Annotated in this window: 49 protein-coding genes, 5 tRNA genes and 1 other RNA gene (2 of these 55 cut by a window edge); 23 read left to right on the top strand and 32 right to left on the bottom strand. The window is 55.1% G+C overall.

Going from position 1 to position 57,671, the window contains the following annotated elements:
- The 8 genes from thiC to M8013_RS06725 form a co-directional block, all read left to right on the top strand.
- Window positions 1–1,395: the 3' portion of a phosphomethylpyrimidine synthase ThiC gene (thiC, locus tag M8013_RS06760; protein WP_271267028.1), read on the top strand. Its footprint begins 501 nt before the window's first position; 1,395 of the gene's 1,896 nt are visible here — the last part of the coding sequence; its start codon lies beyond the left edge, outside the window; its stop codon occupies window positions 1,393–1,395.
- A complete protein-coding gene (gene thiE, locus M8013_RS06755; RefSeq protein WP_271267027.1) occupies window positions 1,395–2,030 on the top strand; it encodes a thiamine phosphate synthase in 636 nt (211 codons plus the stop codon). The genes thiC and thiE overlap by 1 nt, the downstream gene beginning before the upstream one ends.
- The gene (locus M8013_RS06750) at window positions 2,023–2,778 is read left to right on the top strand and encodes a HesA/MoeB/ThiF family protein (protein WP_271267026.1); all 756 of its coding nucleotides are present in this window, start codon (window positions 2,023–2,025) and stop codon (window positions 2,776–2,778) included. Before thiE ends, M8013_RS06750 begins: the two co-directional genes overlap by 8 nt.
- A complete protein-coding gene (gene thiS / locus M8013_RS06745; protein ID WP_271267025.1) occupies window positions 2,762–2,962 on the top strand; it encodes a sulfur carrier protein ThiS in 201 nt (66 codons plus the stop codon). Before M8013_RS06750 ends, thiS begins: the two co-directional genes overlap by 17 nt.
- 1 nt (window position 2,963) lies before the next feature.
- Window positions 2,964–3,731: a thiazole synthase gene (gene thiG / locus M8013_RS06740; RefSeq protein WP_271267024.1), complete on the top strand. Its 768-nt coding sequence runs from the start codon at window positions 2,964–2,966 to the stop codon at window positions 3,729–3,731.
- Window positions 3,731–4,864 carry a 2-iminoacetate synthase ThiH gene (gene thiH, locus M8013_RS06735; protein ID WP_271267023.1) on the top strand — a complete coding sequence of 378 codons (1,134 nt, stop codon included), beginning with the start codon at window positions 3,731–3,733 and terminating at the stop codon, window positions 4,862–4,864. The genes thiG and thiH overlap by 1 nt, the downstream gene beginning before the upstream one ends.
- 291 nt (window positions 4,865–5,155) lie before the next feature.
- Window positions 5,156–5,461 (top strand): PTS sugar transporter subunit IIB, encoded by a 306-nt coding sequence (locus tag M8013_RS06730; protein WP_271267022.1) that lies wholly within the window; start codon window positions 5,156–5,158, stop codon window positions 5,459–5,461.
- Window positions 5,462–5,464: 3 nt separating this feature from the next.
- Window positions 5,465–5,782 carry a PTS lactose/cellobiose transporter subunit IIA gene (locus M8013_RS06725; RefSeq protein WP_271267021.1) on the top strand — a complete coding sequence of 106 codons (318 nt, stop codon included), beginning with the start codon at window positions 5,465–5,467 and terminating at the stop codon, window positions 5,780–5,782.
- A gap of 78 nt (window positions 5,783–5,860) precedes the next feature.
- Here the strand turns inward: M8013_RS06725 and rpoC are convergent, their stop codons facing one another.
- The 13 genes from rpoC to M8013_RS06660 form a co-directional block, all read right to left on the bottom strand.
- Entirely contained in the window at window positions 5,861–10,084 is a 4,224-nt protein-coding gene (rpoC, locus tag M8013_RS06720; RefSeq protein WP_271267020.1) for a DNA-directed RNA polymerase subunit beta', read from the bottom strand.
- A 76-nt stretch (window positions 10,085–10,160) separates the two neighbouring features.
- Window positions 10,161–14,189, bottom strand: coding sequence for a DNA-directed RNA polymerase subunit beta (gene rpoB, locus M8013_RS06715; protein ID WP_271267019.1), 4,029 nt, complete (start codon window positions 14,187–14,189; stop codon window positions 10,161–10,163).
- A gap of 318 nt (window positions 14,190–14,507) precedes the next feature.
- Window positions 14,508–14,873, bottom strand: a complete 366-nt coding sequence (rplL, locus tag M8013_RS06710) for a 50S ribosomal protein L7/L12 (RefSeq protein ID WP_271267018.1) — start codon at window positions 14,871–14,873, stop codon at window positions 14,508–14,510.
- Window positions 14,874–14,939: 66 nt separating this feature from the next.
- Window positions 14,940–15,437, bottom strand: a complete 498-nt coding sequence (rplJ, locus tag M8013_RS06705) for a 50S ribosomal protein L10 (protein WP_271267017.1) — start codon at window positions 15,435–15,437, stop codon at window positions 14,940–14,942.
- Window positions 15,438–15,727: 290 nt separating this feature from the next.
- Window positions 15,728–16,432: a 50S ribosomal protein L1 gene (rplA, locus tag M8013_RS06700; RefSeq protein ID WP_271267016.1), complete on the bottom strand. Its 705-nt coding sequence runs from the start codon at window positions 16,430–16,432 to the stop codon at window positions 15,728–15,730.
- A gap of 3 nt (window positions 16,433–16,435) precedes the next feature.
- The gene (gene rplK, locus M8013_RS06695) at window positions 16,436–16,864 is read right to left on the bottom strand and encodes a 50S ribosomal protein L11 (RefSeq protein WP_271267015.1); all 429 of its coding nucleotides are present in this window, start codon (window positions 16,862–16,864) and stop codon (window positions 16,436–16,438) included.
- A gap of 155 nt (window positions 16,865–17,019) precedes the next feature.
- Entirely contained in the window at window positions 17,020–17,565 is a 546-nt protein-coding gene (gene nusG / locus M8013_RS06690) for a transcription termination/antitermination protein NusG (RefSeq protein WP_002438628.1), read from the bottom strand.
- Between the two features lies 1 nt (window position 17,566).
- Complete coding sequence (secE, locus tag M8013_RS06685; protein WP_003862342.1) at window positions 17,567–17,950, bottom strand: preprotein translocase subunit SecE; 384 nt, start codon at window positions 17,948–17,950, stop codon at window positions 17,567–17,569.
- A gap of 230 nt (window positions 17,951–18,180) precedes the next feature.
- Window positions 18,181–19,365, bottom strand: a complete 1,185-nt coding sequence (gene tuf, locus M8013_RS06680; protein ID WP_271267014.1) for an elongation factor Tu — start codon at window positions 19,363–19,365, stop codon at window positions 18,181–18,183.
- A 118-nt stretch (window positions 19,366–19,483) separates the two neighbouring features.
- Window positions 19,484–19,559 (bottom strand) — tRNA-Thr (locus tag M8013_RS06675).
- Between the two features lie 6 nt (window positions 19,560–19,565).
- A tRNA-Gly gene (locus M8013_RS06670) sits at window positions 19,566–19,640 on the bottom strand.
- A gap of 117 nt (window positions 19,641–19,757) precedes the next feature.
- Window positions 19,758–19,842: transfer RNA gene (locus M8013_RS06665), tRNA-Tyr, on the bottom strand.
- A 9-nt stretch (window positions 19,843–19,851) separates the two neighbouring features.
- A tRNA-Thr gene (locus M8013_RS06660) sits at window positions 19,852–19,927 on the bottom strand.
- 333 nt (window positions 19,928–20,260) lie between these two features.
- Between M8013_RS06660 and coaA the strand changes: the two genes are divergently transcribed.
- Window positions 20,261–21,211 carry a type I pantothenate kinase gene (coaA, locus tag M8013_RS06655; protein ID WP_271267013.1) on the top strand — a complete coding sequence of 317 codons (951 nt, stop codon included), beginning with the start codon at window positions 20,261–20,263 and terminating at the stop codon, window positions 21,209–21,211.
- 50 nt (window positions 21,212–21,261) lie between these two features.
- On the opposite strand, the gene dppF is transcribed toward coaA, so the two are convergent.
- The 10 genes from dppF to M8013_RS06605 all read right to left on the bottom strand — a co-directional run bounded on the left by dppF (window position 21,262) and on the right by M8013_RS06605 (window position 32,043).
- The gene (dppF, locus tag M8013_RS06650; RefSeq protein ID WP_271267012.1) at window positions 21,262–22,275 is read right to left on the bottom strand and encodes a dipeptide ABC transporter ATP-binding subunit DppF; all 1,014 of its coding nucleotides are present in this window, start codon (window positions 22,273–22,275) and stop codon (window positions 21,262–21,264) included.
- Entirely contained in the window at window positions 22,272–23,255 is a 984-nt protein-coding gene (gene dppD / locus M8013_RS06645) for a dipeptide ABC transporter ATP-binding protein (protein ID WP_271267011.1), read from the bottom strand. The genes dppF and dppD overlap by 4 nt, the downstream gene beginning before the upstream one ends.
- Before the next feature lie 10 nt (window positions 23,256–23,265).
- A complete protein-coding gene (gene dppC / locus M8013_RS06640) occupies window positions 23,266–24,168 on the bottom strand; it encodes a dipeptide ABC transporter permease DppC (RefSeq protein WP_271267010.1) in 903 nt (300 codons plus the stop codon).
- A gap of 9 nt (window positions 24,169–24,177) precedes the next feature.
- Window positions 24,178–25,197: a dipeptide ABC transporter permease DppB gene (gene dppB / locus M8013_RS06635; protein ID WP_271267009.1), complete on the bottom strand. Its 1,020-nt coding sequence runs from the start codon at window positions 25,195–25,197 to the stop codon at window positions 24,178–24,180.
- A 161-nt stretch (window positions 25,198–25,358) separates the two neighbouring features.
- Window positions 25,359–26,966, bottom strand: coding sequence for a dipeptide ABC transporter periplasmic-binding protein DppA (gene dppA, locus M8013_RS06630; RefSeq protein ID WP_271267008.1), 1,608 nt, complete (start codon window positions 26,964–26,966; stop codon window positions 25,359–25,361).
- Window positions 26,967–27,613: 647 nt separating this feature from the next.
- Window positions 27,614–27,745: non-coding RNA, RtT sRNA (locus M8013_RS06625), on the bottom strand.
- A gap of 37 nt (window positions 27,746–27,782) precedes the next feature.
- A tRNA-Pro gene (locus M8013_RS06620) sits at window positions 27,783–27,859 on the bottom strand.
- Between the two features lie 90 nt (window positions 27,860–27,949).
- Complete coding sequence (gene eptB, locus M8013_RS06615) at window positions 27,950–29,641, bottom strand: kdo(2)-lipid A phosphoethanolamine 7''-transferase (RefSeq protein WP_271267007.1); 1,692 nt, start codon at window positions 29,639–29,641, stop codon at window positions 27,950–27,952.
- A 260-nt stretch (window positions 29,642–29,901) separates the two neighbouring features.
- On the bottom strand, window positions 29,902–31,104 hold the full coding sequence (locus M8013_RS06610) for an L-lactate MFS transporter (RefSeq protein ID WP_271267006.1): 1,203 nt from the start codon (window positions 31,102–31,104) through the stop codon (window positions 29,902–29,904).
- A gap of 234 nt (window positions 31,105–31,338) precedes the next feature.
- Window positions 31,339–32,043: an autotransporter domain-containing protein gene (locus M8013_RS06605; protein ID WP_271267005.1), complete on the bottom strand. Its 705-nt coding sequence runs from the start codon at window positions 32,041–32,043 to the stop codon at window positions 31,339–31,341.
- 178 nt (window positions 32,044–32,221) lie between these two features.
- On the opposite strand from M8013_RS06605, the gene tag reads away from it, so the two are divergent.
- Both tag and M8013_RS06595 read left to right on the top strand, forming a co-directional pair.
- Entirely contained in the window at window positions 32,222–32,803 is a 582-nt protein-coding gene (gene tag / locus M8013_RS06600; protein ID WP_271267004.1) for a DNA-3-methyladenine glycosylase I, read from the top strand.
- Window positions 32,781–33,227 (top strand): N-acetyltransferase, encoded by a 447-nt coding sequence (locus M8013_RS06595; protein ID WP_271267003.1) that lies wholly within the window; start codon window positions 32,781–32,783, stop codon window positions 33,225–33,227. Before tag ends, M8013_RS06595 begins: the two co-directional genes overlap by 23 nt.
- Here M8013_RS06595 and M8013_RS06590 read toward each other — a convergent pair.
- A complete protein-coding gene (locus M8013_RS06590) occupies window positions 33,190–35,517 on the bottom strand; it encodes a molybdopterin guanine dinucleotide-containing S/N-oxide reductase (protein WP_271267002.1) in 2,328 nt (775 codons plus the stop codon). The two genes, M8013_RS06595 and M8013_RS06590, sit on opposite strands and share 38 nt — an antisense overlap.
- A gap of 166 nt (window positions 35,518–35,683) precedes the next feature.
- Between M8013_RS06590 and M8013_RS06585 the strand changes: the two genes are divergently transcribed.
- The 6 genes from M8013_RS06585 to ghrB all read left to right on the top strand — a co-directional run bounded on the left by M8013_RS06585 (window position 35,684) and on the right by ghrB (window position 41,689).
- A complete protein-coding gene (locus tag M8013_RS06585) occupies window positions 35,684–36,346 on the top strand; it encodes an OmpA family lipoprotein (RefSeq protein WP_271267001.1) in 663 nt (220 codons plus the stop codon).
- Between the two features lie 157 nt (window positions 36,347–36,503).
- Window positions 36,504–37,520, top strand: coding sequence for a LacI family DNA-binding transcriptional regulator (locus tag M8013_RS06580; RefSeq protein WP_271267000.1), 1,017 nt, complete (start codon window positions 36,504–36,506; stop codon window positions 37,518–37,520).
- 103 nt (window positions 37,521–37,623) lie between these two features.
- Window positions 37,624–38,373 carry a sugar phosphate isomerase/epimerase family protein gene (locus tag M8013_RS06575; protein WP_271266999.1) on the top strand — a complete coding sequence of 250 codons (750 nt, stop codon included), beginning with the start codon at window positions 37,624–37,626 and terminating at the stop codon, window positions 38,371–38,373.
- A gap of 4 nt (window positions 38,374–38,377) precedes the next feature.
- Window positions 38,378–39,319 (top strand): sugar kinase, encoded by a 942-nt coding sequence (locus tag M8013_RS06570; protein WP_271266998.1) that lies wholly within the window; start codon window positions 38,378–38,380, stop codon window positions 39,317–39,319.
- An 87-nt stretch (window positions 39,320–39,406) separates the two neighbouring features.
- Complete coding sequence (locus M8013_RS06565; RefSeq protein ID WP_271266997.1) at window positions 39,407–40,687, top strand: MFS transporter; 1,281 nt, start codon at window positions 39,407–39,409, stop codon at window positions 40,685–40,687.
- Window positions 40,688–40,714: 27 nt separating this feature from the next.
- Window positions 40,715–41,689: a glyoxylate/hydroxypyruvate reductase GhrB gene (gene ghrB / locus M8013_RS06560; protein ID WP_271266996.1), complete on the top strand. Its 975-nt coding sequence runs from the start codon at window positions 40,715–40,717 to the stop codon at window positions 41,687–41,689.
- Window positions 41,690–41,744: 55 nt separating this feature from the next.
- On the opposite strand, the gene cspE is transcribed toward ghrB, so the two are convergent.
- Together cspE and M8013_RS06550 are read right to left on the bottom strand one after the other, a co-directional pair.
- Window positions 41,745–41,957, bottom strand: a complete 213-nt coding sequence (gene cspE / locus M8013_RS06555) for a transcription antiterminator/RNA stability regulator CspE (protein WP_006177792.1) — start codon at window positions 41,955–41,957, stop codon at window positions 41,745–41,747.
- Window positions 41,958–42,204: 247 nt separating this feature from the next.
- Complete coding sequence (locus M8013_RS06550; protein WP_271266995.1) at window positions 42,205–42,915, bottom strand: DUF3053 domain-containing protein; 711 nt, start codon at window positions 42,913–42,915, stop codon at window positions 42,205–42,207.
- 331 nt (window positions 42,916–43,246) lie between these two features.
- Between M8013_RS06550 and M8013_RS06545 the strand changes: the two genes are divergently transcribed.
- Window positions 43,247–43,537 (top strand): HTH-type transcriptional regulator, encoded by a 291-nt coding sequence (locus tag M8013_RS06545; protein ID WP_271266994.1) that lies wholly within the window; start codon window positions 43,247–43,249, stop codon window positions 43,535–43,537.
- Between the two features lie 38 nt (window positions 43,538–43,575).
- Here the strand turns inward: M8013_RS06545 and M8013_RS06540 are convergent, their stop codons facing one another.
- From M8013_RS06540 to M8013_RS06525, 4 genes are all read right to left on the bottom strand, one after another.
- Window positions 43,576–45,195 (bottom strand): ATP-binding cassette domain-containing protein, encoded by a 1,620-nt coding sequence (locus M8013_RS06540; protein WP_271266993.1) that lies wholly within the window; start codon window positions 45,193–45,195, stop codon window positions 43,576–43,578.
- A gap of 223 nt (window positions 45,196–45,418) precedes the next feature.
- A complete protein-coding gene (gene glyS, locus M8013_RS06535; protein WP_271266992.1) occupies window positions 45,419–47,488 on the bottom strand; it encodes a glycine--tRNA ligase subunit beta in 2,070 nt (689 codons plus the stop codon).
- Window positions 47,489–47,497: 9 nt separating this feature from the next.
- Window positions 47,498–48,409: a glycine--tRNA ligase subunit alpha gene (gene glyQ, locus M8013_RS06530; protein WP_271266991.1), complete on the bottom strand. Its 912-nt coding sequence runs from the start codon at window positions 48,407–48,409 to the stop codon at window positions 47,498–47,500.
- A 159-nt stretch (window positions 48,410–48,568) separates the two neighbouring features.
- Entirely contained in the window at window positions 48,569–48,856 is a 288-nt protein-coding gene (locus M8013_RS06525) for a YsaB family lipoprotein (RefSeq protein ID WP_271266990.1), read from the bottom strand.
- Between the two features lie 198 nt (window positions 48,857–49,054).
- On the opposite strand from M8013_RS06525, the gene M8013_RS06520 reads away from it, so the two are divergent.
- The gene (locus tag M8013_RS06520; RefSeq protein ID WP_271266989.1) at window positions 49,055–50,050 is read left to right on the top strand and encodes an acyltransferase; all 996 of its coding nucleotides are present in this window, start codon (window positions 49,055–49,057) and stop codon (window positions 50,048–50,050) included.
- Between the two features lie 50 nt (window positions 50,051–50,100).
- Here the strand turns inward: M8013_RS06520 and xylB are convergent, their stop codons facing one another.
- The gene (gene xylB / locus M8013_RS06515; RefSeq protein WP_271266988.1) at window positions 50,101–51,555 is read right to left on the bottom strand and encodes a xylulokinase; all 1,455 of its coding nucleotides are present in this window, start codon (window positions 51,553–51,555) and stop codon (window positions 50,101–50,103) included.
- An 84-nt stretch (window positions 51,556–51,639) separates the two neighbouring features.
- Window positions 51,640–52,962 carry a xylose isomerase gene (gene xylA / locus M8013_RS06510; protein ID WP_271266987.1) on the bottom strand — a complete coding sequence of 441 codons (1,323 nt, stop codon included), beginning with the start codon at window positions 52,960–52,962 and terminating at the stop codon, window positions 51,640–51,642.
- A 370-nt stretch (window positions 52,963–53,332) separates the two neighbouring features.
- Here xylA and xylF point away from each other — a divergent pair, with 370 nt between their 5' ends.
- The 4 genes from xylF to xylR all read left to right on the top strand — a co-directional run.
- Window positions 53,333–54,325, top strand: coding sequence for a D-xylose ABC transporter substrate-binding protein (gene xylF, locus M8013_RS06505; protein ID WP_271266986.1), 993 nt, complete (start codon window positions 53,333–53,335; stop codon window positions 54,323–54,325).
- 71 nt (window positions 54,326–54,396) lie between these two features.
- Window positions 54,397–55,938, top strand: a complete 1,542-nt coding sequence (locus M8013_RS06500) for a xylose ABC transporter ATP-binding protein (RefSeq protein ID WP_271266985.1) — start codon at window positions 54,397–54,399, stop codon at window positions 55,936–55,938.
- Window positions 55,916–57,097 (top strand): xylose ABC transporter permease XylH, encoded by a 1,182-nt coding sequence (gene xylH / locus M8013_RS06495; protein WP_271266984.1) that lies wholly within the window; start codon window positions 55,916–55,918, stop codon window positions 57,095–57,097. Before M8013_RS06500 ends, xylH begins: the two co-directional genes overlap by 23 nt.
- A gap of 43 nt (window positions 57,098–57,140) precedes the next feature.
- Window positions 57,141–57,671: the 5' end (the start) of a D-xylose utilization transcriptional activator XylR gene (gene xylR, locus M8013_RS06490; RefSeq protein WP_271266983.1), read on the top strand. Its footprint extends 648 nt past the window's final position; the window shows 531 of its 1,179 coding nt (coding positions 1–531); it begins with the start codon at window positions 57,141–57,143; its stop codon lies beyond the right edge, outside the window.

The raw sequence follows: 57,671 nt of genomic DNA, 5'->3' as shown, positions 1-57,671 counted from the left end.
CGCGAAAATATGGGCCGCGAGCGTATTCACGGTGAAGTGCTGCGCCACCAGCATCCGGGCGAGGGCTTTGGCGCTCGCCTGCCGGAAAACATCACCCCGGAGTTTGTGCGTGACGAAGTGGCAGCAGGCCGCGCGATTATCCCTGCCAACATTAACCACCCGGAATCGGAGCCGATGATCATTGGCCGCAATTTCCTGGTAAAAGTAAACGCCAACATTGGTAATTCAGCCGTCACCTCCTCCATCGAAGAAGAGGTGGAGAAACTGGTGTGGTCCACCCGCTGGGGCGCGGACACGGTGATGGACCTTTCAACCGGACGCTATATTCACGAAACTCGCGAATGGATCCTGCGCAACAGCCCGGTGCCGATTGGTACGGTTCCCATCTACCAGGCGCTGGAGAAAGTTAACGGTATCGCCGAAGATCTCACCTGGGAAGCCTTCCGCGATACCCTTCTGGAGCAGGCTGAACAGGGCGTGGACTACTTCACCATTCACGCTGGCGTGCTGCTGCGCTACGTGCCGATGACCGCAAAACGTCTGACCGGGATTGTCTCCCGCGGCGGCTCAATCATGGCGAAGTGGTGCCTTTCCCATCATCAGGAAAACTTCCTGTACCAACATTTCCGCGAAATCTGCGAAATCTGCGCCGCATACGACGTCTCACTGTCGCTGGGCGATGGCCTGCGTCCGGGCTCCATTCGCGATGCCAACGACGAAGCCCAGTTTGCCGAACTGCATACCCTGGGCGAGCTGACCAAAATTGCCTGGGAATATGACGTCCAGGTGATGATCGAAGGCCCAGGCCATGTGCCGATGCAGATGATCCGCCGCAACATGACCGAGGAACTGGAACACTGCCATGAAGCACCGTTCTATACCCTGGGGCCGTTGACCACCGATATCGCACCGGGTTATGACCACTTCACTTCCGGAATTGGCGCGGCGATGATCGGCTGGTTTGGCTGCGCGATGCTCTGCTACGTCACCCCAAAAGAGCATCTCGGTCTGCCAAACAAAGAGGATGTGAAGCAAGGCCTGATCACCTACAAAATTGCCGCTCATGCGGCCGACCTGGCGAAAGGTCATCCGGGTGCACAGATCCGCGATAACGCCATGTCAAAAGCGCGCTTTGAATTCCGCTGGGAAGACCAGTTCAACCTGGCACTCGATCCGTTCACCGCCCGAGCCTATCACGACGAAACCTTGCCGCAGGAGTCTGGCAAAGTGGCCCACTTCTGTTCCATGTGCGGACCGAAATTCTGCTCAATGAAAATCAGCCAGGAAGTGCGCGACTACGCGGCGAAGCAGACCATCGAGGTGGGAATGGCTGACATGTCAGAATCATTCCGCGCCAAAGGCGGTGAAATCTACCTCAAAAAAGAGGAGGCGTGATGTATCAACCCCACTTTCCGCCAGTGCCGTTTCGCCTGGGGTTGTACCCGGTCGTGGACAGCGTGGCGTGGATTGAACGCCTGCTGAAGGTTGGCGTTAAAACGCTCCAACTGCGCATCAAAGATAAACAGGATCACGAGGTCGAAGCCGACATTGCGGCGGCCATCGCTCTTGGCCATCGCCATCAGGCCCGCCTGTTTATCAACGACTACTGGCGTCTGGCCATCAAACATCAGGCTTACGGTGTGCATCTCGGTCAGGAAGATCTGGAGACCACTGACCTTGACGCGATTCGGCAGGCTGGCTTACGCCTCGGCGTGTCGACCCATGACGATATGGAGATTGACGTGGCGCTGGCGGCACGCCCGTCTTACATCGCGCTGGGCCACGTTTTCCCGACCCAGACCAAACAAATGCCCTCAGCGCCGCAGGGCGTGGATCAGCTGGCAGGCCATATTGCACGGCTTGCGGACTATCCCACCGTCGCCATCGGCGGGATTAGCCTTGCACGGGCGCCCGCCGTTCTGGCGACGGGCGTCGGTAGCATCGCAGTGGTCAGTGCGATCACCCAGGCCGAAGACTGGCAGGCCGCAACAGCACAGCTCCTGCAGCTGGCGGGAGCGGGCGATGAATGACCGCGACTTTATGCGCTACAGCCGCCAGATCCTGCTGGACGACATCGCCATCGACGGCCAGCAAAAGCTGCTCGCCAGTCGGGTGCTGATTGTCGGGCTGGGTGGACTTGGCGCCCCGGCAGCGCTGTATCTGGCCGGGGCGGGTATCGGTACGCTGGTGTTGGCCGACGACGACGACGTCCATCTCAGTAATTTGCAGCGCCAGATTGTGTTCACCACCGACGATCTGAATCAGCCGAAAGCGCAGGTGACGCAGCGTCGGCTGACACAGCTGAATCCGGATATCCGCCTGATCGCCCTACAGCAACGACTGAAGGGCGATGCGCTCCGCGAACAGGTGGCACAGGCCGACCTGGTGCTGGATTGCACCGATAACATGGCGACGCGGCAGGCCGTTAACGCGGCTTGTGTGACGCTCAATACCCCGCTCATTACCGCCAGCGCCGTGGGCTTTGGCGGGCAGCTGATGGCGCTGACCCCACCCTGGACCCAGGGCTGCTACCGCTGCCTGTGGCCGGATGATAACGAGCCACAGCGCAACTGCCGCACCTCAGGTATCGTCGGGCCGGTGGTTGGCGTAATGGGAACCCTGCAGGCGCTGGAGGCAATCAAGCTGCTCAGCGGAATGGAGACCTCACGCAATACGCTGCGGCTGTTTGATGCCCGCGCGGGGAGCTGGCGCCAGCTGGCGCTGCAGCGTGCCAGCGGTTGTCCGGTATGCGGAGGGCGTCATGCAGATCCTGTTTAACGATGAACCGATGCAGTGTGCTGACGGTATCACCCTCGCCACCCTACTCGACCAGCTACGCCAGTTAAAGCCAGGGGTGGCGCTGGCCCTTAATCAACAGATCCTGCCGCGTGAGCGGTGGGATCGTCAGCAGGTGCGCGAAGGCGATCAGATCCTGCTCTTTCAGGTGATTGCCGGAGGCTAAGATGATACGTATTGCGGATAAAACTTTTGATTCTCATTTATTTACCGGGACCGGAAAATTCGCCTCGCCGCAGCTGATGATCGAATCCCTCAAAGAGAGCGGCAGTCAGTTGGTCACGCTGGCGATGAAGCGGGTCGATCTGCGTAATCACAACGATGCCATTCTGGCACCGCTGCGCGAAGCGGGCGTGACTTTGCTGCCCAACACCTCCGGGGCTAAAACGGCAGAAGAGGCGGTGTTCGCCGCACAGCTGGCGCGCGAGGCGCTGGGCACGCACTGGTTGAAGCTGGAAATCCATCCCGATGCCCGCTGGCTACTGCCGGATCCGATTGAAACGCTGAAAGCCGCAGAGATGCTGGTTAAACAAGGTTTTACGGTGCTGCCCTACTGTGGGGCCGATCCGGTACTCTGCAAGCGGCTGGAAGAGGTGGGTTGTGCCGCAGTCATGCCGCTCGGTGCGCCCATCGGCTCGAATCAGGGGCTGGCAACCCGCGCGATGCTGGAGATCATCATCCAGCAGGCGAGCGTACCCGTGGTGATAGATGCAGGCATCGGCGTCCCCAGCCATGCCGCACAAGCCCTGGAGATGGGAGCCGATGCGGTGCTGGTTAATACCGCTATCGCCGTCGCTGACGATCCGGTGAAGATGGCGCGCGCCTTCCGCCTGGCAGTAGAAGCGGGCGTGCTGGCCCGCCAGTCTGGCCCAGGTTTGCGCAGCGTTGAAGCCCAGGCCACCAGCCCGCTGACCGGTTTTCTGGAGACGTTCTAATGAGTTCCTTTACCGATCGCTGGCGTCAGCTGGACTGGGACGACATTCGCCTGCAGATCAACAGCAAAACGCCAGCGGACGTTGAGCGCGCGTTGAACGCCCGTCATCCGACCCGCGAAGACATGATGGCCCTGCTCTCCCCCGCTGCCAGCGCGTATCTGGAGCCGATGGCTCAGCGGGCGCAGCGTCTGACCCGCCAGCGCTTTGGCAATACGGTGAGCTTTTATGTGCCGCTGTATCTCTCCAACCTGTGCGCCAATGACTGTACTTATTGCGGGTTCTCGATGAGCAACCACATCAAGCGCAAAACGCTGGATGAAAACGAAATTGCCCGTGAGTGTTCGGCGATCCGTGAGATGGGGTTTGAGCACCTGCTGTTGGTTACTGGCGAGCATCAAAGCAAAGTCGGGATGGACTATTTTCGTCGCCATCTTCCGGCCATTCGCCGCCGTTTCTCGTCTCTGCAGATGGAGGTTCAACCCTTGTCGGAGGCAGAGTACGGCGAGCTGAAAACGCTGGGACTGGATGGGGTGCTGGTTTATCAGGAGACTTATCACGAGGCGGTGTATGCCCAGCACCATCTGAAGGGTAAAAAGCAGGACTTCTTCTGGCGGCTGGAGACGCCGGATCGGCTGGGCCGTGCCGGGATCGATAAGATCGGCCTCGGCGCACTAACCGGGCTGTCGGACAGCTGGCGGGTCGACAGCTATATGGTGGCGGAACATCTCCTGTGGTTGCAGCAGCATTACTGGCAGAGCCGCTATTCGGTCTCCTTTCCACGTCTGCGCCCCTGCGCCGGGGGTATTCAGCCCGCGTCGATCATGGATGAACGCCAGCTGGTACAGGCGATCTGCGCCTTCCGTCTGCTGGCACCAGAGGTGGAGCTGTCACTGTCGACCCGGGAGTCACCGGCATTTCGCGATCGCGTGATCCCGCTGGCGATTAACAACGTCAGCGCTTTCTCCAAAACCCAGCCTGGCGGCTATGCCGACGATCACCCCGAGCTTGAGCAGTTTGCCCCACACGATAACCGTCGCCCGGAGGAGGTTGCTCGTGCGCTCAGCGATCAAGGTTTGCAGCCAGTATGGAAAGACTGGGATAGCTGGCTGGGGCGCGCCTCGCAGTTACGCTGAAAGAAAATGTAACCCGGTGAAAATATTACGTGACGTCGCGTAAGGTTTGCAGCGGGCGATTGCCTGTCGGTGTGCCTTTTTTTACTCTTGCCCTGTCAGCAAAGGGTGCTGACCAGGGCGGAAAGCTTCTTCCTCGTTTCGCCCTGCCTTCTCACCTTTGTAACAGTTGTAACCGGTTTCAGAAAAAAGCAGCTTTCTTTGTGATGACTCACACACAACCGTGGTAAAGCGGTTGTTGAAGCAGACAGCGCGGGATAATTATTAATAAACACATGTACATTGAGGCTGACTATGAAGAACATCGTTTTATGCTGTGCAGCGGGAATGTCCACCAGCATGCTGGTTCAACGCATGAAAGACGCCGCGCAGAAGAAAGGCGTCGAGGTGACCATTAAAGCCGTACCGGTTGCTGAATTTAAAGATGAGATCGCCGCAGCCGACATCGTGTTACTGGGCCCACAGGTTAAATATGAGCTGGCAAATCTCCAGGCTCAGGCCGAGCCGCTGGGTAAAAAGGTCGCGGTTATCGACATGATGGATTACGGCATGATGAAAGGCGATGCCGTGCTCGATAAAGCCCTCAAACTGTTGGAGTAACGCATGGACGATTTAGAAACGATCATTATGGAGCTGCTGGTGAATGCCGGTGCAGCCCGTAGTTCCGCATTAACCGCCCTGCAGATGGCGCGCAAAGGCAATTTTGCCGATGCCGAGAAAGCAATGGAAGAGTCGCGTGAATTCGTTAAGCATGCGCACACCATCCAGACGAAACTGATCGGTATGGATGAAGGCACTGGCAAGCTGCCGGTCAATCTGATCACCGTTCACTCGCAGGATCATCTGATGAATGCGATGGTGATTCAGGATCTGGCGGGCGATATGATCGAGCTGTATCGCCGGTTGCCACTGGTTAACTGAGACAACGCCCGGTAAGCGCAGCGCTATCCGCATAAAAAAACCCGCCGAAGCGGGTTTTTTTATGGGCTGACGGAACGATTAATCGTTGTCAGAACCGCCCAGGCCTGCGTTCAGCAGCTCTGCCAGGCTGGCAGATGCATCTTCAGCAGTAACCTGCGGTGCAGCTGGCGCGTCGCCTGCTGCGCGACGGCGCATACGATCCTGGTGGTACGCATAACCGGTACCGGCCGGGATCAAACGACCCACGATAACGTTCTCTTTCAGACCGCGCAGTTCGTCGCGTTTGCCCGCAACGGCTGCTTCGGTAAGCACACGAGTGGTCTCCTGGAACGATGCCGCGGAGATGAAGGACTCGGTTGCCAGAGACGCTTTGGTGATACCCAGCAGGTCACGTGCGAAGGTCGCACTGAGTTTGCCGTTCGATTCCAGATCGCGGTTAGCAATCTTGACGCGAGAGTATTCAACCTGCTCACCTTCGAGGAAGTCGGAGCTACCGGCATTCACGATGGTGGCTTTACGCAGCATCTGACGAACGATAACTTCGATGTGCTTATCGTTGATCTTAACGCCTTGCAGACGGTAAACGTCCTGTACTTCGTTGGTGATGTAACGCGTTACCGCGTGGACGCCACGAAGACGCAGAATGTCGTGTGGCGCTTCCGGACCGTCGGAAACCACATCACCACGTTCTACACGTTCACCTTCAAACACGTTGAGCTGACGCCATTTTGGAATCATCTCTTCGTACGCATCGCTGCCATCCAGAGGCGAGATCACCAGGCGACGTTTCCCTTTGGTCTCTTTACCGAAGGAAATGATACCGGTGATTTCAGCCAGGATTGCCGGCTCTTTCGGACGACGTGCTTCGAACAGATCCGCAACGCGCGGCAGACCACCGGTGATATCCTTGGTACCGCTGGATTCCTGAGGAATACGCGCCAGAGCATCACCTGCACCGATCTGAATACCATCTTCCAGCTGCACAATCGCTTTACCTGGCAGGAAGTACTGAGCCGGCATGTCGGTGCCCGGGATCAGAACGTCGTTGCCGTTAGCATCAACGATTTTCAGTGCTGGACGCAGATCTTTACCACCCGCGGTACGTTCTGCAGAATCCAGAACCACCAGGGAAGAGAGACCGGTCAGGTCGTCAGTCTGACGAGTAATCGTCTGACCATCGAGCATATCGGTGAAGCGAATAAAGCCCGCCACTTCGGTGATAACTGGCATGGTGTGCGGATCCCAGTTTGCTACGGTTTCGCCGCCTGCAACCTGCTCACCATCACCTTTGCCCATTACCGCACCGTAAGGCACTTTATAGCTCTCTTTGGTACGACCGAATTCGTCGATCAGTTTCAGCTCGGTGTTACGCGAAGTAACAACCAGCTTACCGGCAGAGTTCATAACCGACTTCGCATTGCTCAGACGGATGCTACCTTTGTTTTTCACCTGGATGCTGGATTCAGCAGCCGCACGCGATGCCGCACCACCGATGTGGAACGTACGCATCGTCAGCTGTGTACCCGGCTCACCGATGGACTGTGCCGCGATAACGCCGATTGCTTCACCTTTGTTGATGATGTGGCCACGCGCCAGGTCACGACCATAGCAGTGTGCACATACACCAAAGTCGGTGTTACAGGATACGACGGAACGTACTTTGACGGAGTCAACGGAGTTCTCTTCCAGCAGATCACACCAGTGCTCGTGCAGCAGTGTGTTGCGTGGAACCAGAATATCCGCGGTGCCCGGCTTCAGCACGTCTTCGGCAGCCACACGACCCAATACGCGATCGCGCAGTGGCTCTTTAACATCACCACCCTCGATAACCGGGGTCATGGTGATACCTTCGAGGGTGCCACAGTCGTCTTCGGTCACAACCAGATCCTGCGCAACGTCAACCAGACGACGCGTCAGATAACCGGAGTTCGCTGTCTTCAGTGCGGTATCCGCAAGACCTTTACGCGCACCGTGCGTGGAGATGAAGTACTGGAGTACGTTCAGACCTTCACGGAAGTTCGCGGTGATCGGCGTTTCGATGATGGAGCCATCTGGCTTCGCCATCAGACCACGCATACCTGCCAGCTGACGAATCTGTGCTGCAGAACCACGCGCACCGGAGTCGGCCATCATGTAGATGCTGTTGAAGGAAACCTGCTGCTCTTCTACGCCGTCACGGTTAATAACGGTTTCGGTTTGCAGGTTATCCATCATCGCTTTGGATACACGATCGTTCGCCGCTGCCCAGATATCGATAACTTTGTTATAGCGTTCGCCCGCGGTAACCAGACCAGACTGGAACTGCTCCTGGATCTCAGCAACTTCGGCTTCCGCTTCAGAGATGATCTCGTGTTTCTTCTCTGGGATGACCATGTCATCAATACCAACAGATGCACCTGAACGCGCTGCATAAGCAAAGCCGGTGTACATTGTCTGGTCAGCGAAGATAACGGTCGGCTTCAGGCCCAGAATACGGTAACAAGTGTTCAGCATTTTGGAGATAGCTTTCTTGCCCAGCGCCTGGTTGACGATGGAGAAAGGCAGACCTTTCGGTACGATCATCCACAGAATCGCACGGCCTACAGTCGTGTCGATAATGCTGGTTTTGCTAACGAGCTCGCCATTAGCATCTTTTTCGTATTCTGTGATACGCACTTTTACACGCGCATGCAGAGAGGCCAGGCCAGCGCGATAAATACGCTCAGCTTCTTTAGGGCCAGTCAGCACCATGCCTTCGCCTTTAGCGTTAACACAGTCACGGGTCATGTAATACAGACCCAATACAACGTCCTGAGAAGGAACGATGATTGGCTCGCCGTTCGCTGGGGACAGGATGTTGTTGGTAGACATCATCAGCGCACGCGCTTCGAGCTGGGCTTCCAGCGTCAGCGGTACGTGAACAGCCATCTGGTCACCATCGAAGTCGGCGTTATAAGCCGCACAAACCAGCGGGTGCAGCTGGATAGCTTTACCTTCGATCAGTACTGGCTCAAATGCCTGGATACCCAGACGGTGCAGTGTTGGTGCACGGTTCAGCAGTACCGGGTGTTCGCGGATAACTTCGTCCAGGATATCCCAAACGACAGCTTCTTCACGCTCAACCATCTTCTTAGCGGCTTTGATGGTGGTGGCCAGGCCACGCAGTTCCAGCTTGCCGTAGATGAACGGTTTGAACAGCTCCAGTGCCATTTTCTTCGGCAGACCGCACTGATGCAGACGCAGGTATGGACCTACGGTGATAACAGAACGACCAGAGTAGTCAACACGCTTACCGAGCAGGTTCTGACGGAAACGACCCTGCTTACCTTTGATCATATCGGCCAAAGATTTCAGAGGACGCTTGTTAGAACCGGTGATCGCACGACCGCGACGACCGTTATCCAGCAGGGCATCTACCGCTTCCTGCAGCATACGTTTTTCGTTACGTACGATGATATCTGGCGCAGCCAGATCCAACAGACGTTTCAGACGGTTGTTACGGTTAATCACGCGACGATACAGATCGTTCAGATCTGACGTTGCGAAACGACCACCATCCAGCGGAACCAGCGGACGCAGATCTGGCGGCAGAACCGGCAGAACGGTCAGGATCATCCACTCTGGCTTGTTGCCAGACTGTACGAACGCTTCCAGCAGTTTGATACGCTTGGTCAGCTTCTTACGCTTGGTTTCGGAGTTGGTTTCGTTCAGCTCTTCGCGAAGAGTTTCACACTCTTGCTCCAGATCCATGCTCTTCAGCAGGGCCTGGATCGCTTCCGCACCCATCTTGGCGTCGAATTCGTCACCGAACTCTTCCAACGCGTCCAGATACTGCTCTTCGGTCAGGATCTGGTTACGTTCCAGATTGGTCATCCCGCCTTCGATAACAACGTAAGATTCGAAGTACAGTACACGTTCGATATCGCGCAGCGGCATATCCAGCAGCAGGCCGATACGTGACGGCAGAGATTTCAGGAACCAGATGTGGGCAGTCGGAGACGCCAGCTCGATGTGGCCCATGCGCTCACGACGCACTTTGGTCTGGGTCACTTCAACGCCGCACTTCTCACAGATAACACCACGGTGTTTCAGGCGCTTGTACTTACCGCACAGGCACTCGTAATCTTTTACTGGCCCGAAAATACGCGCACAGAAAAGGCCGTCACGCTCAGGTTTGAACGTACGGTAGTTGATGGTTTCTGGCTTTTTAACTTCACCAAAAGACCATGAACGGATCATGTCTGGCGAGGCCAGAGCAATTTTGATCGCATCAAACTCTTCGGTTTTAGTCTGCGCTTTCAGAAACTTTAATAAATCTTTCACGGATTTGCTCCCGTCGGAGTTAGCACAATCTGGCGCCGGGTCTTACCCCGGCACCAGTGACCTGTTTGAGCGAGAGTTACTCGTCTTCCAGCTCGATGTTGATACCCAGCGAACGAATCTCTTTCAACAGTACGTTGAAGGATTCCGGCATGCCCGGTTCCATCTGATGGTTGCCGTCCACGATGTTTTTATACATCTTGGTACGACCGTTTACGTCATCAGACTTAACGGTAAGCATTTCCTGCAGGGTGTATGCTGCGCCGTATGCTTCAAGCGCCCACACTTCCATCTCACCGAAGCGCTGACCACCGAACTGCGCCTTACCACCCAGCGGCTGCTGAGTAACCAGGCTGTAAGAACCGGTAGAACGCGCGTGCATCTTGTCATCAACCAGGTGGTTCAGTTTCAGCATGTACATATAGCCAACGGTAACCTGGCGCTCGAATTGCTCACCAGTACGACCATCGAACAGTGTGATCTGACCGGAAGTCGGCAGATCAGCAAGCTGTAACAGTTCCTTGATTTCAGACTCTTTCGCACCGTCAAAGACTGGCGTTGCGATCGGCATACCTTTCTTCAGGTTTTCTGCCAGACGCAGCACTTCGTCATCACTGAAGGTATTCAGGTCGACTTTCTGACAAACGTCGGTACCCAGATCGTACGCACGCTGGATGAATTCGCGCAGTTTGGCGACTTCTTGCTGCTGTTTCAGCATGGCGTTGATTTTCTCGCCAATACCTTTTGCAGCCATACCCAGGTGGGTTTCGAGGATCTGACCGATGTTCATACGAGACGGTACGCCCAGCGGGTTCAGTACGATATCTACCGGCGTACCGTTAGCATCGTGCGGCATATCTTCGATCGGGTTGATCTTAGAGATAACACCTTTGTTACCGTGACGACCTGCCATTTTGTCACCAGGCTGGATCTGACGTTTAACGGCCAGATACACTTTAACAATCTTCAGCACGCCTGGTGCCAGATCGTCGCCCTGAGTGATTTTGCGGCGTTTCGCTTCGAGTTTTTTCTCGAACTCGTGTTTCAGTTCGTCGTACTGCTCAGCCAGCTGTTCCAGCTGATTTTGTTTCTCTTCGTCGGCCAGGCCCAGTTCCAGCCAGCGGTCACGTGGCAGTTTGTCGAGCTTCTCAGCTTCAACACCGCCGGCAACCAGCACCGCGTAGATACGACTAAACAGGCCAGCTTCGAGGATCTGCAGTTCTTCAGACAGGTCTTTCTTAGCCTGCTTCAGTTGCATCTCTTCGATTTCAAGCGCACGTTTGTCTTTTTCTACGCCATCGCGAGTAAAGACCTGAACGTCGATAATGGTACCGGAGACACCGTTTGGTACGCGCAGAGAAGAGTCTTTAACGTCAGACGCTTTCTCACCGAAGATCGCACGCAGCAGTTTCTCTTCTGGCGTCAGCTGGGTTTCACCTTTCGGCGTTACCTTACCAACCAGAATGTCGCCGCCGGTCACTTCTGCACCGATATAAACGATACCGGATTCATCCAGCTTGGAGAGCGCAGCTTCACCCACGTTCGGGATGTCAGCGGTGATCTCTTCTGGCCCCAGCTTGGTGTCACGGGACACACATGCCAGTTCCTGGATGTGAATAGTGGTGAAACGATCTTCCTGAACCACACGCTCGGAAACGAGGATGGAGTCTTCGAAGTTGTAACCGTTCCACGGCATGAACGCTACGCGCATGTTCTGACCGAGCGCCAGTTCACCGAGGTCGGTGGACGGGCCATCTGCCAGCACGTCGCCGCGCTCAATTGGCTCACCCAGAGACACACATGGCATCTGGTTGATACAGGTGTTCTGGTTAGAACGGGTATATTTGGTCAGGTTGTAGATGTCGATGCCCGCTTCGCCGGCATGCATCTCGTCTTCGTTAACTTTGATAACGATACGGGAAGCATCTACGTACTGAACAGTACCACCGCGTTTAGCAACCGCAGTTACACCGGAGTCAACGGCAACAGCACGTTCCATACCAGTACCAACCAGCGGCTTATCAGCGCGCAGAGTTGGAACCGCCTGACGTTGCATGTTCGCACCCATCAGGGCACGGTTGGCATCATCGTGTTCCAGGAACGGGATCAGGGACGCACCGACAGAAACCACCTGTTGGGTGGAAACGTCCATGTAGTCAACCTGGTCGCGGCTGAACAAGCTCGACTCGCCTTTGCTACGGCAGGTTACCAGGTCTTCTTCAAAGTGGCCTTCGTCATCCAGGTTGGAGTTCGCCTGAGCGATGACGTAGTTACCTTCTTCGATAGCAGACAGGTAATGAATTTCGTCGGTAACAACACCGTCAGTCACTTTACGATACGGCGTCTCGAGGAAGCCATATTCGTTAGTCTGTGCGTACACGGACAGGGAGTTGATCAGACCGATGTTTGGACCTTCAGGCGTTTCGATAGGACATACGCGACCGTAGTGAGTCGGGTGTACGTCTCGAACTTCAAAGCCTGCACGTTCACGGGTCAGACCGCCTGGGCCGAGTGCAGAGATACGACGCTTGTGCGTAATCTCAGACAGCGGGTTGTTCTGGTCCATAAACTGAGACAGCTGGCTGGAACCAAAGAACTCTTTCACTGCTGCAGAGATAGGCTTGGCGTTGATCATATCCTGAGGCATCAGGGTATCCAGATCGCCCAGAGACAGACGCTCTTTCACCGCACGCTCTACACGTACCAGGCCAACGCGGAATTGGTTTTCCGCCATTTCGCCTACGGAACGGATACGACGGTTGCCGAGGTGGTCGATATCATCCACTTCGCCTTTGCCGTTACGGATATCGATGAGCTTCTTCATCACTTCGATGATGTCTTCTTTGCTCAGGATACCGGAACCTTCAATCGCATCACGCAACAGTGAACGGTTGAACTTCATACGGCCAACCGCGGACAGATCGTAGCGGTCTTCGGAGAAGAACAGGTTCTCAAACAGGCTTTCAGCTGCTTCGCGAGTTGGCGGCTCACCAGGGCGCATCATGCGGTAGATTTCTACCAGCGCGCTCAGACGATCGGTGGTTGGGTCGACACGAATCGTTTCCGACATGTACGCGCCGTGATCCAGATCGTTGGTGAACAGCGTTTCAATACGCTTGTGACCAGACTGGCTCAGCTTAGCCAACAGATCCAGGCTCAGTTCCATGTTCGCCGGGCAAATCAGTTCACCCGTAGAAGCATCAACGTAGTCTTTAGCCGCGACTTTGCCAGCAATGTATTCAACCGGGACTTCGATGAGTTTAATTTCATCTTTTTCCAGCTGACGGATGTGGCGCGCAGTAATACGGCGACCTTTTTCCACATAAATTTTGCCGTCAAATTCGATATCGAACGATGCGGTCTCACCACGCAGGCGTTCCGGCACCAGTTCCATTTGCAGCTTGTTGTCGCGAATTTCAAAGACAACTTTATCAAAGAACAGGTCAAGGATCTGTTCAGTGGTGTATTGCAGCGCACGCAGAATGATGGTCGCAGGCAGTTTACGACGACGGTCGATACGGACAAACAGGTTGTCTTTAGGATCGAACTCGAAGTCCAGCCAGGAACCACGGTAAGGAATGATACGCGCGTTATACAGTACTTTACCGGATGAGTGTGTTTTACCTTTATCGCTGTCGAAGAAGACGCCCGGGCTACGGTGCAGCTGGGAAACGATAACACGCTCAGTACCGTTGATTACGAAAGTACCGTTGTCGGTCATGAGCGGAATTTCGCCCATGTAGACTTCTTGTTCTTTAATGTCTTTAACGGTGCCTTCCGGCGCTTCGCGCTCGTAGATCACCAGACGCAGCTTAACGCGCAGCGGTGCCGAGTAGGTCACGCCACGGATTTGACATTCCTGAACGTCAAACACCGGTTCGCCAAGGCGGTAGCTGACGTATTGCAGCTCTGAATTACCGCTGTAGCTTTTAATCGGGAATACTGAACGGAAGGCTGCTTCCAGACCGTACTGCCCTTCAGGATCTTGCTCGATAAACTTCTGGAACGAGTCAAGCTGGATAGAAAGGAGATAAGGTATGTCCAAAACTTGTGGACGTTTACCAAAATCCTTACGAATACGTTTTTTCTCGGTATAGGAGTAAACCATAGGGTTCCTCAGCTCGCTGACAAGTCGACGCATCTGCCCATTGACGGACAGTTTGTGCAACACCATTTTGTGGATCGGAAAATCGAATACTTTCCGCAATACCTGTTGCTATCACGCTTAAACCATTTCGTTGCGATTTACCCAGAGCGAGCACCCTGTCGCAGTATATTAAGTCGTCGATAGAAACAAGCATTGTCAGGACAGCCAGCAGTCAAACAGTGTGAAACGCTACTGACGCCTTACAGCGCAAAATGGCTGGTGACTAAAAAGTCACCAGCCATCGGCCTGATTTCTCAGGCTTCAACTAGAAAAGTTGGCTTATTTAACTTCAACTTCAGCGCCAGCTTCTTCCAGAGATTTTTTCAGTGACTCTGCGTCATCTTTGCTCACGCCTTCTTTCAGCGCAGCTGGAGCAGATTCTACCAGGTCTTTAGCTTCTTTCAGACCCAGGCCAGTTGCGCCACGTACAGCTTTGATTACCGCAACTTTGTTCGCGCCGATACCTTTCAGAATCACGTCGAATTCAGTTTTTTCTTCAGCAGCTTCAGCTGGGCCAGCAGCTACAGCTACAGCAGCAGCAGCAGAAACGCCGAATTTCTCTTCCATTGCAGTGATCAGTTCTACAACGTCCATTACAGACATAGCTGCAACTGCTTCAATGATTTGATCTTTAGTGATAGACATTTAAATTGTTCCTGAAAATCAGAATAAGTTTATACGTAAGCGAATACTTGATAAAGAAAGCGGCTATTAAGCAGCTTCTTTCGCATCGCGTACAGCAGCCAGAGTGCGAACCAGTTTGCCAGCCGAAGCTTCTTTCATGGTTGCCATCAGGCGTGCAATTGCTTCTTCGTAGGTTGGCAGGGTTGCCAGGCGATCGATATTCGATGCCGTGATCAACTCACCTTCAAAGGCTGCGGCTTTAACCTCAAATTTTGCATTCGCTTTTGCGAAATCTTTGAACAGACGAGCAGCAGCGCCCGGGTGTTCCATAGAATATGCAATTAAGGTTGGACCAACAAACGTGTCTTTCAGGCACTCAAACTGAGTACCTTCAACGACGCGGCGCAGCAGGGTGTTGCGAACAACACGCATGTAAACGCCAGCTTCACGACCTGCTTTACGCAGTTCAGTCATTTTATCTACAGTTACGCCGCGGGAATCCGCAACTACTGCAGACAGCGCGCCTTTGGCTACTTCGCTGACTTCAGCAACAATCGCTTGTTTGTCTTGAAGATTTAAAGCCATTAGCTTTGCTCCTGGATGTTTGCCAGGGCTCATGCCCTGGAACTCACTTCACTCTTTCCAACGAAAAGAGCGTCTTAATACGGTGAGCAGAAACAAGCCAGAATATTAAAAATAATCTTAGCGTTCTGTCACCGTCTACGCAGGGCATTAAGTCTCTTACGAAACACCTGCGGTCTTCGACGGAGGCCTGGATAGGCCAGGCTCCAACGAACAAATCTTTTTACCTGCTAACTTTCATTAGCAAACATGGGGGGAAGATTGTAGACAAATCCACCGCCCACGTAAAGGTATTAGTTTGCAGCAGCGCTCAGGCCAGCCTGGTCAACTGCAACACCTGCACCCATGGTGGTAGACAGGCTAACTTTCTTGATGTACACGCCTTTTGCCTGAGTTGGTTTCGCTTTTTTCAGCGCAACCAGCAGAGATTCCAGGTTTTCTTTCAGTTTGTCAGTGTCAAAGTCCACTTTACCGATGGTGGTGTGGATGATGCCGTTTTTGTCGTTACGATAACGAACCTGACCCGCTTTAGCGTTCTTAACCGCTTCAGCAACGTTAGGGGTTACAGTACCCACTTTCGGGTTTGGCATCAGGCCGCGTGGACCCAGAACCTGGCCCAGCTGGCCAACAACGCGCATTGCATCCGGGGAAGCAATAACAACGTCAAAGTTCATTTCGCCTTTCTTGATCTGGTCAGCCAGATCTTCCATGCCTACCAGCTCAGCGCCTGCAGCTTTAGCAGCTTCAGCGTTTGCGCCCTGGGCAAATACAGCAACGCGAACGGAACGGCCAGTACCGTTTGGCAGTACAGTTGCACCACGAACGTTCTGATCAGATTTACGAGCATCGATACCGAGGTTTACAGCAACGTCAACGCTTTCTACGAACTTAGCAGTAGCCAGTTCTTTCAGCAGAGCGATAGCTTCGTTGATGTCGTACTGTTTGGTCGCATCAATTTTGCCGCGGATTACGGACATGCGCTTGGTCAGTTTAGCCATTTCTTAGTCCTCCACTACCAGGCCCATGGAACGTGCGGTACCTTCAATGGAGCGAGTCATCGCTTCAATGGTGGAACCAGTCATGTCGGCAGCTTTGGTCTGCGCGATTTCCTGCAGCTGAGTGCGGGAAATTTTACCAACTTTGTCTTTGTTCGGCTTACCGGAACCAGACTTGATACCAGCCGCTTTTTTCAGCAGAACTGCTGCCGGCGGGGTCTTGGTAACGAAAGTGAAAGAACGGTCAGCGTAAACGGTAATAACAACCGGAGTCGGCAGGCCTTTTTCCAGGGATTCGGTTTTGGCGTTGAACGCTTTACAGAATTCCATGATGTTAACGCCTTGCTGACCCAGTGCTGGGCCGACTGGCGGACTCGGGTTTGCCATACCAGCTGCAACCTGCAGCTTGACATAGGCTTGTACTTTCTTAGCCATTGTAAAATCCTCTGATTGGGTTATAGCGCCTTAAAAAGGCTCCCCGTGATAAAATTCGTTTTACGGATGCGATCCATAAAAACAAAAGGCGCGAAATTGTATTCCAATCTCGCGCCCTGTGCAACGATTAAATCGTCGCTTTTTTGATCGGCTGCTTAGGCTTTTTCTACCTGGGCAAAGTCCAGCTCTACCGGGGTCGCACGACCAAAGATAGAAACAGAAACTTTCAGGCGGGACTTTTCGTAGTCCACTTCTTCAACCACGCCGTTAAAGTCAGCAAACGGACCGTCACTAACACGCACCATTTCACCCGGTTCAAACAGCGTTTTAGGACGCGGCTTATCCCCAACCTGCTGCAGGCGGTTCATAATCGCATCAACTTCTTTGTCGCTGATTGGCGCAGGACGGTCAGACGTGCCGCCGATAAAGCCCATTACACGAGGTACGCTACGCACCAGGTGCCAGCTTGCGTCGTTCATGACCATCTGAACCAGAACGTAACCCGGGAAGAATTTGCGCTCGCTTTTGCGACGCTGGCCGCCACGGATCTCGACCACTTCTTCGGTCGGAACCATAACTTCACCAAACAACTCTTCCATGTTGTGTAATTTGATATGCTCACGCAGCGATGTAGCTACGCGGCCTTCAAAACCGGAAAACGCCTGAACGACGTACCAGCGCTTTTTAGGGGCTTCAGACATCTTAGAACCTCAGGCCAGTGATAAAGGAGACCAGGCGAACCAGAATACCATCCAGTCCCCACAGGATCAGTGACATTACAGCGGTAACCGCAGCGACAATCAGCGTGGTGTGCAATGTTTCCTGGCGAGTCGGCCAAATGACCTTGCGGACTTCGGTTCTCGCTTCGCGGGCAAAAGCGACGGTCGCTTTGCCTTTGGTCGTCAACAGCGCGACACCACCCGCTGCAGCAATCAGAATTACCACTGCAAGCGCGCGTAGCGGCAGCATCATGTCACGATAAAGATAGTTGCCAACGATTGCCACGATCAGCAATACGGCTACCACTACCCATTTCATCGCTTCCAGGCCGCGCCCGCTCCCTTGAGCTTCGGTATTCGCACTCATAAACCAACCTGTCAGAAGTATTCTACAAATATTTTCACCCCGCGTTTGCGAGGCGATCCTAACCGAAATGCTCTGATGCGTTTCGGACTAAAACGCCCTCTTCAGAGCCTGTCTCAGCAATGATTATGACAAATAAAATCACTGATGAGCCAGGTTCTGGTTCGAAAGCGTGCAAAAAGGGCATCAAATGATGCCCTTTTCATGCGCATTGCGTCAAATGTTATCAGCAATTAGCTGAGAACTTTAGCAACCACGCCCGCACCAACGGTACGACCACCTTCACGGATTGCGAAACGCAGACCGTCATCCATCGCGATTGGGTGGATCAGGGTAACAACCATTTTGATGTTGTCGCCTGGCATTACCATCTCAACGCCTTCTGGCAGTTCGATGGTACCGGTCACGTCAGTTGTACGGAAGTAGAACTGTGGACGGTAGCCTTTGAAGAACGGAGTATGACGGCCGCCTTCATCTTTGGACAGGATGTACACTTCGGATTCGAACTTGGTGTGTGGCTTGATAGAGCCCGGCTTAGCCAGAACCTGGCCACGCTGGATTTCTTCACGCTTGATACCACGCAGCAGAACACCACAGTTCTCGCCTGCACGACCTTCGTCCAGCAGTTTGCGGAACATTTCAACGCCGGTACAGGTAGACTTAGCAGTCTCTTTAATACCAACGATTTCAACTTCTTCGCCAACTTTAACGATACCGCGCTCTACACGACCGGTAACAACAGTACCACGGCCGGAGATGGAGAATACGTCTTCGATAGGCAGCAGGAACGGCTTGTCAATCGCACGTTCTGGTTCTGGGATGTAAGAATCCAGGAAGCCAGCCAGTTCGATGATTTTTGCTTCCCACTCTGCTTCGCCTTCCAGCGCTTTCAGCGCAGAACCGCGAATGATTGGGGTGTCGTCGCCTGGGAAATCGTACTGAGACAGCAGCTCACGTACTTCCATTTCTACCAGTTCCAGCAGCTCTTCGTCATCAACCATGTCGCATTTGTTCAGGAACACGATGATGAAAGGAACGCCTACCTGACGACCCAGCAGGATGTGCTCACGGGTCTGAGGCATAGGGCCGTCAGTCGCAGCAACAACCAGGATCGCGCCGTCCATCTGCGCAGCACCGGTGATCATGTTTTTAACATAGTCGGCGTGGCCTGGGCAGTCTACGTGTGCGTAGTGGCGAGTCGGGGTGTCATATTCAACGTGGGAAGTGTTGATGGTGATACCACGCGCTTTTTCTTCTGGTGCGTTATCGATCTGGTCGAATGCACGAGCAGAACCACCGTAGGTTTTCGCCAGAACGGTAGTGATTGCAGCGGTCAGTGTTGTTTTACCATGGTCAACGTGGCCGATAGTACCGACGTTAACGTGCGGTTTTGTACGTTCAAACTTTTCTTTAGACATCGATTGTCCCTCTAAGACACGGATAAATCGGTGATATCACCACATCAACCAGGCAATATGCCTGAACTGTTGAATACATTTAAATTGAAACAGAGAGAAACGGGAGGGAGAAGTGAAGTGGTGCTGATACCCAGAGTCGAACTGGGGACCTCACCCTTACCAAGGGTGCGCTCTACCAACTGAGCCATATCAGCACGTATTGGAGCGGGCAGCGGGAATCGAACCCGCATCATCAGCTTGGAAGGCTGAGGTAATAGCCATTATACGATGCCCGCATCCTGAAACTCGGCTACCCAGTTCTTTCTGTAACAAAAAAAGAGATTTCTCTCTTTTCATGTTTGAGCTGGTTAATTTTTTTAACCAACTCCGGCAGCGTAAACGCAGCCAGAAAGTGGTGGTGGGGGAAGGATTCGAACCTTCGAAGTCTGTGACGGCAGATTTACAGTCTGCTCCCTTTGGCCGCTCGGGAACCCCACCGGGACTTGATGGTGCCGACTACCGGAATCGAACTGGTGACCTACTGATTACAAGTCAGTTGCTCTACCTACTGAGCTAAGTCGGCATCAAGTAGCGCGCATTTTAGGGAGACCCGCAGATTCATGCAACTAAAAATTTGCATAAATCGTTCGTTCGCTCACATTTTATGCGAACAGAGGGGTAAATGCGCGATTGATAGGCATAAGCGGACAAATATCCACCGTTTACCCCCTAAAAAGGGCCTGAAATGGGGGCGGGAGCATTCCTGCGTAACGCAGCAGTTAGCGACTTTTTTTCTTATTATTCCTGTCATCTGATGTTACCCTCCTGCGCATTGTCCAAAATTAACTACTAGATGTGCCATACCCCGCATGGCTAGCCTCTACTGTGGGAAGAGATGGCGCACTGAAGCATGCTTATGAGCAAAAAAGAGCAAACGTTAATGACGCCTTATCTCCAGTTTAGCCGCAGCCAGTGGGCTGCTCTGCGTGATTCCGTACCGATGACCTTAACGGAAGGCGAAATCGCACGGTTAAAAGGGATCAATGAAGACCTGTCGCTGGAAGAGGTGGCGGAAATATACCTGCCTTTATCACGTCTGCTGAATTTCTATATAAGCTCCAATCTTCGCCGCCAGGCCGTACTGGAGCAGTTCCTCGGCACCAACGGGCAGCGCATTCCTTATATCATCAGCATTGCCGGCAGCGTAGCCGTGGGCAAGAGCACTACCGCGCGCGTACTGCAGGCGCTGCTGAGCCGCTGGCCGGAACACCGCAGCGTGGAGTTGATCACCACCGACGGTTTCCTGCATCCGAATGAAGTATTAAAAGAACGCGGTCTGATGAAGAAGAAGGGCTTCCCGCTCTCTTACGATATGCACCGCCTGGTGAAATTTGTCTCGGATCTGAAATCCGGTGCGCCGAATGTGACCGCCCCGGTCTATTCGCATCTGATTTATGACCGCATCCCGGACGGGGACAAAACGGTTGTGCAGCCGGATATTCTTATTCTGGAAGGATTAAACGTTCTGCAAAGCGGGATGGATTATCCGCACGACCCGCATCATGTGTTTGTCTCTGACTTTGTCGATTTCTCTATATATGTCGATGCGCCAGAAGACCTGCTGCAGAACTGGTATATCAATCGTTTCCTTAAGTTCCGCGAAGGGGCCTTCACAGATCCTGATTCCTACTTCCATAACTACGCCCAACTCTCTGAAGAAGAGGCCGTCAACGTGGCAACGTCCCTGTGGAATGAGATCAACTACGTGAACCTGAAAGAGAACATTCTGCCAACGCGTGAACGCGCCAGCCTGATCCTCACCAAGAGTGAGAAGCACGCTGTCGATGAAATCCGCTTGCGGAAATAGGCGTTAAGCAGACATAAAAAACCGGCGATTATCGCCGGTTTTTTTATTGCTTACGCCAGAGGTTTTTCGCCGTTTTCATCCTGATCGACGGCAAAGCACGCCACCAGTTGCCCACCGTAGTCTTTTAACTGCGGCTGCAATTGCGTACACGGCCCAAAACGACGACGGCAACGCGCATTGAAAGCACATCCCGGCGGCGGATTAAGCGGGCTTGGCAGCTCGCCGGTCAACTTAATGCGCTCGCGGCGTTCATCCGGGTTGAGACGCGGGGTCGCCGAGAGTAACGCCTGGGTATAAGGGTGACGCGGATTATTAAAGATCTGATCTTTTGTCCCCTTCTCCACACAACGCCCCAGATACATCACCATCACTTCATCGGCAATGTGCTCCACCACAGACAGGTCGTGAGAGATGAAAACATACGACAGACCTAAATCCTGCTGCAGGTCCATCATCAGGTTCAACACCTGTGCACGCACGGAAACGTCGAGCGCAGAGACCGGTTCATCGGCGATCACGACGTCCGGATCGAGCATCAGACCGCGGGCGATAGCAATACGCTGACGCTGACCGCCGGAGAACATATGCGGATAGCGATCGTAGTGCTCGGTCTTGAGTCCCACCTTCGCCATCATCGCCAGTGCTTTCTCGCGGCGCTGCTCTTTGCTCAACTCGGTATTAATCTGCAGCGGCTCTTCCAGAATCTGTCCCACTTTCTTACGTGGGTTCAGAGAACCATACGGGTTCTGGAACACAATCTGGATTTTCTGCCGACGCAGTTTCTGCGCGTGGGGATCGTGCTTGAGCAGATCCTGCCCCTGATAGTACAGCTCACCCCCGGTCGGGATTTCAATCATGGTCAGCAGTCGACCCAGCGTGGATTTCCCACAGCCAGACTCCCCCACCACCGCAAGCGTTTTACCGCGCTCCAGCGTAAAGGAGACACCGTCCAGCGCTTTCACCAGACGTTCCGGGGCAAACAGCCCCTTCTTCACCGGGTAGTGTTTTTTCAGATCGATAGCCTGCAACAGCGGCTGCTGCAGGGTGGCCTCTTGCTTACTCATACTGTAGGCCTCCCGGCATCATCGAGTGGATAGTGGCATTTTGACTGACGGCCATCGTTGAGGGTAAACAGCTCTGGCTCATCGATACGGCATTTGTCGGTCGCATACGGGCAGCGCGGGTTCAACAGACAGCCCATCGGACGGTCGTATTTGCCCGGCACCACGCCTGGCAGCGAGGCCAGACGCGCTTTATCCTGCGCAAACTCCGGTAATGCCCGCAGCAACGCCTGGGTATACGGATGACGCGGCGCACGGAAGATGTCATTCGCCTTGCCGGTTTCAACCACCTGCCCTGCATACATCACGATAATTTTATGCGCTGCTTCGGCCACTAACGCCAGGTCATGGGTGATCAGGATCAGCGCCATGTTCTCTTTTTGCTGCAACTCCAGCAGCAGCTCAATGATTTGCGCCTGAATAGTCACGTCCAGCGCGGTCGTCGGTTCATCGGCGATCAGCAGTTTTGGACGACAGGCAATCGCCATGGCGATCATCACGCGCTGACTCATCCCACCGGAAAGCTGATGCGGATACACATCCAGCCGCGAGCCTGGATCGGGAATACCGACCTGGGTCAGCAGGTCGATCGCTCGCTGGCGACGGGTTTTCTTATTGCCGCCCTGATGCACCTTAATGGCTTCCATAATCTGGAAACCGACGGTGTAGCATGGGTTGAGGCTGGTCATCGGATCCTGGAAAATCATCGCCACTTCGGCACCCACCAGCTGGCGGCGCTCTTTTTCAGAAATGCGCTTCAGATCCTGACCGTTAAACTCGAGGCTTTCCGCCATCACGCGGCCGGGATAATCAATCAACCCCATGATCGCCAGTGAGCTCACCGATTTACCGGAACCTGACTCACCGACAATGCCAACCACTTCACCCTGATTTACGCTGTAGCTAACACGATCTACGGCGCGAAACTCGGAGCCAACTTCACCGAAGTGCACCGATAATTTATCTACATTTAATAACGCCATCTCGTGCCTCTTACTGCTTCAGTTTGGGATCAAGTGCATCACGCAGACCATCACCCATCAGGTTAAATGCCAGCACCGTCAGCAGGATCGCGACACCCGGGAAGGTGACGACCCACCAGGCGCTTTGCGCGAACTGCAACACGTCGGCGAGCATGGTGCCCCACTCCGGTGTTGGCGGTTGCGCACCCATGCCAAGGAAGCCAAGAGCAGCCATATCGAGAATGGCGTTAGAGAAGCCGAGCGATGCCTGAACAATCAGCGGCGCAAGGCAGTTTGGAAGAATATTGACGAACATTTGACGCATCGCGCCAGCACCCGCTACCCGGGAAGCCGTGACATAGTCGCGGTGCACTTCCACCAGCACCGCCGCGCGGGTTAAGCGCACATAGTGGGGGAGTGCCACAAACGTCAGGGCCAATGCGGCGTTACCGATGGACGGACCGAAGACCGCCACCAGCACCAGTGCCAGCAGCAGGCTTGGCAGCGCCAGCATGATATCGACGACACGCATAATGATGTTATCGACCAGACCACCGAAGTAGCCCGCGACCAGTCCGAGAACCACGCCCAGAATCAGCGAGAGCACCACGACCAGGCAACCGACCAACAGTGACAGACGCGCACCGTACATCAGACGGGACAGTACATCACGGCCAACGTCATCGGTGCCCAGAAGGTGCGCAAAGGTCCCGCCGTCTTGCCAGGCCGGCGGCGCCAGCAGCATATCGCGGAACTGATCCGCCGGGTTGTAGGGTGCAAGAAAGTTCGCAAACACTGCGATGATGATCATGATGGTGACATACACCAGACCGACAACCGCGCCTTTATTACGTTTGAAGTAGTGCCAGAACTCCTGCAGCGGCGTCATTGGCACCGGTGCAGCGACCACTTTATTTCCAGAAACTTGTGACATGATGGCCCCTTACTTCTTATGACGAATACGCGGGTTCACCACGCCGTACAGCAAATCGACCAGCAGGTTGACGAGAATAATCATCGTCGCCACCAGCAATACACCGCCCTGCACCACCGGATAATCACGGCGTTGCAATGCGTCAATCAGCCAGCGGCCCAGACCCGGCCAGGAGAAGATGGTTTCAGTCAGGATCGCACCCGCCAGCAGCGTACCGACCTGCAAACCGATAACGGTCACCACCGGCAGCATGGCGTTACGCAGCGCATGCACGATGATTACGCGCATGCGGGTCAGCCCTTTGGCGCGGGCAGTACGGATGTAATCTTCACCCAGCACTTCCAGCATCGACGAGCGGGTCATACGCACGATAACCGCCAGCGGGATCGTCCCCAGCACCATCGCAGGCAAGACCATATGCGCCAGCGCATCAATAAAGTTGCCCTCTTCCCCCCAGATAGCCGTGTCGATCAGCATAAAGCCGGTCAGCGGGTTGGATTCATCGAGGAACACCATGTCGCTGACGCGTCCGGAGACCGGCGTCAGGTTCCATTGCACCGACACCAGCATAATCAGCATCATGCCCCACCAGAAGATAGGCATGGAGTAGCCGGTCAATGCCAGACCCACAGCAGTGTGGTCGAAGATAGAGCCACGTTTTACCGCAGCCAGCACGCCCACCGGAATACCAACGGAGACGGCAAATATCATGGCGCAGACACCGAGTTCCAGCGTCGCTTTAAAGCGCGGCACGAACTCTTCCCACACCGGAAGACGGCTTTTCAGCGACATACCCAAATCACCATGCAGCACGCCCCAGATATAATGGAGATACTGTTGCCACATGGGCTTATCCAGACCCAGCTCAGCCAACAGTTGCGCATGTCGTTCAGGCGAAATTCCACGCTCGCCTGCCATAATCATTACCGGGTCGCCGGGGATCATATGGACGAAGGCAAAGGTGAGAAGGGTGATACCGATAAACGTGGGGATGACTAACCCCAGACGTCGGAGGATGAACTGAAACATAACCCGGATTCTCTCTAATAACGCATGCCTGCAGGCATGGCGTCTTTATTGCTCACAAATGTAAATTCCCTCTCCCTTTGGAAGAGGATTAGGGTGAGGGGATGCGCGCACCACCCTAACCCCTGCCCTCTCCCAAAGGGAGAGGGAGAACACTCTACTTATTAATCAATCGATACGTTTTCGAAGTGGTGTTTGCCCAGTGGATCAACCACGTAGCCTTTAACTTCTTTACGCACTGGCTCGTACACGGTGGAGTGAGCCACGATCAGCGCTGGAGCCTGGTCATGCATCACAACCTGAGCCTGCTTGTACAGTTCAATACGCTTGTTGTGGTCGTCGGTCGCACGTGCCGGCTGAATCAGATCTTCAAACGGCTTGTAGCACCAGCGAGAGTAGTTGGAACCTTGTTTTGCCGCATCACAGCTGAACAGGGTAGCGAAGAAGTTGTCCGGATCCCCATTGTCCCCGGTCCAGCCCATCATCACAGCCTGGTGCTCACCGGCTTTGGCACGCTTCAGGTACTCGCCCCACTCGTAAGTCACGATCTTGGCCTGAACGCCGATTTTTGCCCAGTCAGCCTGAACCATCTCAGCCATACGGCGAGCGTTCGGGTTGTACGGACGCTGTACTGGCATTGCCCACAGCTCAACGGTAAAGCCTTTATCCTGACCGGCTTCTTTCAGCAGCGCTTTCGCTTTCTCAACGTCGTAGGTGTAATCCTTCACGTCGTCGTTATAGCCCCACATGGTTGGTGGGATCAGGTTTTTCGCCGCCACGCCAGCGCCCTGGTAAACCGCCTTGATAATTGCCTCTTTGTTCACCGCGTAGGTCAGCGCCTGACGAACTTTCACGTCATCAAACGGTTTTTTCTCGGTGTTGAAGGAGAGGTAGCCGACGTTCAGACCCGCCTGCTCGTGCAGGGTGATGTTTTTGTCCTGCTTCATGCGCGCGATGTCGGCCGGGTTCGGGTACGGCATCACCTGGCATTCGTTCTTCTGCAGTTTGGCGTAACGCACGGAGGCGTCAGGCGTGATGGAGAAGACCAGACGGTCGATCTGCGGCTTGGTGCCCCAGTAGCCTTCGAACGCTTTGTACAGAATACGGGAATCTTTCTGGTACTGCTGCAGCTGGAATGGACCGGTACCGATTGGGTTCAGGTCGACTTTCTCCGGCGTGCCGGCTTTCAGCATGTTGTCCGCGTATTCTTTAGACAGGATAGAGGCGAAGTCCATGGCCAGGTCAGCCAGGAATGGTGCTTCTGGACGGTTCAGCACGAACTGAACGGTTTTATCGTCCACTTTCTTCACTTCGCTGATCAGATCCGGCAGACCCATCCCTTCGAAGTACTCATAGCTGCCGCCAGAGACTTTGTGGTACGGGTTCTGGGCATTTTTCTGACGGTCGAAGGAGAACACCACGTCGTCGGCAGTCAGCTCACGCGTAGGTTTGAAATCTTTGTTGTCCTGCCACTTTACGCCCGGGCGTAAGTGGAAGGTATAGGTTTTGCCGTCTTCGCTGACTTCCCATTTCTCTGCCAGACCCGGAATAACTTCCGTGGTACCGATTTTGAATTCAACCAGACGGTTATAAATAGGTACGGAGCTAGCGTCGTACGTTGTACCAGAGGTAAAGAGCTGTGGGTTAAAGCCTTCCGGCGAACCTTCAGAACAGTAGACCAGGGTTTTTGCCTGTACGCCTGCTGCTACGGTCATTGCCACCAGGCTCAGACCAAGCTTCAGCATCCCTGACTTCTTCAAGGAAATACTCATTATTATTCGGCTCCATTGTGATGTTTGTTGTGTTACTCCGCCTGACCTTTAATTTGTTTTTTACCCGGTCCGGTCGGTGCTGCCCTAAGGCGTTATAAGGGATGGAGATTCCGTTCAGAAGAGCGACTGAGTTGCAGCGCAGATCCTCCCTGAAGTGCCCCTCGTGCCCTACAATCTGTCAACAGAATGTGAAAACGTCAATACAGGTGAAGGGGATTTACGCCAGGTGTGAGAATTCGTAAACAAAGATTAAAAAAACTTACGAGGGGTATTTTCAGCAGGGAAATTTATGCTACCCACCATGATGCAGCACAACTCGCTATACAATCTGCTACAACCAGTGATTAACATTTATTCAGCTGGGTTAAATTTTCTTGCAGAATGGCGATTATCTGCGCACTAAATGCCGTGAACGTTAAAACGCACAGGTGAAAATGCTGGGGTTATCTATAAGTAACGCCAGAAAAAATCAATCTATATATAAAAAAATACAATGGAATATGTCACAAAAACGTTAACAGGCAGGGGGAACGAGAGGTACGGTTTATTTTGGCGCGTTATGTGAAAAGTAAGCCTCGGATACAATGCGTTTTCGTGGACGACAAATGCAAAAAGGGCCAACCTTACGGTTAGCCCTTTTTTAAATGTGGTCGGCGAGAGAGGATTACTCGCCACTTCGTGACTCGCCCTGCGGGCCGTTGCTGAAGCAACGTTCTTTCGCTTCGCTCAAGTCGAACCTCCTGCCCCGGAGGTCCTCATCCTCATAAACTTCAGATGCAAAAAGGGCTAACCTTACGGTTAGCCCTTTTTTAAATGTGGTCGGCGAGAGAGGATTCGAACCTCCGACCCACTGGTCCCAAACCAGTTGCGCTACCAAGCTGCGCTACTCGCCGAATGCGGAGCGCATCTTACTGCTGGGGTGCGCGCCCGTCAATCCCTTATTCTAAAAAAGCCATTCGATTGGCGATAAAGTCGCCAGACCGTCAGAATGCAGGCTTCGCCGCGCCGTCAGGAACCTTACACCAGTTGTTATTCTCGTTAATTCCACCGTCTGGTGAAGTGTAACCGAGGCAACCCAGAATGGTGTCGTAAAGCTCCACATGGCGACGCGCAACCTTCATCTCCGCCTGCTGCTTGAGCTGAGCGAACATTTGGGCTTTATCCGGGTTCTCCAGATACTTATCCGACATCCACACCATCATCGGCACGCGGAACTGCTCCGGTGGTGCCATCTTACGCGGGGTGCCGTGCAGATGCTCTTTCTCGTTAATCGACTCACCGTGGTCGGCAGCGTAGAAGACAATCGCCTTCTTATCGCGCACCTGATCAATCACGCTATCGATAAAGTGATCCACATAGGTCACCGAGTTGTCATAGGAGTTGATCATCTCCTCTTTGGTGCAGGCTTTATCCACACCCTTACACTCCGGCGTCCACTTCGCAAAGCTACGCGGATACCGCTGGGTGTAGTTGTAATGCGACCCTTTGGTATGCAGGATGATCATGTGCTTGCCTTTCTGGTTATCCTGCAGCGAACGCTGCATCTCTTCGACCAGCAGCATGTCGTCTACGCTCTTACCGCGGTTGCGCGGCTCAGCGCCAATTTGCTCACGATAGGCAATGTTGTTGGCCATCGTGTTGCTGTAGAACCATATCTCGCTTTGCATCGCGTAGAGGTCAGTGCTGAAGCCAAGCTGGCGCAGTACCGAGAAGACGTTTTGCTCCTTAAGCGTCCGCTGCGGATTATCGCTTGCCCCACCCTCGCGCACGAACATACAGCGTAACGAGAGCTTGGTAGCGGTATCGCACGAGTACCCGCGGAAAGCGACCAGGTTTTTCTCCTGCGCCAGCTTCGGCGTGGTATCGCGCCCGTAGCCCAGCATGCCCATATGATCCCAGCGCGTCGTTTCACCAATGATAAACACCACGTAGGTATCATCGATATCGGCAGGCGCCTGGTAGGTGAATTTTTTCGCCGGATTCATCAGCGATTTGTTATCCGATGATTCATCCACCTGCGCCCAGGCATACAGCCCCAGCGCAGAGATCCAGTTGGAAGGCAGGTACGAGTTTGCCACCACCCCACCATAGCTCGGCAGATCAACGCCGGAGCGGCGCTCAACCTGCTTCTGCTGGATATCCAGCAGCCGAATCGGGCCCCAGACCATCAATCCGGCCAGGGTGACCAGCAGCACGCTTCGGACGCGCAGCCCTGGCGTACGCAGCTGGCGCAATAGCGTATAGCGGCAGCGGTTGCTCCAGATAAAGATCAGCGGCAGCACGCTGACTGAAACCAGCCAGATAATAAAGTGCAGACCGACCACTTCTTTAGAGAGATCGATATCCGTGGTCATTACCGACGCAATAATGCCGTAGCCAATGACCACGTTCATAAAGGTCATGTAATAGCTGGCGCCCGCCGAGAACAGCACCACCAGCGTGGCGAGGACGCGCCACATGCGTCGTCCAAACAGCGACAGCAGGCGCAATAAAAAGAAGGTCACCAGCACGGTGGCAACCAGTTCGACAATCCCAGCAATCCCTTTCCAGGCGGTAAAATCTTGCGCATAACCGTCAAACCGACGGAAAAAAACCGCGACATTCATAAACAGTCCGATGTACAACGCCAGCATAAAACTGAGCTTTTGTTGCGTCATCGCTTTGATATATTTCATTAATACAACCTGGAAAAAGGGTAATAGATCCCTGTTACTTTTGGTCAAAAAGTAAACGGTGTAATACTTCGCTAAGGAATTCGTTATGAGAACAACATTGAGCGCGGTAAGTAGACCACAGCGAAAAGAAAAAGTGGCAACAGAGAATGTGATCGGCGCAAATATTTACAAAAAAACAAGTCCGATGACAGATACAGGGGGGATTCTTTACCTTTTCCAGACAGAAAAAAGGCCGGATTATCCGGCCCTTAGCGTACTAATTAAGCATGTGCTTCGCGGTATATTTCTTGTCTCGGCTGACGAATCGTCGTGGAAAGCGCCAGGGAGATAATCAGCAGCGCGAATATCACGCAGAAGGTCACATAGAAGCCGCCAAACAGGGACGCAATCAACGAACCGCAGATACTGCCGATACCGAAGCCTAAATAAATCACGCCGTAGTTTTTCGCCAGATTGTTCAGGCCGAAGAACTCGCTGACCAGCGACGGGAAGACGGTGATGGTGCCACCGAAGTTAAAGGCGACGCAGGCGATAGCAGCAAAGAAGGTCACTTCGTTCAGCGGCGCAAACAGCAGCGCGGCCATGCCCACCAGCGAGACCACCTGACCCATCGTGATAACCCGGATACGGGACATTTTATCGGACAGAATACCTAATACCAGACGACCCGAAAGGTTGGCGATGGAGATAATGGTCACCGCGTTGGCTGCGGTCGCCGCATCCAGCTTAACCAGCCCCTGGGCGATATCTTTGGCCACACCAATCACATACAAGCCACTCATGCAGGCGGTCAGGAACATCACGGCCAGCATCCAGTACTGCGGCTTACGCATTGACTCGGCCAGCGTAAAATCGTTTTCAACTACGCCATTCACCGACTGCGCCTGTTGCTGTGGCGCGTCTTTCATCAGGGTCGCACCGAACAGAATCATCACCATGACGATAGCTCCCCAGATCATAAAGGTCTTTTCGAGCCCTACCGCGGTCAGTAAATAGCTGTCGATGAACTTAAAGCCCAGGCTACCGAGGCCATAAGAGCCAATCGCAAAGGCGGAAATCAGCCCTTTGCGTTCCGGGAACCATTTAACGCAGTTTGACAGGGTCAGCAGATAGCCCGCGCCGTCTGCCAGACCGACCAGCACCCCGGCGCTCAGCCAGAGCATCATCAGATTGTTGGAATGTGCGGTCAGGAAGAAGCCCACACCCAGCAAAACACCGGAGGCCATGGTGACGCGTTTCACGCCAAAGCGTTCCTGCAATTTACCGGCGATTGACGAAGAGATGGCCAGACCCAGACTCAGCAAACCGAAGGAGAAAGCCACCTGGCTGACGGGTTCATTAAGCTTATCGGAGAGTGCGCTGTTGAACAGGCTCCAGGTATAGACCGAGCCCAGAGCAAATTGCGTCACGATGGTGCCCAAAAGAGTCAGCCAGCGGGTGCGGTTATAAGATGATGTGTTCATGGCAGTTGTCCTGCAGGAGAAAGGGGAAATTCACTGCTGACAACAATAGCGAAAACCCCGCCACGGCTGGGGTAAAACGGCATGAAATGCAGAGGGGTCGGAATGAAATGCCCAAATTCTGGAATGAATGACCTGGACTGCCGTCGATACCTGCATCAGTTAGTGGTTACTATCGATACAGGTCAGGCCATTCTTGTGGCGAAGATGTTAACAACGCTAACTAAAATCACACATTTAAAACTTTGCGCTAACGCCAAGAGTGTAAAGATAATCTTCTCCGGTGGTCATATTTTCCGCCTGCGACATTGAGGCGTACGCCGCCATATGAGGATTGATCAACATATCGGCCCCGACCGTTACATCCATCCAGTTTCCGTACTGCGTTGACGACGGTAAGCGCCCCAGTCCGGACTGCGTTTTCCACTGATTCTCACCAAACTGCTGGTTGTAACTGATTTGCGCCCATGGACGCACATCGCCCACCCGCGTATCGACACGCCAGCCGAGCGTACTGATGCTCGCATGCCATAGCGGATCAATCAGCGATTGCGTATTCACGCTATCGCCAAACTCGTTATACATATTGGGTGTCGAGCCATCATAGTGCCAGCCGGCAACTGGCCCGGTGGTAAAGCGCTGGGCAATGGGAATACTCCAGCCCACGCTCATTGCGCCCGTGGCTTCCATCGGTGACGTATCTGGCATTTTCAGCGCCAGGCCGGGCATATTCTGCGAAGAACGGATCCGCTCCTCAAGAATATCCTCGTAACGCGGTCGGTGATCGGCATCCCATGTATAACGCTCAGCCGTATTACTTTCTGTATCTGAAACGATATATTCCTGTTGCCAGGCATATGCTGTGTGGCCCGAGAGCAGGCAGGCAAATAAACTCACCATACCGGTAACGGCAGGGTGACCACTGATTTTTTTTATCATCATCAAAGCGACTCCAGGGAAGAGCCGAATTCGGCGATCTTTGTCATTGTTTAATAAAGGCCGCGTGGCACCACAAAGGTGGTTGCGTATCAGCCTGTATTAACTATTGTCTCTTTAGATGACACGTCAAGCCGGGCCGATTGATATTTTTTGAATTCACGACCTGGAAAGGAGAAAACCGATGCAACGTTGTGGATGGGTTAGCCAGGATCAGCTCTATATCGACTATCACGATACAGAGTGGGGAGTGCCAGAAACTGACGGTAAAAATCTGTTTGAGATGATCTGTCTTGAAGGCCAGCAGGCAGGATTGTCCTGGATAACCGTGCTGAAGAAACGGGAAAACTATCGCCAGGCATTCCATCAGTTCGACCCCGTTCGCGTGGCCGCGATGACGCCCGATGACGTCGACAGGTTGGTGCTGGATGCGGGTATTATTCGCCATCGCGGTAAAATCGAAGCCATTATCGGCAACGCGCGGGCTTATCTGGCGATGGAGGAAAATGGCGAGCGGTTCTGTGATTTTGTCTGGTCATTCGTTGATAACACCCCGCAGGTGACTCAGTCGGCAACCCTCTCGGGGATCCCCACCTCTACGCCTGCTTCCGACGCGCTCTCAAAAGCGCTAAAAAAACGCGGCTTTAAGTTCATCGGCACCACCATTTGCTACTCCTTTATGCAGGCCTGCGGGCTGGTCAACGATCACGTCACTACCTGCTTCTGTCATCCCGGAGGCCAGCATGATCCGCAAATGGCTCAATGACGACCTCGAGCCGCTGCTGGAACTGTGGCTGGAGAGCACCACCGTCGCCCATCCATTTATTGATGCGCGCTACTGGCAGGAGAGTGAAGCGATCGTGCGGGACGTGTACCTGCCGTCAGCAGAAACCTGGGTGTGGGAAGCGACGGGCCAGCTGCGGGGGTTTATCAGCGTGATGCAGTCCCGTTTTATCGGCGCGCTGTTTGTTGACCCGACATATGCCGGGCAAGGCATCGGGCATGCGCTGATCAACCATGTTCAGCAGCGCTACCCGTCGTTAAGCCTCGAGGTGTATCAGAAGAACAGTCGGGCGGTGAATTTCTACCATGCGCAGGGCTTTCGTATTGAAGACAGCGCCTGGCAGGAAGAGACCCACCACCCCACCTGGCTTATGAGCTGGCAGGCGGATCAAATGCCGTCAGCGTAAGCGTCGGGCCCTGATATTTTTCCAGCCACGCCAGCGCCGTATTCCCGGCGCAGCCATTCCCCAGCTTCGAGCTGGGGAGATCTTTGGTCAACACGTTAACCGCGCCGTTCTTGCAAATGCCGCCGTTGTCCGCATCCAGATCCGGCCAGGCGCCCTGGTGAATACAGATCACGCCCGGCCTTATCCCGTCGCTGACCACGGCCCCCGCCAGCACTTGTCCGCGCCCGTTCCAGACGCGCACCACATCACCATCAGCAATCCCGCGCGCGTTGGCATCACGCGGATGCAGGGTCACAGGCTCACGCCCGCCTACAGCGTACTGCTCGCGCAGGGAAGAGTAGTTGAGCTGGCTGTGCAGACGGTGTGCCGGGTGGGCGGAGAGCACCTGCAGCTGCGCCGGCTCGGCATTGCCATGCCATTCGTCCGGCTCCAGCCACATCGGGTGCGGCGGGCAATCGGCATACTGGAAGCTGGCGATGCGTTCAGAGTGAATCACGATTTTGCCGCTCTCGGTTTTCAGCGGATGATTTTGCGGGTCACGACGGAAGTCGGCGAAGCGGACAAACTGCGCATTCTGCTCGGACTCCGGCATTTCAACGATGGCGTTGTCTGCCCAGAACTGCGCGAATGGCGCCAGGGTCACACCCTGTGCTTCGCCACGCTGCCCGGCAATCTGATAGAACGTCTCCAGCCAGTCGAGGTCGGTTTTACCTTCCGTGAAGCGCTCACCGCCACCCTGCACCCAGCGTTCGCTCAGCTCGGTAAAGACGTCAAAATCATCCCGCGCCTCATCGCGCGGCGCGACCACGCGCTTCATCGGCACCATATGCTGGTTGCTGTAATCCCCGGTCATGGTCATGTCGTTACGTTCAAACGAGGTGGTCGCAGGCAGCACGATATCGGCATGCTTGGCCGCCGCAGTCCAGAAGCACTCGGAGATCACCACCAGCTCCGGTTTTTGCCAGGCGCGGATCAGACGGTTGGTGTCCTGATGATGGGTAAAGTTGGCACCGCCCGCCCACCAGACAAAGCGAATATCAGGGAAGTGACGATCCATGCCGTTGTGCTGGTAAAATCCGCCCGGGTTTTCCAGCGCCTCGACGATGCGGGCAACCGGGATTTTCTCAACCGCGTCAGTTCCGCCCTGTACCGAGCCCTGCATCGAGGCCAGCACCGCCGCCCTGCGGGTTGGGTTGCCGCCGTTGGCAAAGTGATACGACAGACCAAAGCCGCCGCCCGGGGTGCCAATCTGCCCGAGCATTGCCGCCAGCGTGACCAGCATCCAGTGTTTTTGCTCGCCAAACTGCTGGCGCTGCATACCCCACCCGGACATCAGCATGGTGTTATTTTCGTGGAATAAGCCCGCCAGTTCGCGAATTTTAGCCGCCTCAACGCCGCAGATCGCCGCCGCCCACTCCGCCGTTTTGGCGATCCCGTCCGATACCCCGCTCAGGTAGTCAGCAAACAGGGCATAGCCGCTGGTACAGCGTGCGAGGAAGTCGTCATCCTGCCAGCCGTTTTCGACCAGCGTATGGGCAATACCGAGCATCAGCGCCACGTCCGTCCCCATATGCGGGGCGATCCATTCAGCGCTGTCGCCGAGAAAATCCATCGTTTCAGAGCGCATCGGGTCGATGCAAATCAGGCGCTTGCCGCTTTTGCGCAGCGCCTCGAAGTACGCAATGCCCTGCTCATCGCTGGCATTCCATGCAATTTTAAGCGTGTTGAGCGGGTTGGCGCTCCACAGCACCACCACATCACTGTGCTCCAGCACCAGCGGCCAGCTGGTCTGCTGCTGATAAACCTCATTGCCGCCAACCACATACGGCATGATGGCCTGCGCCGCGCCGGTGGAGTAATCCCCCAGATGACCGGTATAGCCGCCCGCCAGGCTCATATAACGCTGAAGCAGCGTCGCCGCCTTGTGCAATACGCCATTCGAACGCCAGCCGTAAGATCCGGCAAAAATTGATGCCGGGCCATGGCTGTCGCGGATGCGTCGGTGCTGGGCATCGATCAGCGTCAACGCCTGATCCCAACTCACGCGCACAAACTCATCCTGTCCGCGGACGCCCTGCGGAGACGCTGGCGAGGCGAGAAAGCCCTTACGCACCATCGGCCAGCGCACACGGGTTTTGCTGTGGACCTGATCGCGCACCACGGTTTGCAGCGAGTTCGGATGCTGGGTGGGCAATGCCCCGCGGGAAGACAACACTGCGTCGCCGTCCGTCTCGACCAGCATCGGCCCCCAGTGGGCAGCGGTCAGAATCGTTTTTGTTGAGGTGGTCACGGCGTGCGCTCCTGGTTATTCGTTGCAGGTTTCATAGCCTTCTTCGAGGCTATTGATGATTTGATACATATTTCAGAGTTATCCCTGAAATTTTCTTCATAACTGCGCGTCATAATCAACTGCCACGCCCGTCGTGGCAAAGAATAAAAAAGCTTAAGGAAAGAAGATGAAAAAAAGCGTACTTATGATTGCCGCTGTTGTGAGCGGCGCACTGGTTGTTTCAGGCTGCACCACCAACCCTTACACCGGCGAACGTGAAGCGGGTAAATCGGGCATTGGCGCGGGCATCGGCTCGCTGGTAGGCGCAGGCGTTGGCGCCCTCTCCTCCTCGAAGAAAGATCGCGGCAAAGGTGCCCTGATTGGTGCAGCAGCCGGTGCCGCGCTGGGCGGCGGGGCCGGTTATTACATGGACGTGCAGGAAGCGAAGCTGCGCGAAAAAATGCAGGGCACCGGCGTTAGCGTCACCCGCAGCGGCGATAACATCATCCTCAACATGCCGAATAACGTCACCTTCGACAGCAACAGCTCAACCCTGAAACCGGCTGGCGCGAACACGCTGACCGGCGTGGCGATGGTGCTCAAGGAGTACGGTAAAACTGCGGTCAACGTGCTGGGCTATACCGACAGCACCGGCAGCCAGGATCTGAACATGCGTCTGTCCCAGCAGCGCGCCGACGCGGTTGCCAGCTCGCTGATCACTCAGGGCGTAGCAGCACCTCGCATCCGCGCCAGCGGAATGGGCCCGGCGAACCCGATCGCCAGCAACAGCACGGCAGAAGGCAAGGCGCAGAACCGCCGCGTCGAAATCACGCTCAGCCCAACGCAGTAGGTAAATGCAAAACGGCAATCCGGTTGCCGTTTTTAGTTTTTGCCCCCTCTCCCTGTGGGAGAGGGCATCAGGCCGCACGCACCCCAGGACAGGTAAGCATAGCGCCACCGGGCGTTTTCGCGCTAAGGTGTGCGCACCTCAGGCAAGGAAACCCACGATGAGCAAATCAACACGGCCCACCATCAGCGATGTGGCGAAAGCCGCGAAAACCGGTAAAACCAGCATTTCCCGCTATCTCAACGGCGAAAAACATCTGCTGTCCGACGCGCTGCTGGCCCGTATTGAACACGCCATCGCCGAACTCGACTATCGCCCAAGCCTGATGGCCCGTGGTCTGAAACATGGCAAAACGCGCCTGATTGGCCTGATCATCGCCGATATCACCAATCCCTACTCGGTTAACGTCCTTAGCGGCATCGAAGCCGCATGCCGGGAAAAAGGGTTTACGCCGCTGGTGTGTAATACCAACAACGAACTCGACCAGGAGCTGCACTACCTTGATCTGCTGCGCAGCTATCAGGTGGAAGGCATTGTGGTCAACGCCGTCGGCATGCGTGAAGAGGGGCTTAACCGCCTGCAACAGTCTGCATTACCCATGGTGCTGATTGATCGAAAAATCCCGGATTTTGCCTGCGATGTGGTCGGGCTGGATAACACCCAGGCGGCCACCACCGCCACCGAGCACCTGATTGAACAAGGGTTTGAAGCGATCCTGTTCATTAGCGAGCCGCTGGGGATGGTCAACACCCGCCGCGAACGACTGAGCGCGTTTCGTTCCACCCTGGCGCGCTATACCGGCGTGGTCGCCGAAAACGTCGAAATCCCACTGCATGAAGCGGACCTGCTGGACAATGCCCTGCGCCAGTTCCATACCCGCCATCGCGGCATGCGCAAAGCGGTGATCTCCGCCAACGGCGCATTAACGCTCCAGGTGGCCCGTTCGCTCAAGCGCATCGGCCTGCACTGGGGCAGCGACATCGGCCTGCTGGGCTTTGATGAGCTGGAGTGGGCAGAGCTGGCCGGCGTGGGCATTACCACCCTCAAACAACCTACCTGGCAGATTGGTTTTGCCGCCGTCGAACAGGTGGTGCGCCGGATCAATGGTGCCGATGACGCCGTTCGTGAGCATGTTTTCTCCGGCGAGCTGATCGTCCGCGGTTCTACTGCCCGATAAACGCCCCTTCGTGATGGCGATCATAAATCCAGCATCCTGAACTTTTCTTTGGAACCGGTTCCATCTAGCGTAAAGCGTATCAGCTACGTAATGGAGCCCAACCATGGCCAGAAAAATCATTGTCGTCACCGCCGCGTATGGCGCAGAAAACGTGCGGGAAGCCGGCGGCCAGCGCGCCATGCTGCCGGTGATCGCCGGTGCGGGTGCCGACGGCGTCGAAATCCGCCGGGAATTATTCACCGGGGACGAACTGGACGCCTTACCCACTCTCGCCCAGTCCATCGAACTGCTGGGCCTGCTGGCCTGCTACTCCGCCCCCGACGCGCTGTTCACTGAGGACGGCAAACTCAACCCTCTGCTGCCCCGCTACCTTGCCGAAGCGGCGACGCTAAATGCTCTGTGGTTGAAAGTGTCCCTGGGTCATTTCAGCGATAAGCAGCAGCTTGATGCCTTGCGCGCACTGCTCGACGAAAGCGGCATGACGCTGGTGGTTGAAAACGACCAGACGCGCTGTGGCCAGCTGGCCCCCATGCAGCGCTTTAAGGCTGCCTGCCGGGTTATGAACCTGCCCGTCACCCTGACCTTTGATATGGGCAACTGGCTGTGGGTCGGCGAATCCCCGGAAGAGGCTGCGCGCCATCTGGCACCTGCCGTGAGCTATATCCACGTCAAAGCCGCCGTCCCCCATCTGCAGCAGTATCGCGCCGTACCGCCGGATAACGACGACCGGCGCTGGCAGGATCTGCTGGACCAGCTCCCTGCCGATGCCCCGCGTGGCATTGAGTTTCCGCTGGAAGGGCCCGATCTGACGGCGGTCACCCGCCACTACGTTAATTTACTGCGCGAGGAGTAACCCTATGCCGCACGCTCTGGATGTCATCACCATTGGCGAAGCGATGGCCATGTTTGTCGCCACCCGCCCCGGCGAGCTCAGCGATGTCGATCATTTTATCAAACGCGTGGCCGGTGCCGAACTGAACGTCGCCACCGGACTGGCGCGACTTGGCCTGAAGGTCGGCTGGGTCAGCCGCGTCGGGACCGACAGCTTCGGCCAGTTTGTGCTCGACTCATTGAAAAAGGAGGGCATTGATGCCTCTGGGGTTACCCTCGATGGCCGTTACGCCACCGGTTTTCAGCTCAAATCTAAAGTCGAAGATGGAACCGATCCCATTGTCGAATACTTCCGTAAAGGCTCCGCCGCCAGCCATCTGTCGGAGGAGGATTTCACGCCAGGCTGGTTTATGGCAGCGCGACACCTGCATCTGAGCGGCGTCGCCGCAGCATTGTCCGCCAGCTCCTATGCTCTGCTCGATCGCGCAGCCGGGGCCATGAAAGCCGCAGGCAAGACGATTTCGTTCGACCCGAACCTGCGTCCGGTGTTGTGGAAAAGCGAAGCGGAAATGGTGGAAAAGCTGAACCACCTCGCCTTCCAGGCTGACTGGGTATTACCTGGCGTCAAAGAGGGCATCATCCTGACCGGGGAAAACACACCGGAAGGGATTGCCGATTTTTACCTGAACCGGGGCGTGAAGGCCGTGATCCTGAAAACCGGTGCTGACGGTGCCTGGTATAAAACGGCCACAGGCGAGCAAGGTGCTGTCTCCGCGGTGAAGGTCGAGAACGTCGTCGATACGGTCGGTGCGGGGGATGGCTTTGCCGTGGGCGTGATCAGCGCCCTGCTGGAGGGAAAAACCCTGCCGCAGGCCATCTCGCGTGGCAATACCATCGGCGCGCTGGCCATTCAGGTGCAGGGCGACAGCGAAGGTTTGCCTACGCGAGCACAGCTGGAAGCAAGGTGAACCCTGCTTCCCCTGAAAGCTAACAATTAAGCCACTCTGTACCCTACAGACAGCAGCGGTGACTCCCTCAACCACAGAGGCAAGCCTATGAAAAGCTCAACAAACGCAGTAAAACGCTGGTGGTACATCATGCCCGTCGTGTTTATCACGTACAGTCTGGCGTATCTCGATCGTGCAAACTTCAGTTTCGCGTCCGCCGCAGGCATCACCGAAGACCTGGGGATCACCAAAGGCGTCTCCTCGCTGCTGGGTGCCCTGTTCTTCCTCGGCTACTTCTTTTTCCAGATCCCCGGTGCTATCTACGCTGAACGCCGTAGCGTACGCAAACTGATCTTCATCTGCCTGATCCTCTGGGGCGGCTGTGCGTCACTCACCGGGATGGTCAATAACATCCCGGCGCTGGCGGCCATTCGCTTTATTCTTGGCGTGGTGGAAGCGGCGGTGATGCCAGCGATGCTGATCTACATCAGCAACTGGTTTACCAAATCCGAACGCTCGCGTGCCAATACCTTCCTGATCCTCGGCAACCCGGTCACCGTGCTGTGGATGTCAGTGGTCTCCGGATATTTAATCCAGTCTTTCGGCTGGCGTGAAATGTTCATTATTGAAGGGGTCCCGGCGGTTATCTGGGCGTTCTGCTGGTGGGTGCTGGTGAAGGACAAACCGGCGCAGGCCAAATGGCTGTCTGAAGATGAAAAAGCCGCGCTGCAAACGCAGCTGGATAAAGAGCAACAGGGGCTGAAAGCGGTGCGCAACTACGGTGAAGCCTTCCGTTCCCGCAACGTGGTGCTGCTGTGCATGCAGTACTTCACCTGGAGCATCGGCGTTTACGGTTTCGTGCTGTGGCTGCCGTCGATCATTCGTAGCGGCGGCGATAACCTTGGGATGGTGGAAGTGGGCTGGCTGTCGTCCGTTCCTTATCTGGCCGCCACCATCGCGATGATTGTGGCGTCGTGGGCGTCGGACAAAATGCAAAACCGCAAACTGTTCGTCTGGCCGCTGCTGTTAATTGCTGCCTGCGCCTTTATTGGTTCGTGGGCGGTGGGCACCAATAACTTCTGGGCCTCGTATACGCTGCTGGTGATCGCTGGCGCGGCGATGTACGCCCCGTATGGCCCGTTCTTCGCCATCATTCCCGAAATGCTGCCGCGTAACGTCGCGGGTGGCGCAATGGCTTTGATCAACAGCATGGGCGCACTGGGCTCGTTCTTTGGTTCGTGGTTCGTCGGGTATCTGAACGGCGCAACCGGCAGCCCGTCGGCATCGTACATCTTTATGGGGGTGGCGCTTTTCGCCTCAGTGTGGCTTACTCTGATTGTTAAGCCTGCTAATAATCAGACCATTCCCGTCGGCGCACGCCACGCCTGAACCCTTTAAAAATCAACGGAGATTAGCATGAAGCCGTCCGTCATTTTGTACAAAGCCCTGCCAGATTCACTGCAGCAGCGCCTTGAAGATCACTTTACCGTCACCCGGGTGAACAACCTGAGCCCGGAAACCGTCCAGCAGCATGCTGACGCTTTCGCCAGTGCCGTCGGGCTGCTGGGCTCCAGCGAAAAGGTCGATACCGCGCTGCTGGAGAAAATGCCGAACCTGCGGGCAACCTCGACCATTTCGGTGGGTTATGACAACTTCGACGTCGAGGCGCTGAATGAACGTAAGGTTCTGCTGATGCACACCCCTACGGTACTGACCGAAACCGTCGCCGATACATTGATGGCACTGGTGCTCAGCAGCGCGCGTCGCGTGGTGGAAGTGGCCGAGCGCGTTAAAGCGGGTGAATGGACCAAAAGCATCGGTCCGGACTGGTTTGGTATCGACGTGCATGGCAAAACGCTGGGCATTGTTGGCATGGGGCGCATTGGCCTGGCGCTGGCACAGCGCGCGCACTTCGGCTTTAACATGCCGATTTTGTACAATGCGCGCCGCCAGCATAAAGAAGCAGAGGAACGCTTTAACGCCCGCCACTGCGACCTGGATACCATATTGCAGGAAGCGGATTTCGTCTGCCTGATCCTGCCGCTGACGGATGAGACTCATCACCTGATTGGCAAAGCGCAGTTTGAAAAGATGAAGAAGTCCGCCATCTTTATTAATGCGGGCCGCGGTCCGGTAGTCGATGAGAATGCGCTGATCGAGGCACTACAAAATGGGGAGATTTACGCTGCGGGGTTGGACGTCTTCGAACAGGAGCCGCTGCCTGCCAGCTCAGCGCTGCTTACGCTGCCAAACGTGGTTGCTCTGCCGCATATCGGCTCAGCCACCCACGAAACGCGCTACAACATGGCGGCCTGTGCAGTGGAGAATCTGATCGATGCCTTAGCGGGTAAGGTCGATAAAAACTGCGTTAATCCGCAGGCAAAACCCTGAACGAAAAAAACCCGCCAGAGGCGGGTTTTTAAATTCTTTTAGCTGAGTTGGAAGCTTACAGGCTTACAACGTTACCAGCTGCTGGGCCTTTAGCGCCGCTTTCGATGGTGAAGGACACTTTCTGACCTTCGTCCAGAGATTTGTAGCCTTCGTTCTGGATAGCAGAGAAGTGTACGAATACATCTTTAGAGCCATCGTCAGGAGTGATGAAGCCGAAACCTTTATCAGCGTTGAACCATTTTACCAGACCAGTCATTTTACCAGACATAGAAATTACCTTTTTAAAAATTTGTTTTGCCTTCCGGCAGAATGATGGAATGTGTTACAGATTTCTAAGCGATGAAGGAAGGGTCACTACGAAGGGTATCAAAGATAACGCATCTGGACTGCTTAACTAAACTGCTTTAGGTCTGTGTAACAAACCGACGAGGAGTATTAAACATAGTTCCTGAACCAAAGACAAGCTTTATTTTTGTAATTAAAAAAAACCCCACTGCTCAGTGGGGTTTTCAGGGTTATTCCGTTGCGGCCATCGCCGCACCCCAAGCCTGGCTAAAGGCCTGGTGCTGGGCTGCCAGCGGCCCAATCAGCGTATTATACTGACTGGCCTGCTGCGAGGTCGGGAACTGGATGCCGTTTGAGACAAAGCTCACCTGCGTCCCCTGCTGAGAAATATAATCAGCCACCTGGACCAGCTGCTGGGTGAAGATCTGCGCAGCCGGAATCAGCGGCTGGAGTGCATCAGCAGGTTTGGTCACCACTTTTTCATACACTTTGTCGAAGACAGGCTTCAGTTCATCGCCCTGTTTCAACGCAGAGTGCGCACCATCAGCCTGCATTTTGGCATTCTGGAGCTGCTGGCTCAGCACGCCAAGCGCGCCGTTTGATTGACTCAGCGGTTCACGCTGGGTCACATAATCCTGCGGGGCGCGAATCGCGTTCACGCTATCCACCACCGGACGCAAACCTGCATCCATCGCCTGATTCACCTGTTGTGAATAGCCGTACAAAATGGCGTAGTCAGAAACGAACGGACCAAACTGTTTTTTCTGATCCGCAGTCAGGGTTGGCAAATGCTCACCACTGCGCATCGCAGTATTCTGCAAGAAGTCGATAAACGCTTTGCGCTGATCGCCTTCTTTATCGAAACACCCACTCAGGCTCACAACCATTAACAACGCCGCAAGAGGCGCAAACCAGCGAGAGCAGGGCTTTCCTGTCACCATTTTCATTACTCCTTTCACCCAAAAAAGCGCACACCGGCACACGCGTGCCCGACGCGGGTAAGAATAGTCCAGGTGAGGCCGGCAAGATACTCTTTTCATATTCAGCGGCTATAGCTATATAAATTCTTACGATTTACAAAAATTTATCTGATGCTACGCCAGCGCTGATTTATCAAGTCATTAGCAGGCTAATCCGCACGGCAAACGAGCAAGCGAAACGTCTCGCGCACAATGCCCTGGAGAGGCCATCAACTTTTGCCGGGTTTAGCGACTATTCTTAAATTGCTCTCTATGTTCACGATCCCGCAGTGTGATTTAAGAGGAGTCCTCAATGGAATTAAAAGATCCTATGTATGATCTGCTAAGCAGTCTGGAACAGATTGTTTTTAAAGATGTACCGCAGACGATTGTTCTGCAACAAAAGTCCAACCCCTTTACGGAATATGAGCGATTACGTAAAGGCACAGGGATGAAGACCGATGATTTCGCCCGAGCAATGGGGGTCAGCGTGGCAATGGTGCAGGAGTGGGAGTCCAGACGAGAACGTCCCTCCATGACCGAGTTAAAGCTGATGAGTCTGATTCAGGCAACCCCAACGTTCAGCAAGCAGTTGACCGAATAGAAGGTGTTTCGCCCCCGCATGTGCGGGGGTTTGTGTTATTAGCGCTGCTCGCAGCGCCACCCCGCCTCCTGCCACACCAGTTCATGCGTGAGCTTTAGCCCATCAAGAAATGTTTTATCGTGCGACACCACCAGCAATGCGCCTGGAAAATCCGCCAGTGCCGGTTCAATAGCCTGCACCGATGCCAGATCCAGATGGTTCGTGGGCTCATCCAGCAGCAGCAGTTGCGTCGCCTCCTCCCGCCACAGCACGCAGGCCAGCGCGGCTTTCAGTCGTTCTCCCCCGCTCAGCGCCGCCAGCGGCAGCATCACTTTGTCTGCGCCCAGCTGCAGCTGCGCCAGTCGGCTGCGTAACACCCCTTCCTCCAGCGGTGTATCGTGCAGATGCAGATGGCTAAGCACCGACTGGGTAAGATCCCACTGCGAAAGATGCTGATCGAGGTACGCCGCCCTGACTGCCCGCCGGCAGCGGCCGGCGAGGGGCGCAATTTCACCGAGTATCGCTTTGAGTAACGTCGATTTGCCACAGCCGTTAGGCCCGCTCAGCGCCACACGCATTGGCCCGTCCATCCGCCAGTTCAGCGGTGGGAGGTTAACGTGCGCCAGGCGCAGATCCTCCAGCACCACCACCTGTTTGCCCTCTGCTACCTGACTGCCAGGCAGGGTGAACAGCACCGGATTATCTTCCTCGACCCTTTCACGCGCCTCGCTGACGGCGGCATTCAGGGCGTCGTTCTGCTCGCGATGTTGCCTGTGCCAGGTGCCCGGTCGCTCCTTCGCCGCCATCTTGTACTTAACGCGTTCGAATGAGGCGATATTCAGACTGTCCACGGTGCGCAACGTTTTTGCCGAGCGCCGCTGGCTGTCGTCATGCTCTTTCTGCATCCGCTGGCGCGTACGACGGCGCTCCGTTGCCGCATGCTCCAGCGCAGCGCGGGCCGCGTGCTGCTCGCTACCCCGCTGTTGCTGATAGCTGTCGTAGCTACCGCCATAGCTGCGCAGACCGGCGGCACTGAGTTCCAGTATCCGCGGCATCTGCGCCAGCAGTTCACGATCGTGGGAGGCCACCAGCACCCCACCGCGCTGACGGGTGAGCTGGGCGTAAAACCACTCCCGCCCCTGTCTGTCGAGATGGTTGGTCGGTTCGTCGAGAAGCAGATAGTCAGCATCGGCGCCAAAGGCCCCGCACAGCAGGGCACGCACGCGCTCGCCGCCGCTGAGTTCGATGGCCGGCCTGTCAGGATCAAACGCCGGCAGATGTGCTGTCTGAAACGCATCGCTCAGGCGTTCGTTAAGATCCCAGAAGCCGTCAAGGCATTCCAAATCCTCAGGCTGATAGTCGCCGCTGTCGATGCGTCGGCGAGCGGCAAACAGCGCATCGTAGCCAAGCAGTTGGGCAAGTGTGGTCTGCGCAGAGACCGCGTGCTGTTGCGCAACGTATGCCCATGAGCCAAAGCGTTCGATATGACCGCTGGCAGGCAAATCGAGGCCAGCAAGCAGGCGTAACAGCCGGGTTTTGCCACTGCCGTTGCGCCCAACCAGGCCGCAGCGTGCCGGCTCCAGCGACAGATTCAAGGGACCAAAAAGGGTATCGCCCGTCGCAAACTGACACGTGACCTGATGCAATATAAAAGAAGGGGATTGCGCAAAATGAGCCATAAGCACTCCTGAATGAAATGTAAGCATCCCCTGCTGACGCATTAGCGTTTAGCAAGGAGTGAAATTCATCAGTCGTGATTGTTCATTTTCGGGATGCGCTCCAGGGAGGAAAGTTAACGAGGGGTAGCATAGCGGTTTTTTATTGACCGTTTCAAGCATAAAAAAACCCGCCGAAGCGGGTTTTAGCAGCTGTCGTCCCGGGTAATACCGGGCAGAAGCACGGTTACTGCAGCAGCGAAATATCCGCGACGCGCAGGAACAGCTCACGCAGTTTTTCGAGCATCGACAGACGGTTAACGCGCAAGGCTTTGTCTTCCACGTTGACCATCACTTTTTCGAAGAACGCATCGACCGGCTCACGCAGTTCCGCCAGCTCCACCAGCGCTTCCTGGTAGCGACCTTCTGCGAACAGCGGTTCCAGCTTGTCGCGCAGCACCACAACCTGCAGCGCCAGCGCCACTTCTTCTGGCTCTTTCAGTACGGCAGCGTTCACGCGGTCGTTAAGCTGATCGTCAGATTTCGCTAGAATGTTAGAAACACGCTTGTTGGCCGCAGCCAGCGCAGATGCTGCTTCCAGGGTACGGAAGTGCGAAACGGCTTTCATACGGGCATCGAAATCGGCCGGACGGGTCGGACGACGTGCGAGCACCGCCTGAATGGTGTCGACGGTGTAGCCTTCGTCCTGATACCAGGCGCGGAAACGGCCCAGCATAAAGTCGATCACCTCATCCACAACCTTGGCGTTAGTCAGCTTATCGCCATACAGACGTACCGCTTCTTCGGTCAGGGTCTGCAGATCCAGAGACAGGTTCTTCTCAACGATGATACGCAGCACGCCCAGCGCAGCACGACGCAGCGCAAAGGGATCTTTGTCGCCCTTCGGATGCTGGCCGATGCCGAAGATACCCGCGAGGGTGTCCATCTTGTCGGCAATCGCAACCGCGCACGCCACCGGGTTAGACGGCAGTTCATCACCGGCAAAGCGCGGCTGATACTGTTCGTTCAACGCCACGGCCACGTCTTCCGCTTCACCATCGAAGCGCGCGTAGTGCATGCCCATTACGCCCTGGGTGTCGGTAAATTCGAACACCATGTTGGTCATCAGGTCGCACTTGGACAGCAGGCCTGCACGGGTCGCGTGGTTAACGTCGGCACCGATTTCACGGGCAATCCAGCCGGACAGCTCCGCAATACGATCGGTCTTGTCGCGCAGCGTACCCAGCTGCTGCTGGAACAGTACGGTTTGCAGACGCGGAAGATGATCTTCCAGACGCTTTTTACGGTCGGTATTAAAGAAGAACTCGGCATCCGCCAGACGCGGACGCACCACTTTCTCGTTACCGGAGATAATCTGAATCGGATCTTTCGATTCGATATTCGCCACGAAGATAAAGTTAGGCAGCAGTTTGCCGTCGTTAGCGTAGACCGGGAAGTACTTCTGGTCACCCTTCATGGTGTGTACCAGCGCTTCGGATGGCACCGCGAGGAATTTCTCTTCGAACTTCGCGGTCAGCACCACTGGCCACTCAACCAGCGAGGTCACTTCTTCCAGCAGGCTGTCGCTCAGATCGGCATTACCGCCAATCTGGCGTGCCGCTTCTTCCGCGTCTGCTTTAATTTTGGCTTTACGCAGTTCGTAGTCAGCAATGACTTTGCCGCGCTCCAGCAGGATGGCCGGATACTGATCGGCGTTATCGATGGTGAACTCTGGCTCGCCCATAAAGCGATGGCCGCGGATCACGCGATCGGAGGTTACACCCAGAATGGTAGCCGGGATCAGCGCATCGCCGAGCAGCAGGGTCACGGTGTGAACCGGACGCACGAAGTGGACGTCGCTTGCACCCCAGCGCATCAGTTTCGGGATCGGCAGTTTTGCCAGTGACGTGGCGATCATGTTTGGCAGCAGCGCTTCTGCGCTTTCACCTTTAACATGCGCGCGATACAGCAGCCACTCGCCTTTGTCGGTGGTCAGACGTTCGGCCTGGTCAACGGTGATACCGCAGCCACGCGCCCAGCCTTCTGCCGCTTTGCTCGCTTTGCCTTCGGCGTCAAACGCCTGGGCGATCGCCGGGCCGCGTTTTTCGACTTCGCGATCCGGCTGTGCAGCAGCCAGCGCTGCCACTTTCAGCGCCAGACGGCGCGGGGCAGCAAACCACTCAACCTTGCCGTGCGCGAGGCCAGCACTGTCCAGCTCTGCCGTCACGTTCGCAGCAAAGGATTCCGCCAGGCTGCACAGGGCTTTTGGTGGCAGCTCTTCGGTGCCGATTTCCACCAGGAAAGTTTTCTCAGACATGGCCGCCTCTTATTTGTTTCGGTTGCACATCGGGAAGCCAAGGGCTTCACGGGACGCGTAGTAAGCTTCTGCAACGGCTTTGGTCAGCGTGCGGATACGCAAAATGTAGCGCTGACGTTCAGTTACGGAGATCGCTTTACGGGCGTCCAGCAGGTTGAAGCTGTGGGCGGCCTTCAGAATACGTTCGTAAGCTGGCAGTGGCAGCGGAGTTTCCAGCGCCAGCAACTGCTGAGCTTCTTTCTCGTACTGCTCGAAGCAGGTGAAGAGGAAGTCGACGTCGGCGTATTCGAAGTTATAGGTGGATTGTTCCACTTCGTTCTGATGGAACACGTCGCCGTAGGTGGTTTTACCCAGCGGGCCGTCGCTCCAGACCAGGTCGTAAACGCTGTCTACGCCCTGAATGTACATCGCCATACGTTCCAGGCCGTAAGTGATCTCGCCGGTAATCGGCTTACACTCCAGACCGCCAACCTGCTGGAAGTAGGTGAACTGCGTCACTTCCATGCCGTTCAGCCACACTTCCCAGCCCAGACCCCAGGCACCCAGCGTTGGGTTTTCCCAGTTATCTTCCACAAAGCGAATGTCGTGGATAGTCGGATCCAAGCCCAGCTCTTTCAGCGAGCCCAGATACAGCTCCTGAATATTGTCCGGAGAAGGCTTAATCACCACCTGGAACTGATAGTAGTGCTGTAAGCGGTTCGGGTTTTCGCCATAGCGGCCGTCAGTTGGACGGCGGGATGGCTGCACATAGGCGGTTGCCATCGGCTCTGGCCCCAACGCACGCAGGCTGGTCATCGGGTGTGAAGTGCCGGCGCCAACTTCCATGTCCAATGGTTGAACGATGGTGCAGCCCTGACGAGCCCAGTAATCCTGTAAGGTCAGGATCAAGCCCTGGAAGGTCTTAGTATCAAACTTTTGCATAGGATTTCGTGCTGGATACGTGTGGTTTTAAAGGAAGGGATCAGTATACCCGCTGACCGTAAGATATACAGTACGAAACGGGGCTGTTTAGGGAAAATTGGGAAATAAGCATTGCTGACAGCGCCCGCAGGAGACCGCCAGCCCTATCACACCGTCGCCTTAACGCATCGAAAGATGTAAAAAATGCCCCTCAGGGTCAAAAGAACAGATGAAACTCTCATTGCGAGCAGTGAAGCCCTGCATTTCATAGCTCCCCTGGAACTGTTCAAATGCGGTCACGTCGATTTTTTGCGCACCGGTATTGTAGCGCTTGGCCGCCTGATCCTTACACAACTGCTCCATATCCAGCGAACGCACCGGGCTGACTTTGTGGGTTTGCGCCTTTTGCGTCGGTTCAATGTCCTGAACCGCGCAACCAACCAGCAACGCGGGAAGTACCATTAACATTACGCGCTTCATCATTTTTATTATCGCCCTGAACGGTGGCTGTTATTTTTAATATCTAAACTTTATAGATTACGGTCTGGCATTCTGCGAATCTCGCCACCCTGACACAAGCAGGGTGAAGTAAACTCAGACTTTTCCAGTGAGAAACTGGAGCATAACCGCAGTCAGACTGTTTTTAATGGGTAAACAGAGGGATGAATGCAGGATAAAATTAACTGGATTGATAATCTGCGGGGAATTGCCTGTTTAATGGTGGTCATGATCCACACCACCACCTGGTATATCACCAATGCCGCCAGCATCAGCCTCGTTAACTGGGATATTGCCAACGTTCTCAACTCCGCTTCGCGCGTGAGCGTGCCGCTGTTCTTCATGATCTCCGGCTATCTCTTTTTTGGCGAACGCAGCGCCCAACCGCGCCACTTTTTGCGTATTGGCCTGTGCCTGCTGTTTTACAGCACCGTATCACTCCTCTATATCGTGCTGTTTACCTCGATCAACAGCGAGTTGTCGATGAGATACCTGCTGCAAAAGCCGGTGTTCTACCATCTGTGGTTTTTCTTCGCCATTATCGTGATTTATCTGCTCTCCCCGCTGCTGCAGGTGAAAAGCGCGAACGGAAAAATGCTGCTGGCGCTGATGGTGGTGATTGGCGTGGTCGCCAACCCCAATACTGTCTCGCAAAAAATCGGCGGATTTGAGTGGCTGCCGGTCAATCTGTATATCAACGGCGATACGTTCTATTACGTGCTGTACGGCATGCTGGGCCGGGCCATTGGCATGATGGACACCCGCAAGCGCTGGCTGAACGGGATTTGTGCGGTACTGTTTATCGCCGCCGTGGTGATGATCTCCCGGGGCACGCTACATGAGCTGCAGTGGCGCGGTAGCTTCGCTGATACCTGGTACCTCTACTGCGGCCCGATGGTATTCATCTGTGCCGTGGCGCTGTTCACGCTGGTAAAAAATACGCTCAATAGCCGCCCGTTGCCGCTGCTGGGGTTGATATCGCGGAACTCACTGGGGATTTACGGTTTTCACGCGCTGGTGATCCACGCCCTGCGCACGCGTGGCGTGGAGTTAAAAAGCTGGCCGCTGTTGGATATTGTGTGGATTTTCTTGGTCACGCTGGCTGTAAGCCTGGCGCTGTCGATGCTGCTACAGCGTGTGGATAAACGCCGGTTTGTCAGTTAATTGCCCGGCGGCGCTTCGCTTGCCGGGCCAACAAAACCTGTACCAACGTTTCAGGACATCAGCGGCAGAAGCTGCTGATAAATTTTACGGAACACTTCACGTCGTTCGGCGTAGCGCGCATGGCGGGCGGCATCCGGTGTGTGCTGTTGCTCCAGCGCCAGCTGCGGCAGCAGTGTCGATAGCGGCTTAGCAGGGTTGATGGCAATCTGCGCCAGCCGGGCGGCACCCAGCGCGGGCCCGACATCTCCGCCAGTGCGGTAATCCAGCTGATGGCCACTAATATCCGCCAGCATCTGTCGCCAGTAGCTGCTTCGTGCCCCGCCGCCAATCAGGGTAATGCTGGTCGGTTTTAGTCCGCAGTCATGCACCACATCCATGCCGTCGGCCAGCGCATAGCCCACCCCTTCCAGCACCGCGCGCGCCAGTTCGGCAGGGCCGTGCTGATGGGTTAAGCCAAAGAACACCCCCTTCGCCTGCGGATTGTTATGCGGGGTGCGTTCGCCAGAGAGGTACGGCAGGAACCAGACTGCGCCTGCGTTTTCATCCGCCTGCTGGGCGGCATCAATCAGTGCCGGTACGCTGTCCAGCCCGGTCAGCTTTGCCGCCCAGTCCAGACAGGAAGCAGCACTGAGCATCACCGACATTAAATGCCATTTGCCGGGAAGCGCATGACAGAAACTGTGCACCGCGCTCTCAGGGTTGCTGCGATAGCCATCGCTGACGGCAAAATAGACACCGGACGTCCCGAGCGACAGCATCGCCTGTCCGGCATCGGCCATTCCTACACCAACGGCACCCGCGGCGTTATCCCCGCCACCCGCCACCACCGGCACGGCCGGCATATTCCAACGCTCAGCCACCGACGCCAGCAGTGTGCCGGTTGGCTCGCAGCCTTCAAACAGCGCAGGCATATGGTCCCGGGTGAGATGGCAGGCCTCGAGCATCGGCTCACTCCAGTCGCGCTTTTCCACGTCCAGCCACATCGTGCCTGCCGCATCGGACATGTCGCTGGCGTACTCCCCGGTCATGCGCAGGCGCAGATAGTCTTTTGGCAGCAGCACCTTTGCCACCTGGCTAAAAATCTCCGGCTCATGGCGCTGCACCCACAATAATTTCGGCGCGGTAAAGCCCGGCATCATCAGGTTACCGGTGATCGCGCGCGATGTCGGTACGCGCGCTTCGAGCAGCGCGCACTCTTCGCCGCAGCGGCCGTCGTTCCACAGAATCGCCGGGCGTAAAATGCGGTTGTCTTTATCCAGCAGCGTAGCACCGTGCATCTGCCCGGCAATCCCCAGCGCTTTCACTTCACGCAGAGTGTGCTGCTCGCCCAGCGCTTTCAGGGCGCGATCCGTTGCCTGCCACCACTGTTCGGGGTCTTGCTCTGACCAGAGCGGGTGCGGCCGCGAAACGTGCAGTTTTTCTGTGTGCGTTGCCAGCACGTCGCCCTGTTCATTTAACAGAATGGCTTTAACACCCGAAGTGCCAAGATCGATCCCGATATACATAGAGTGGGTTCCTTAACTGAAAATGCCCGGGCGAACCGGGCTGGCAAAAACGTAGGCCGGGCAAGCGCAGCCCGGCAATAACACTTACTTATCGAACAGGTAGCGATTCACCAGATTTTCCAGCAATTCCTGATGGCCACTCTGGTGCTGCGGCGCGAGATGATGCTGTTCAGCGTACTTCGCGATCTCAGTCAGGGATAACTGGCCTTTCAAAATTTGCTGACCCAGCTCACTGTTCCAGCCGCCATAGCGTTTTGCCACACGCTTATCCAGCTCGCCGTCTTCGATCATCCGGGCAGCCACTTTCAGCGACAGCGCCATAGTGTCCATCGCCCCAATATGACCATAGAAGAGATCGTATTTATCGGTGCTTTGACGACGCACTTTGGCATCAAAGTTCAGGCCGCCGGTGGTAAAACCGCCCGCTTTGATGATTTCGTACATCACCAGCGCGTTCTCTTCCACGCTGATTGGGAACTGGTCGGTATCCCAGCCGAGCTGCGGATCGCCACGGTTGGCATCGACGGAACCAAAAATGCCCAGCGCGATAGCAGAAGCGATCTCGTGATGGAAAGAGTGCCCAGCCAGCGTCGCGTGGTTGGCTTCGATATTCACTTTGATCTCTTTTTCCAGCCCGAACTGCTTCAGGAAGCCGTACACGGTCGCCACGTCGTAATCGTACTGATGCTTGGTGGGCTCCTGCGGTTTCGGCTCAATCAGCAGCGTGCCGCGGAAGCCGATTTTATGTTTATGCTCCACCACCATCTGCATGAAGCGGCCAATCTGCTCGCGCTCCTGGCGCAGATCGGTGTTGAGCAGCGTTTCGTAGCCTTCACGCCCGCCCCACAGCACGTAGTTTTCTCCGCCAAGCTGATGCGTGGCGTTCATCGCCGTCACCACCTGGGTGGCTGCCCAGCTGAACACTTCTGGGTCCGGGTTAGTGGCCGCGCCTGCGCCGTAGCGCGGGTTAGTAAAGCAGTTTGCGGTTCCCCACAGCAGTTTCACGCCGCTCTGCTGCTGTTTTTCAGCCAGCACATCGACCATCTGGGCAAAGTTGTTCAGGTACTCTTTCAGCGAAGCCCCTTCCGGTGAGACATCCACGTCATGGAAGCAGTAATACGGCACATTCAGCTTGTGGAAGAACTCAAATGCCACGTCCGCTTTACGTTTTGCCAACGCCAGCGCGTCACCCGGCTGCTGCCAGGGGCGATCGAACGATCCCACCCCAAACATATCGGCCCCGTTCCAGCAGAAGGTGTGCCAGTAGCAGGCGGCAAAGCGCAGATGATCTTCCATGCGCTTACCCAGCACCAGCTCATCCGGGTTGTAATGACGGAAGGCTAAAGGATTGGCAGATTTAGGGCCTTCATAACGAACGCGATCGAGTTGGTCAAAATAAGCTTGCATATTGAGCTCCATAATCAGGGGTGCGGCGAAAAGTAGATTCTGTATTAATACTGAATAGTGATCGTCGGTTGCTCAATTACGTTATTTCACTCTGCTATTGAGAGAATGCACAAATGTGCTCTGGCTCGCAAAATTAATATGCAGGCAAACTATTTTCTCGGTACCAATTACAGAATCACGTGTAATGAGTACGTTACGTTATTTAAAATACGATCGCGGTCATAAATCCGGAAATAAACCAAATATCGTAACGAGAAGATAAAAATCTGTAATTGCCAGCCTGCCATTCCCCGTTAAGAATTTGCTACGTCTCTTGCAACAATTGTTTCTTTTATCTCAGCAAGCTAACCCTACAAAAGGTAATACAATTATGAAGATAAAGAACCTGTGCCTTACTCTCTGTGCTTCGCTGCTGCTGGCAAGCACGGCGGGTTATGCAAAAGAAGTCAAAATCGGGATGGCGATTGACGATCTCCGCCTGGAACGCTGGCAAAAAGATCGCGATATTTTTGTGAATAAAGCAGAAGCTTTAGGTGCAAAAGTTTTTGTTCAGTCGGCCAATGGCAACGAAGAAACGCAGATGTCGCAAATAGAAAATATGATTAACCGCGGCGTCGATGTTCTGGTTATTATTCCGTACAACGGTCAAGTATTAAGTAATGTGGTAAAAGAAGCAAAGCGCGAAGGTATTAAAGTGCTGGCCTACGATCGCATGATTAATAACGCCGACATCGATTATTATATTTCTTTCGACAATGAAAAGGTCGGCGAATTACAGGCGCAAAGCCTGGTGGCGAAAGTACCTGAAGGGAATTATTTCCTGATGGGCGGCTCGCCGGTGGACAACAACGCCAAATTGTTCCGCGAAGGGCAGATGAAGGTGCTCAAACCTTACATTGACCAGGGCAAAATTAAAGTCGTTGGCGACCAGTGGGCTGACGGCTGGTTACCGGAAAATGCGCTGAAAATCATGGAGAACGCGTTAACCGCCAACAACAACAAAATCGATGCCGTGGTCGCCTCTAACGATGCCACTGCCGGTGGCGCGATCCAGGCACTGAGTGCCCAGGGTCTGGCAGGGAAAGTGGCTATCTCCGGACAGGATGCGGATCTGGCCGGGGTGAAACGTATTGTCGCCGGTACACAAACCATGACGGTATATAAGCCCATCACCGAACTTGCCACCACTGCGGCTGAAATTGCCGTTGAGCTGGGAAATGGCCAGCAGCCCAAAGCGGATGCCAGCTTAAATAATGGCCTGAAAGATGTCCCTTCCCGCTTACTGACCCCTATCGAAGTCAATAAAGAGAATATTGACGCCACCGTGGTGAAAGACGGTTTCCATAAAAAGAGCGAACTGTAATTCCGCATCGCCCCTGCCTGGCGGGGGCGCATCGACTTGTTTTGTTCTCCTTCGGGTCATGTGGAGCAGTTATGTCTTATTTACTTGAAATGAAAAGTATCACCAAAGCGTTCGGCGCGGTGAAGGCTGTCGATAACGTCAGCCTGCGCGTCAATCCCGGTGAGATCGTGTCGCTGTGCGGCGAAAATGGCTCGGGCAAGTCCACGTTAATGAAGGTGCTGTGCGGCATTTATCCCCACGGCAGCTATGACGGTGAAATTGTCTTTTCCGGCGAAACCCTGCAGGCCACGCATATCCGCGATACCGAACGCAAAGGCATCGCCATCATTCACCAGGAGCTTGCGCTGGTGAAGCACTTGACCGTGCTGGAGAATATTTTCCTCGGCGCCGAGGTCACCCGTCACGGCATCCTGGATTACGACACCATGACCTTGCGCTGCGAAAAGCTGCTGGCGCAGGTGAGCCTGGCGATCTCCCCCGACACCCGGGTGGGCGACCTGGGTCTGGGGCAGCAGCAGCTGGTAGAAATCGCTAAAGCGCTTAACAAGCAGGTGCGGCTGCTGATCCTCGATGAACCTACCGCCTCGCTGACTGAACAGGAAACCGCGGTATTGCTGGACATTATTCGTGACCTGCAAAACCACGGGATTGCCTGCATTTACATCTCCCACAAGCTCAACGAAGTGAAAGCGATATCGGACACCGTCTGCGTCATTCGCGACGGGCAGCATATCGGCACCCGCGAGGCGCAGGGGATGAGCGAAGACGACATCATTACCATGATGGTCGGTCGCGAGCTGACTGCGCTGTATCCCAATGAACCCCATATTCTGGGGGAAGAGATCCTGCGCGTAGAGAACCTGACCGCGTGGCACCCGGTAAATCGCCACATCAAGCGGGTGAACAACATCTCCTTCTCGCTGCATCGGGGAGAAATTCTCGGCGTCGCGGGGCTGGTGGGTGCCGGACGTACCGAGGCCGTTCAGTGTCTGTTCGGCGTCTGGCCCGGGCGCTGGGAAGGCCGCATCTTTATTGACGGACAGCCGGTTGATATTAAGAATTGCCAGCAGGCGATTGCCCACGGCATTGCGATGGTGCCGGAAGATCGCAAAAAAGACGGTATCGTGCCGGTGATGGCGGTGGGTAAAAACATCACCCTTGCCGCGCTGGATCAGTTCACCGGCAAGCTGAGCAGCGTGGATGACGCCGCCGAACAGCACTGCATTCTGCAATCCATACAGCGTCTCAAGGTCAAAACCTCCTCCCCGGAACTGGCGATTGGTCGCCTGAGCGGGGGCAATCAGCAGAAGGCGATCCTCGCCCGCTGCCTGCTGCTTAATCCGCGCATTCTAATCCTCGACGAGCCCACCCGTGGGATCGATATCGGTGCGAAATACGAAATCTATAAGCTTATCAACCAGCTGGTGCAGCAGGGCATTGCAGTCATTGTGATCTCGTCGGAACTGCCTGAAGTGCTGGGTCTGAGCGACCGCGTGCTGGTGATGCACGAAGGGAAACTGAAAGCCAATCTGAACAACCAGAACCTGACGCAGGAACAGGTGATGGAAGCCGCATTAAGGAGCGAACGCCATGTCGAAGAGCAATCCATCTGAAGTCAAAATTGCGGTTCCCACGCCGGGGGCATTTTCGGGGCTAAAAGCGCTGAATCTGCAGGTCTTTGTGATGATCGCCGCCATTGTGGTGATTATGCTGTTCTTCACCTGGATGACCGACGGCTCCTATCTCAGCGCGCGTAACATCTCTAACCTGCTGCGCCAGACCGCCATTACCGGCATTCTGGCGGTCGGTATGGTGTTCGTGATTATCTCGGCAGAAATCGATCTCTCCGTGGGTTCGATGATGGGTTTGCTGGGCGGTGTAGCGGCCATTTTCGACGTCTGGCTCGGCTGGCCGCTGCCGCTCACCGTGGTCGTCACCTTGCTGCTCGGTTTGCTGCTCGGCACCTGGAACGGCTGGTGGGTTGCCTACCGCAAGGTGCCGTCATTTATCGTCACCCTGGCGGGGATGCTGGCCTTCCGGGGCATCCTGATTGGCGTCACCAACGGCACCACCGTGTCGCCCACCAGCGCCTCGATGTCGCAAATTGGTCAAAGCTATCTCTCTGGCGGCATCGGATTTAGCCTTGGTGCCATTGGTCTGATGGCTTTTGTCGCCTGGCAGTGGCGCGGCAGAATGCGCCGCCAGTCGTTAGGTTTAGCTAACGCCCCCTCCACCTCTGCCGTGGGACGTCAGGCGCTGACGGCGGTGATCGTGCTCGGCGCAATCTGGCTGCTGAATGACTATCGCGGCGTACCGACACCGGTACTGCTGTTGGTATTGCTGATGCTGGCCGGGATGTTTATGGCTACCCGCACCGCCTTTGGCCGCCGCATCTATGCGATTGGCGGCAACATCGAAGCGGCACGTTTATCGGGTATCAACGTCGAACGCACCAAGCTCGCCGTGTTTGCCATTAATGGCCTGATGGTCGCCGTCGCCGGGCTTATCTTAAGCTCACGCCTCGGCGCGGGCTCGCCGTCGGCCGGCAACATTGCCGAACTCGACGCCATCGCAGCCTGCGTCATTGGCGGCACCAGCCTCGCCGGGGGGATCGGTAGCGTCGCCGGGGCAGTGATGGGGGCATTTATCATGGCCTCGCTTGATAATGGGATGAGTATGATGGACGTCCCGACGTTCTGGCAGTATATCGTTAAGGGTGCCATTCTGTTGCTGGCGGTCTGGATGGACTCCGCAACCAAACGGCGTGCATAAGGATATTGCTATCGCCGATCACTGACATTGGGAAAAGAGCGTCATGTTTGAGAAGCGTCACCGCATTACGTTGTTATTTAATGCTAATAAAGCCTACGACCGCCAGGTGGTGGAGGGCGTTGGCGAATATTTGCAGGCGTCGCAATCGGAGTGGGACATCTTTATTGAAGAAGATTTCCGTATGCGCCTCGAAAACATTAAAGACTGGCTGGGCGACGGCGTCATTGCCGACTTTGACGACACCGTCATCCAGCAGTTACTGACCGATGTCGGCGTGCCTATCGTCGGCGTCGGCGGCTCTTACCACAAGCCCGATAATTACCCTCCTGTCCACTATATTGCCACCGACAACCATGCGCTGGTTGAAAGTGCGTTTCTGCATCTGAAGGAAAAAGGCGTTCATCGCTTCGCCTTTTATGGCCTGCCCTCCTCCAGCGGCAAGTGTTGGGCGGCAGAACGCGAGTATGCGTTTTGCCAGCTGGTGGCCAAGGAGAAGTATCGCGGCGTGGTGTATCAGGGACTGGAAACAGCGCCGGAGAACTGGCAGCACGCCCAGAACCGTCTCGCCGACTGG

Origin of the sequence: Silvania confinis, from assembly GCF_025564085.1 — a bacterium.
GTDB lineage: Bacteria > Pseudomonadota > Gammaproteobacteria > Enterobacterales > Enterobacteriaceae > Enterobacter > Enterobacter confinis.
This window is presented reverse-complemented; position numbering and strand designations above follow the sequence as displayed.

Bases quoted from the DNA above. Each gene is read 5' to 3' on its own strand.
- thiE (WP_271267027.1), top strand. From the start codon at position 1,395: ATGTATCAACCCCACTTTCCGCCAGTGCCGTTTCGCCTGGGGTTGTAC.
- M8013_RS06750 (WP_271267026.1), top strand. From the start codon at position 2,023: ATGAATGACCGCGACTTTATGCGCTACAGCCGCCAGATCCTGCTGGAC.
- thiS (WP_271267025.1), top strand. From the start codon at position 2,762: ATGCAGATCCTGTTTAACGATGAACCGATGCAGTGTGCTGACGGTATC.
- thiG (WP_271267024.1), top strand. From the start codon at position 2,964: ATGATACGTATTGCGGATAAAACTTTTGATTCTCATTTATTTACCGGG.
- thiH (WP_271267023.1), top strand. From the start codon at position 3,731: ATGAGTTCCTTTACCGATCGCTGGCGTCAGCTGGACTGGGACGACATT.
- M8013_RS06730 (WP_271267022.1), top strand. From the start codon at position 5,156: ATGAAGAACATCGTTTTATGCTGTGCAGCGGGAATGTCCACCAGCATG.
- M8013_RS06725 (WP_271267021.1), top strand. From the start codon at position 5,465: ATGGACGATTTAGAAACGATCATTATGGAGCTGCTGGTGAATGCCGGT.
- rpoB (WP_271267019.1), bottom strand. From the start codon at position 14,189: ATGGTTTACTCCTATACCGAGAAAAAACGTATTCGTAAGGATTTTGGT.
- rplL (WP_271267018.1), bottom strand. From the start codon at position 14,873: ATGTCTATCACTAAAGATCAAATCATTGAAGCAGTTGCAGCTATGTCT.
- rplJ (WP_271267017.1), bottom strand. From the start codon at position 15,437: ATGGCTTTAAATCTTCAAGACAAACAAGCGATTGTTGCTGAAGTCAGC.
- rplA (WP_271267016.1), bottom strand. From the start codon at position 16,432: ATGGCTAAACTGACCAAGCGCATGTCCGTAATCCGCGGCAAAATTGAT.
- rplK (WP_271267015.1), bottom strand. From the start codon at position 16,864: ATGGCTAAGAAAGTACAAGCCTATGTCAAGCTGCAGGTTGCAGCTGGT.
- nusG (WP_002438628.1), bottom strand. From the start codon at position 17,565: ATGTCTGAAGCCCCTAAAAAGCGCTGGTACGTCGTTCAGGCGTTTTCC.
- secE (WP_003862342.1), bottom strand. From the start codon at position 17,950: ATGAGTGCGAATACCGAAGCTCAAGGGAGCGGGCGCGGCCTGGAAGCG.
- tuf (WP_271267014.1), bottom strand. From the start codon at position 19,365: ATGTCTAAAGAAAAGTTTGAACGTACAAAACCGCACGTTAACGTCGGT.
- coaA (WP_271267013.1), top strand. From the start codon at position 20,261: ATGAGCAAAAAAGAGCAAACGTTAATGACGCCTTATCTCCAGTTTAGC.
- dppF (WP_271267012.1), bottom strand. From the start codon at position 22,275: ATGAGTAAGCAAGAGGCCACCCTGCAGCAGCCGCTGTTGCAGGCTATC.
- dppD (WP_271267011.1), bottom strand. From the start codon at position 23,255: ATGGCGTTATTAAATGTAGATAAATTATCGGTGCACTTCGGTGAAGTT.
- dppC (WP_271267010.1), bottom strand. From the start codon at position 24,168: ATGTCACAAGTTTCTGGAAATAAAGTGGTCGCTGCACCGGTGCCAATG.
- dppB (WP_271267009.1), bottom strand. From the start codon at position 25,197: ATGTTTCAGTTCATCCTCCGACGTCTGGGGTTAGTCATCCCCACGTTT.
- dppA (WP_271267008.1), bottom strand. From the start codon at position 26,966: ATGAGTATTTCCTTGAAGAAGTCAGGGATGCTGAAGCTTGGTCTGAGC.
- eptB (WP_271267007.1), bottom strand. From the start codon at position 29,641: ATGAAATATATCAAAGCGATGACGCAACAAAAGCTCAGTTTTATGCTG.
- M8013_RS06610 (WP_271267006.1), bottom strand. From the start codon at position 31,104: ATGAACACATCATCTTATAACCGCACCCGCTGGCTGACTCTTTTGGGC.
- M8013_RS06605 (WP_271267005.1), bottom strand. From the start codon at position 32,043: ATGATGATAAAAAAAATCAGTGGTCACCCTGCCGTTACCGGTATGGTG.
- tag (WP_271267004.1), top strand. From the start codon at position 32,222: ATGCAACGTTGTGGATGGGTTAGCCAGGATCAGCTCTATATCGACTAT.
- M8013_RS06595 (WP_271267003.1), top strand. From the start codon at position 32,781: ATGATCCGCAAATGGCTCAATGACGACCTCGAGCCGCTGCTGGAACTG.
- M8013_RS06585 (WP_271267001.1), top strand. From the start codon at position 35,684: ATGAAAAAAAGCGTACTTATGATTGCCGCTGTTGTGAGCGGCGCACTG.
- M8013_RS06580 (WP_271267000.1), top strand. From the start codon at position 36,504: ATGAGCAAATCAACACGGCCCACCATCAGCGATGTGGCGAAAGCCGCG.
- M8013_RS06575 (WP_271266999.1), top strand. From the start codon at position 37,624: ATGGCCAGAAAAATCATTGTCGTCACCGCCGCGTATGGCGCAGAAAAC.
- M8013_RS06570 (WP_271266998.1), top strand. From the start codon at position 38,378: ATGCCGCACGCTCTGGATGTCATCACCATTGGCGAAGCGATGGCCATG.
- M8013_RS06565 (WP_271266997.1), top strand. From the start codon at position 39,407: ATGAAAAGCTCAACAAACGCAGTAAAACGCTGGTGGTACATCATGCCC.
- ghrB (WP_271266996.1), top strand. From the start codon at position 40,715: ATGAAGCCGTCCGTCATTTTGTACAAAGCCCTGCCAGATTCACTGCAG.
- cspE (WP_006177792.1), bottom strand. From the start codon at position 41,957: ATGTCTGGTAAAATGACTGGTCTGGTAAAATGGTTCAACGCTGATAAA.
- M8013_RS06550 (WP_271266995.1), bottom strand. From the start codon at position 42,915: ATGGTGACAGGAAAGCCCTGCTCTCGCTGGTTTGCGCCTCTTGCGGCG.
- M8013_RS06545 (WP_271266994.1), top strand. From the start codon at position 43,247: ATGGAATTAAAAGATCCTATGTATGATCTGCTAAGCAGTCTGGAACAG.
- M8013_RS06540 (WP_271266993.1), bottom strand. From the start codon at position 45,195: ATGGCTCATTTTGCGCAATCCCCTTCTTTTATATTGCATCAGGTCACG.
- glyS (WP_271266992.1), bottom strand. From the start codon at position 47,488: ATGTCTGAGAAAACTTTCCTGGTGGAAATCGGCACCGAAGAGCTGCCA.
- glyQ (WP_271266991.1), bottom strand. From the start codon at position 48,409: ATGCAAAAGTTTGATACTAAGACCTTCCAGGGCTTGATCCTGACCTTA.
- M8013_RS06525 (WP_271266990.1), bottom strand. From the start codon at position 48,856: ATGTTAATGGTACTTCCCGCGTTGCTGGTTGGTTGCGCGGTTCAGGAC.
- M8013_RS06520 (WP_271266989.1), top strand. From the start codon at position 49,055: ATGCAGGATAAAATTAACTGGATTGATAATCTGCGGGGAATTGCCTGT.
- xylB (WP_271266988.1), bottom strand. From the start codon at position 51,555: ATGTATATCGGGATCGATCTTGGCACTTCGGGTGTTAAAGCCATTCTG.
- xylA (WP_271266987.1), bottom strand. From the start codon at position 52,962: ATGCAAGCTTATTTTGACCAACTCGATCGCGTTCGTTATGAAGGCCCT.
- xylF (WP_271266986.1), top strand. From the start codon at position 53,333: ATGAAGATAAAGAACCTGTGCCTTACTCTCTGTGCTTCGCTGCTGCTG.
- M8013_RS06500 (WP_271266985.1), top strand. From the start codon at position 54,397: ATGTCTTATTTACTTGAAATGAAAAGTATCACCAAAGCGTTCGGCGCG.
- xylH (WP_271266984.1), top strand. From the start codon at position 55,916: ATGTCGAAGAGCAATCCATCTGAAGTCAAAATTGCGGTTCCCACGCCG.